A 56,965-nucleotide genomic window follows, 5' to 3' on the forward strand; every position below is an offset into this window, starting at 1 on the left:
GGCCGACCCGATGCTGGACCTGCGGCTGTTCCGGGTGCGGGCGTTCAGCGCGGCGGTGAGCATCATGCTGGTCGGCGCGCTCACCATGGGCGGCGTCTTCCTGCTGGTCAGCCAGTACCTGCAGATGGTCGCCGGGCTGACCGCGGTGGAAGCCGGGCTCTGGCTGGTGCCGCAGGCCGGTGCGGTGGTGATCGGGTCGCTGATCGCGCCGCGGCTGGCGCGGCGGTTCCGGCCGGAGTTCGTGCTCGGCTTCGGGATGCTGGTCGCGGCAGGCGGGATCATGCTGTTCACCCAGGCCTCCGGAGCCGGCGGGGTCGCGTTCGTGGTGGCGGGCATGTCGATCGCGAGTTTCGGGATGGGACCGCAGGGCGTGCTGTGCACCGAAATGGTGGTCAGCTCGGTGCCACCGCAGAAGGCCGGCGCCGCTTCGGCGATGTCGGAGACCAGCGCCGAATTCGGCATCGCCATGGGCATCGCGGTGTTCGGCAGCGTCGGCACGGCCGTCTACCGAGACCAGGTCGCCGTCCCCGCACAGGTGCCCGCCGACGCCGCCGCACTGGCGACCGACAGCATGGCCGGCGCCCTGCAAGCGGCAGGCACGCTCCCCGACTCCCTGGCCGACGATGTGCTCACGACCGCACGGGAAGCCTTCACCTCCGGCCTGCACACCGTCGCCGCCACCGGTGCCGCGATCGTCGTGGTGTTCGCCGTGGTAGGCATGATCGCGCTACGCAAGACCCACACAGCGCCCACCGCCGATCCCGTACCCACCTTGGAGAACCGCTGAGCGTCTGACACCAAGGCCCCCGGCTACCCGGTGGGGCCGTCGTCGGACCATTTGTAGGCCGGTGGCCGGTAGGTCTGGAAACGGGCCAGCAGGCGCTCCAGGTCGTCCTCGACCAGCAGCATGTCCCGGTAGGGCGGCTTGAGGAAGCCTTCCTCCACCATGTGGTCGACCATCTTGAGCAGGTGCGCAAAGTAGCCGTCGACATCCAGCAGACCGACCGGCTTGGTGTGCAGACCCAACTGCGCCCACGTCCAGACCTCGAACAGCTCCTCCAACGTGCCCGCACCACCGGGCAACGTGACAAAAGCGTCGGACAACTCGGCCATCAACGCCTTGCGCTCATGCATCGTCTCCACGACGTGCAGCCGGGTCAGCCCCTGATGCGCAACCTCCCACTCGACCAGGCTGCGCGGGATCACCCCGACCACCGAACCACCCGCCGACAACACCGCATCGGCCAACGCCCCCATCGTGCCGACCCGCCCACCCCCGTAGACGACCTCCACACCGCGCTCGGCCAACATGCGCCCCACCTGGCCGGCGACCTCCACATGACGGGCACGACCACTGGACGACCCGCAGAACACACACACCCTCATACGCACAGTAAAGAACCACCGACCCTCCAGGGCGATGGCTTTCACCCGATCCACGCTCAGCCCGAGATCAGTCCACATCAGACCGAGCGGTGTGCACCCACGACAAGCCACGGCCGGCGCGGTGACTGTCCGGGCACCGGCTGGGCTACCTGCCGGTGCTGCGCGGCGTCGTGCCCTCGGTGGACGTCAGCAGGCCTTGACGATGACCGAGTGGGCCTTGCCGCCGAGGTCGAGGATTCGCACGTTCCGGTTACCGGCGGGCACGCGGACCTGGTAGGTGCCGGGGTTGACCGGGTAGGGGAAGTAACTGCCCGCCGGGGCGGCCCCGGTGCCCGCGATCATCGCGCCGTCGGTGCGGTGGATCGTGGTGGCGACCGCCTTGCCGCAGTTGTTGTAGATGATGATCTTGCCCTTGGTCGCGGCGGTGGCGGAACCTGCGCCGAGGACCGTGATGAGCAGACCTGCGGTGGCCAGACCGGTGAGAACGCGCCGGGCGGTCGTCATAGTGCTCCTCCGGGTGTTGTGGGGATCGGCCGCAAGATATCCACAGGCGCGTCCGCGCACTGTCGGTCGAACGACCGACACCGCCGAGAGTCGATCGGAAGATGTGGGTCTCGCCCGGTCCACCAAGTGTCCTGCCTCCGGCACCGGTACCGCCACCACGAGACTCTTACCTCCGGGTCTGCCTGCTGCCGTCCGGGGCTGACGACGGGCCACCTTGCGGAAGGTGGCCACATTGCGAGGTGTATCCGCACTATTTCGGTGTGTGAGTGCGCCGTTGGCCCGATCGTAGGCCCACCGGATAATCCGGGTGGCGACACGGGGAGGGCACATTGGGGGTAGCAGCGGTGGCCGGCATGCCGTCGGCGGGTGGTTGATGCGCTCCGAGGAAACCCGCGACGCGCCTCCGGGTCAGCGGCCGGGCGCGGACGGCGGTCGGCGGTCGGACGGGGCCGGCGTGGTCAACCAGGAGGCGACCGCCACCGGCGGGGCCCACGTCACCCAGGTCGGCCGTGACCAGCACGTCCACTACACCAACGGCGTCCGGGTGCGGCACCGCACCACGTCCGGGCAGGTCGTGCACGAGTGCCCCTACCCGGGATTGGCCGCGTTCGGGCCCGAGCAGGCCGAGTGGTTCTTCGGCCGGGACGGGCTGGTCGCCGAGCTGACCACGCGCCTGGACCGGCGGCTGTCCGAGGGCGGGGTGCAGGTCGTGGTCGCGCCCTCCGGCGCCGGGAAGTCGTCGCTGCTGCGCGCCGGCCTGGTGCCGGCGCTCGACCAGGGCAGGGTTCCGGGCTCCGCCGGGTGGCCGAAGGTCGTGTTCACCCCCACCGCCGAGCCGGTGGCGCGACTCGCCGCCGCCGTGGCGACGCTGACCGGCGTCGAGGGCGTCGATCCGGCGGACTGCGTGACGACCCTGCGCCGGCACGCCGACACCCCGGTCGTGCTCGTGGTGGACCAGTTCGAGGAGCTGTTCACCTTGTGCGCCGACGACCGCGAGCGGCAGGTGTTCCTCGACCGGCTCGTCGAGATCGCCCGTCGGGAGCCGGGCGGCAAGCCGGTCGGACTGGTCGTCGTGGGCGTGCGCGCCGACTTCTACGCCTCCTGCGCCGACCACCCCGGGCTGCGGGCCGCGTTGCAGGACGCGCAGCTCGTGGTCGGTCCGATGACAGAGGAGGAACTGCGCGAGGCCATCCTCCACCCCGCCGACGCGGTCGGGCTCGACGTCGAACCGGGGCTGGTCGAACTGCTGCTGCGCGACCTCGGGGTCACCACCGGGCACCGCGAGGAGGACGGGACGAGCTACGACGCGGGCCGGCTGCCGCTGCTGGCCCATGCGCTGCGGATCAGTTGGCAGCAGCGCGGCGGCTCGACGCTCACCGTGCAGGGCTACCGGGACACCGGCGGCATCCGCAACGCCATCGCCACCACCGCCGAGCAGGTCTACGCCCGCCTGGACGAGGCCGGCCAACGGACCGCCCGGTCCCTGTTCCTGCGCCTGGTCAAGATCGGCGACGGCACCGAGGACACCCGCAGGCGCGTCCCGGACACCGAGCTGGTCGACCAGGACCCCGCGGCGACGGCGGCGGTCATCGACGCGTTCACCAGCGCACGGCTGCTCACCCGACGCCAGGACGAGGTCGAGATCACCCACGAGACCCTGCTCCGCTGCTGGCCCCGGCTGAGGGACTGGATGACCACCGACCGCGTCGGCCGACTGGTCCACCAGAGCCTCGAAGAAGCGGCGACGGCCTGGCACCGCGCCGACCGCGACCCGTCGCTGCTGTACTCGGGCAGCCGGCTCGACACCGCCCAGACCTGGGTCGACAGCGCGCCTTCCGGTGAACTGAGCCCGCTCGCCGACGTGTTCCTGGCCGCCTGCACGCACGCGCGACGCCGGTCCGCCCGCGTCCGCGCCGCGGTGGCCGCCGGGCTCGTCGCCGCCGTCGTGATCGCCTCCACCGCGGCGGTCATGTTCGCCGGGCAGCAGCGCGAAGCCGAGCAGCAGCGCGACCTGGCCGTCTACAACCGGGTCGTCACCGAAGCCGAGCAGCAGCGCACCGTCGACGTGTCGCTGTCGGCGCAACTCGACCTGGTCGCGCACCGCCGCCGCCCCGGCGCGGAGACCGCCGCGCGGATGGTCGGCGCCGCGAACCGCCCGCTGTCCACCCCTCTGACCGGCCACGACGGCCGGGTCATCGCCGTCGCGTTCAGCCCCGACGGGCGGACCCTGGTCACCGGCGGCATGGACGAGCCCGCGCCCATCCGGGTGTGGGACGTCTCCGACCCCACCCGGCCGGTGCAGGTCGGGGAGTCCGGTGGCGACGCAGGCACAGTCCACGCGCTCGCGTTGAGCCCCGACGGGCGGACCGTGGCCACCGGCGGGCTCCTGGGCGCGGTGAACCTGTGGACGATCGCCGACCCCACCCGCCCAGAACTGCTGCGCGGGCTCGTGGCCGACGACGACTCCTCGGGCCAGCTAGGCAAGATCGGCGTGCTCGCCTTCAGCCCCGACGGCCGCTTCCTGGCCGCCGCCGCGGCCGGCATGGAGGACACCGCGCAGGTGTGGAACGTCGCCGACCCCGCCCTGACCGGCTCGCCCAGCGCGCCGTTCGGCCACCGGGGCAGCGGCACGGTCGAGGCGGTGGCGTGGAGCCCCGACGGGCGCACCCTGGCCATCGGCAGCCAGGACGCCGCAGCCGTGCTGTGGGACGTGACCGACTACGCCAAGCCGACCCTGTCGAGCCGGAAGCTGACGGGGCACGGCGGACCGGTCGACGCGGTCGCGTTCAGCCCGGACGGCCGCACCCTCGCCACCGGCAGCCAGGACTCCACCATCCGGCTGTGGGACGTGACCGACCCCGCCCGCGTCACGACGGTCGGCGCGACCCCGCGCAGCCACCTCAGTGCCGTGGCCAGTGCCATCGCGACGGTGGCGTTCAGCCCCGACGGGCGGACGGTGGCCGGCGGCAGCGGTGACACCGTCCACCTGTGGAACGTCGCGGACCGGTCCCGCCCGGAGGCGCTCGGCGAACCGCTGCGGGGGCACTCCGGGGTCGTCAGTGCGGTGGCGTTCAGCCCGGACGGGCGCACGCTGGCCTCGGGTGGCGGCGACCGGACCGCCCGGCTGTGGAATCTCCCGGGTTCGGTGCTCACCGGATCGTCGGCCACGACCCACTCGGTGGCGTTCAGCCCGGACCGCCGCACCCTGGCCACCGCCACCGCCGAACCCGCCGTGCGGTTGTGGGACGTCGCCGACCCCGATCGCGCCAAGGCACTGGGCGGGCCGCTGACCGGCGCCGCGGAAGGGTTCCTCGCGGTGGCCTTCAGCCCCGACGGGCGGACGCTCGCCGCCGGCGGCGACTCCGCCGTCCACCTGTGGAACGTCGCCGACCCGGCGCGGCCGACGCCCTTGGCCGACCCGCTGACCGGCCACACCGGACCCGTCAACGCGGTGGCGTTCAGCCCGGACGGGCGCACCCTGGCCAGCGCGAGCAGCGACCAGACGATCCGGCTGTGGGACCTCGCCGACCCCGCCCGGCCCGCCCCGCTCGCATACCCGCTGGCCACGCGCAGCACCCGGCTCGACGACAACGGCCGCAGCGAGGGCATGTTCTCGCTCGCGTTCAGCCCGGACGGCCGCACGCTCGCGACCGGCAGCAGCGACCAGACGACCCGGCTGTGGAACGTCACGGAGCGGACGCGGCCCATCCTGCTGGGCACACCGCTGACCGGCCACACCGACACGGTCCTGTCGGTGGCGTTCAGCCCGGACAGCCGCACCCTGGCCACCGGCAGCGCGGACGCCACCGTCCGCCTCTGGAACACCACCGACCCGGCCCGGCCCACGTCGGTGGGGTCACCGCTGACCGACCTCACCCAAGAGGTCTTCGCGGTCGCGTTCAGCCCGGACGGCCGCACCCTGGCCGCCGGCGGCGCCGACGCCACCATCCGCCTGTGGGACACCACCGACCCCACTCGACCCACCTCGCCGGGGCCACCGCTGACCGGTCACACCGACACCATCGCCACGCTCGCGTTCAGCCCGGACGGGCGCGTGCTCGCGACCGGCAGCGCGGACCTGTCGGTGCGGCTGACCGACCTGGACGTCGACCGGAACAGCGCCCGGATCTGCGCTTTCGCCCACGGCACCCTCACCGCCGAGCGGTGGGGCCGCCACGTCGGCGCCGACGTGCCCCACGAACCGCCCTGCACCTGACCGCTGCCCGAGGAGTCGTCATGACAACGCCGCTCAGTTCCACCCCGCGCACGCTCGGGCGCTACCGGGTGCTCGGGGAGCGGGGCCGGGTGCTGGTCGCTCGCGGACCGGACGGGGACCTGGTCGCGCTGCACCTCGCCGCGGAGGCCGACGACGAGTTCCGCCGCGTGGCCGACGCCGCGCGTGCGGTGTCCGGGGCCCACACCGCCGCCGTGGTCGACGCGGACGCGGACGCGCCGGTCCCGTGGCTGGCTTCGGTGTACGTGGCGGGCCCGTCGCTGGAAGAGGTCGGTCCGCTGCCGGAGGAGTCCTTCCGACGCCTCGCGCACGAGGTCGCCGCCGGGTTGGCCGAGGTGCACGAAGCCGGTCTGCCGCACGGGAACCTCACCGCGGCGAACGTGTTGCTCACCGAGGACGGCGTCAAGGTCGTCGGCTTCGGCTTCGCGGACCCCGGGCTCACCGCGGCCGACGACGTCCGCGCGCTCGGCTCCGTGCTCGCTGCCGCCCGCGAGGGCACCGCGTTGCCACCGATCGTCGAACGATGCCTGGCCGAGGACCCCGCCGCACGGCCCACTCCGGCGCAGGTCGCCGCCGAGTTCGCCGACCAGGCCACCGTCGCCTGGCCGGAGGAGGCCCGGGAGCTGATCGACCGACGCCGAGCCGACGCGGACCGACTGCGCCGGCCGGCGCCGAAGGCCAAGCGCGGCAAGCACCTCCTCCTCACCGGCGCGCTGGTCGGCGTCCTCGCGCTGGTCGCCGGGCTGCTCTGGGCGCGGCAACCCGCAGCGGACGCCCCGGCCCGGGAAGGCCGTCCCGCGACACCGACCCAGGTGGCCGAGCTGTCCGGCACCACCGCCGACGCGGTTGGGGTGTCGTTCAGCCCCGACGGCCGGACCCTGGCCGTGGCGAGCAAGGACGGCGCGGTGCGGCTGTGGGACACCACCACCTACCAGCAGGTCGGTGAGCCGATCACCGGGCTCGACGCGAACCTGGTGGTCCCGGTGGCGTTCAGCCCGGACGGGCGCACGCTCGTCACCGGCGGCATGGTGCCGAGGCTGTGGGACGTCGCCACCCGCCAGTTGTTGGGCGTCCTGCAGACGCTGAACCCGTTGGCGGTCGACCCCGCGATGGTGCTGGCGTTCAGCCCGGACGGGCGCCTGCTGGTCACAGCCGGACTGGGCAACACCCAGCTTTGGGACGCGAACACCCACCAACCGGTCGGCCCCACGCTGGTCCGCATGATGCTGGGCGCGGCCTTCAGCCCGGACAGCCGCACCCTCGCGGTAGGCGGCCACGACGGCGGTTTCCTCTACGACGTGGCCGACTTCCGGGAGGTCGGCCGGTTCGCCCGGGGTGAGTGGCTGTTCGGCATGGCGTTCAGCCCGGACGGCAAGACCCTGGCCGCCGCGGGCGGACTCGAATCCGGCAACGGCGTGCGGCTGTGGAACACGGCGGACTTGCAGCAGATCGGACAGCCCCTGGGCGAGGGGGTGTCCGGCGTGGCCTTCAGCCCCGACGGCCGCACGCTTGCCACGATCGGCGGCAACGCGGGGAACACGGGGAGCAACGAATCCGTGCAACTGTGGGACGTGGCGAGCCGACGGCAGGTCGGCGACACACTGGGCGACGGCATCCTGGCCGTGGCGTACCGCCCGGACGGCACCCAACTGGCCGCCACCAGCGGCGGCCCGTCAACCCGTTTGTGGAGCTTGCCGTCCGGCCGCTGAACCGGCGGCGCCCGGACGGCGATGTCCCGCCCGGCCTGGAACATCCGCGCCACACCCGAGGCTGGGCCCCGAATTCGGCACACCATCAACCCCGGAACCACGCCGCCCGCTATGCCAAGCCTGTGTCGCAGTATGCACGTGCGGACCGCGGGATCCGATCCCACCCGCGCCCCATTCAGCGGCGCGCCGTCGGGTCCGGTCAGGCCGGATGGTTACCCGCCACCGGGTCGAACCCGCGAACCTGCCCCCACGTCGCCCGCGTGATCCCCGACGCGGTGACGAGCACGACGACCAGGACCAGCGCGCCGACGTCGGTGACCAGCGACGGCAGCACCCCGGCGACACCGAACCGCTCCCAGGCCGCGGTGAACACCTCCGGCGGCACCAGCAGCACCCCGGCCGCCTGGGTGGCGTTGACCACCAGCACCATCCAGAACAGCCACCGGCTCGGCCGGCGGCGCAGCGCGAGCACGCCCAGCGCGTTGCCCACCAGGTACAGGCACCCGACCACGCGGAACCCGGCCAAGAACCCCGGCGCCTGCCCGGGATCGGCCCCGGCCAGGACCATCATCCGCGTCAGCGTCTGCTCGTCCACGACGACGAACGCGTGCACCGCCGTCCCGACCGCGAAAACCACCGACGCCCACCCGGTCAGGACGAGCAGCGGCGTGGTCCATCGGCCCGGGCGCACCGCGGTCCGGTCACGTGACGACATCAGTCCTCCCCTATCCGACACAGCCCGATCATCGGCCGCAGGGAACCGGCGGGGATCCGGGAATGACCCCGGGATCGAGCCCGACGCTCCGGGGTGGGGGCGTCGGGGTACCGAGGACCGTCGGTCCGGGACCGAGGGCCGCCATCGCGCCGAGACCCGCCGCGCCGGCGATGTGCCACGCCCCGACCAGCGGCGCGATCGTGATCAACGTGACCGCACCTAATCCATTCGGGTTGTCTGGAACAGCCCGACCCGGTTGCTGCGTATGCTGGTCCCAGACGTGGAGGGGAGTACTTCCCCGCGGCGATGCCGTCAAACACGGTGCGCAAGCGCACCCGGTGTCGCCGGTCGGGCCCGTAGGGGCTCGGCGAAGGAGACCTCCGGTTGCAGTTCAGCCTGCCTGAATGCAGCCGGAGGGCCCTCTTGCTCCATTCGAGGTTCATCCGGCTCAGGAACTGACCGGAGGACCCCGTGCACAACGCGCTCGACCTCGCCGACAAGATCGCGAGCGTCCTCACCGCGGTTCTCGCAGTGCCCGCCGCGATCGTCACGTTCACCCGACGACGTCGGCGCGGCCTGCCTCCGCCCAAGCCGGAAGAGCCGACGGACGACAACGCCCCGAAGCCGGCCGAATAGCCGCGTCGATCACTCCCGGATCCTCATCCGCGATCGGGCCGGCCGGTTCACCACCTCGTTCGACGCGGTCCTCGCCGACGCCGACATCCAGGTCGCCAAGATCCCGCCGCGCTCCTGGTGCCGAAGTTGCTTCCACACCGGGAAGTCACGCCCGTGACGGGTGGGGCGGGCGGTCCCGCAGTGGTCGGTTGAGTCCTCAATGGACTGTGTCGATCACAGGACTTGGTGGCACTCAGCCCTGTGTCACAATAAGGACATCCACCATCGCAGCTTCCGGGGGAAGCATGAGAGCCGGTCGACGTGGAACGAGGACGCGAGCCCGCGCCGTCGAGTGCGCGTTACCCGCAACCTACGGCACCGCGCGATGACCGCTCCCGTACGAAGCCGGATCGCGCAGGCCCTCAAATGGGTGGCTGTGGCGGTGATAGCCGTCGAGGTGTTGCTGGTCGCGACCGGGGCGCTCGACCTCGGCCAGGCGGTGGTGATCGCGGTCGGGCTGGAAGTGCTCTGCGGTGTGCTGGCGATCGGCCTCGCCGTCACCGCGCGGCTGTACTACCGGCGGTTGCGCCGGGCCGGCACGGGGCGGTGGGACGCGTTCCTCCAAGCGGCGGGGACCGTGCTCCCCCGGCCCGTGGTCACGTTGCTGCGCCATGAACTCGGCGGGCTGATGTCGATCGTCCTGCTGGTGCGCGGGCGGAAGGACGTGCAGGCGGAGGCCACCGTGATCCGCTGCGGTTCCGCTCAGAAGACTTTCCTCATCGTGATGATGGTCCTGGGCCCGTTGGAGATCTTCCTGGTCGACCTGATCGTCCCGTGGACGTGGCTGCGCATCCTGCTGCTCGTTCTCGGCGTCTACAGCGTGATCTGGCTGTTCGGGTTCTACGCGGGTCTGCACACGCGGCCCCACTACGTCGGCGACGACCTGGTGCTGCGGGTGGGTCACCTGGCGGCGATCTCCGTCGACGTCGACTCGATCCGCGCCGTGCGCCGCGAAACGCACGACAAGTACAGCGGCACCAAGTACAAAGGGCTCGTCTCCGTCCAGGACGACTTCGTGGCGATGCAGGGGATGAGCGGCACCACCGTGACGGTGGTCCTGGAGCCCGGGACACCGGTCCGGATCCAAGGCCGGGGAACCGTGCACGCCGGCGAGGTCCGCTTCGACGCGGACGACCTCGCCGCCGCCGTCGAAACGATCAAAGAGCGGATCGGGTCGAGCGGCGACAGGAGCCGCGACGTCTGATCCGCCAACTGTCAGGAAAGCACGAACGCGACCGGCTCTGATTCATTCCCGTTGACCTACCCGACTCGCGGTGCTGTCTGACTCCTACGCGCGGGCAGGCGGCGGCCGACATCATCGACGGGCCACGACCAGAGGGGCACGGTGCGCGGCGGGGGTCGGGCTGTTCTCGTTCATGCCGAAGATGACCAACCCGGTTATGGCGCACGTCACATAGCTGCGGTGTCACAAAGGACTGGGTCGCTGACATCTCGTGTCGGACCGAGGACTTGAGCTCGGATCGGGGAAGGAAGCGGTTGATGACCATGACGGAGCAAGGAACGGTTTCGCTGGCCGGGAAGGTGGCGGTCGTGACCGGGGCGGGGTCCGGTATCGGCGCGGCGACCGCGGCGACGCTGGCGGCCCGGGGAGCGCGGGTGTGCTGCGCCGGACGTGACGTCGAGCGTGTTGAGCGGACGGCCGAGAAGATCGCGGCTGCCGGTGGCGAGGCGTTCGGGCTGCGGGTCGACGTGGCATCGCCGGAGGACAACGATGCGATGGTCCGCGAGACGGTTGCCCGTTACGGCGCCGTGCATATCGCACATCTCAACGCTGGAACGGGGCACTGGGCCGGTGTCCTGGACTACCCGTTGGAGGAGTGGGACCGCACGATGGCGGTGAACCTGCGCGGTGTACTGCTCGGTCTGCAGGCGGCGGGTCGGGCGATGCGCGACGTGCGTGGTGGGTCGGTTGTGGTCACCTCGTCCGCGGCCGGGCTCACCGGTGTTCGGATGTCATCGGCGTACTCGGCGTCGAAGCACGGTGTGATCGGTTTGGTCAAGTCGGCTGCCCTGGAGCTGGGGCCGGTCGGCATCCGGGTCAACGCCGTCTGCCCGGGATACATCGCCAGCAACGATCTCATGCGGAAGATGGGCGAGGAACTCGACGTCGACAGCCGATTTCCACTGCGCCGACCGGGGCGCAGCGAGGAGGTCGCCGACCTGGTCGCGTTCCTGGCCGGCGATAGCGCTTCGTTCATCACCGGCAGCGTGTTCACCATCGATGGCGGCTGGCTGGCCGGCGGCATCGACCTCCAGGATGATTCCGTGGATCAAACACCCGGAGACGACCGGGTTGCCGCCCTTGCCAACACGTACTCCCCGAACTCGTAGGAGCACGTGGGCAAACACGCGACGACAGATCGCCGGCTAACGGATCGAAGTCGGGTGGTCCACGCGCCATCACATTGCCGGAGTGTCCCGCCTCCAGTACGGGCCGATCCCCCTCGACATTGCGGGACCGGGGATCACGGACCGGTGCCACCCGTTTGACGCGCTCATATGCACACCATGAAGGAGAAAGCTCATGAACGTCGCCCTCTGGATCGTTGCCGGGGTGCTCGCAGCCCTCGCCTTGTTCGGCGGCGCCACCAAGGCGTTCATGCCCAAGGACAAGCTGGACGAACTGGGCAGAAAGTCCGGCGGGGGTTGGACCGAGCACGCCGGCGCCGGTTTCGTCAGGACCCTGGGAGCCCTTGAAATCCTGGCCGCGGCCGGCCTGATGCTGCCCGCTTTGCTCGACATCGCACCGGTGATGGTGCCGGTCACCGCCGTGTGCTGGATCCTGTTGATGATCGGCGCGATGATCACCCACGCCCGCTACGGCCAGTACAAATTCGTCGCGTTGAACTTCGTCTACCTCGCCGCAGCCGCCTTCGTGGCCTGGGGCCGCTTCGGCCCCGAGTCCTTCACCGGCTGATCCGGGCAAGCCGCCAGGTCGGCCGCCTCCTGAATTCGGTGTTTCGCGAGTCGTCCGCCAAGGCGACCGTTCTCGTTCGGCCGCTCGCCTCATCTTGACCGGTAGTCATGGGCGGTCCACGTCGGATCGACGACTGGCGCGCCCAGGGGTCACGACCGCGCTGTTGGACGGTCGGCGAGTTCGGCGTTATCGGCAGGTGGCACGTGCCCGATGACGCATGCCGCCGGCGGGTCGAGGTCGAGCAACTCGGTTCGGAGGCGCTCGAAGCCTGCCTCGGTAAGCTGGCCTGCCAACTCTTCGGCGGTCGCCGCCGAAGTGGCCGCGGTGGCACCGGGACAGCGGGGCTGGGACACCAGGGCGATGCGCCCGCCGGGCCGCAGCAGCCGGGCGAGTTCGCGTAGCCGGGCGGTCGGATCGGGCCACATGCCGACTGTGTTGACTGCCAGCGCGGCGTCGAATGGCCCGTCGCTGATCGACAAGCTCTCGACCGGCGTGTGCACCAGGCGTACTCGCCCGGCCCGTATGGCGGGCCTGTTGAGGCGGCGGGCCTGGCGGATCATGACCTGCGAGTGGTCGACGCCGACGACCAAGCCCCGGGACGCCCGGGTGGCGAGGGCGGCGATGGCCACGCCCGGACCGCAGCCGAGTTCGATGACGCGGTCGGTCGGCTGGACGTCGAGAAGCCGCGCCGCCCAACGGTTGCGGGCCACGTTCGACGAGCGCCGGCCCATGATCCAGCCGACGACGTGCCCGACGGCTCCGGTCGGCTGGTGGAACTGCGCCAGCCCGCCGCGAGGACCCCACCATTGCAGGATGCGGCCCAGTACCCTCTCCTTGATCTTCACGAGATGAGCCAAGCACTTCGAGTACGCTTGAAGTCAAATGTCTGCTACCGAGAGCAACCCGGCCCCGTCGAGCACGCCGGCGTCGTTGTCCATCGGCGAACTGTCCGAACGTACCGGCGTGCCGACGAGCGCGCTGCGTTACTACGACGAACTCGGCTTGGTGCGGCCGGCGGCGCGGGAGGCTGGACGACGGCGCTATGCCACGTCGGCGGTCAGGGACGTGAGCGTGATCCTCTTCTTCCGCGAGATCGGATTCTCACTGGCGGAGATCGGGCGCTTCCTCGGAGGCGAGCGGCAAGGCCGACGGGAGATGATCGATCACAAGTTGGTCGAGCTGGCCGAGCGACAGCACCGTATCGAGGTGGCCCGCGCCGCCCTCGACCATGGTCGGCAATGCCCGGCCAGTGATCCCCTGAAGTGCTCCCGTTTCTGGTTGATCATCGAAGGGCGACAGCGCGGCCTTCCACTGGAAGAAAGCCACGCGCGAGTGCACTGACCGAACCAACACCGCCTGCGCACCCGCCTCCGGAGGGCGGTGTCAACCGACCACACCAAACCACCCGTACGGGTGACCACGCGGCCCAGTCTCCAGGAAAGTTTCCGTACACGATCACACAAGGACGCCGGCAGGCATGGTCATGTGCCGGTGGCGGGGGTGCGTAGCCGGCGAGCAGGTCGGCGCGGGCGATGCTACCTCCGACTGCGCCGCGACGCGCTGACCGACTTGACCCCCACCGCCCGGCGCGCGACCGAGCGGGTGGTGTTCGTCTGCGCCAGGAACTCCGCGCGGTCTCCCCTCGCCGTAACCCTGTGGAGCAGCCGAAGCCACGTGTCCGCGGCCTCCGTCGGCACCCGCCCGGCCGAGCGGGTGCACCCGCGGACCCTGGACGCGGCACGTCGACACGGGATGACACTGCACACCCCGGCCACCCGACACGTGGACGAGACCTGCGCTGGTGGCTGACGGTCAGGCCCGGTTCGTGGTGGCCAGGCTGTGCTCGAAGCGCGCTGCCCTGACGGCGTCGGATCAGGCCTGGCCGTCGAGCAGTTCGGCGAGCAGTGCCCGCACGCGGCGGTCGATGTCGTCGCGGATCGGCCGGACCGCGTCGACGCCCTGTCCGGCGGGGTCTTCGAGCTGCCAGTCGAGGTAGCGCTTGCCGGGGAACACCGGGCACGTGTCGCCGCAGCCCATGGTGATCACCACGTCGGACGCCTCGACGTCCTCGGTGGTGAGCTTGGACGGGACTTCCGCGGTGATGTCCAGGCCGAGTTCGGCCAACGCCTCGGCGGCGGCCGGGTTGACCTGGTCGGCGGGCGCCGAGCCGGCGGAACGGACGGTGATCCGGCCCAGCGCGTAGTGCTGGAGCAGCGCGGCGGCCAGTTGGGACCGGCCGGCGTTGTGGACGCAGACGAACAGCACTTCGGGCTTGGTGCTCAACGAGACGTTCCTTCGGAGTCGAGGACGACGGCCGGGCTGCCGGCCGGTTCCGGGTAGAGCAGGCGCAGCAGTGGGATGGCGACCGCCAGGCCGACGAGCTGCGCGAGCACGTAGGCCGGGACCGAGGTCGGGGCGATGCCGGCGAAGGTGTCGCTGAACATCCGGCCCGCCGAGATCGCCGGGTTGGCGAAGCTGGTGGAGCTGGTGAAGAAGTAGGCCGCGCCGATGTACGCGCCCACCGCGGCCGGTGCGCGGTCGGCGCGTCCGGACCGGACGAGGGAGAAGATCACCAGCAGCAGGCCGGCCGTGGCGACGACCTCGGACAGGCCGTGCGCGAGGGTCGCCCGGTCGGTGGTGCTGATGCTCACCGGGGCGAGGTCGAACATGGCGTTGGCCAGCACCGCGCCGGTGGCGCAGCCGAGGACCTGCACCGCAGCGTAGCCGGGCACGTCCCGCCAGGCCAGTCCGCCGAACACGGCGTCCGCGAGGGACACGACCGGGTTGAAGTGGCCGCCGCTGACGGGGCCGAAGACCAGGATGATCGCGTAGAGGCCGACCGCCGTGGCGGCGGCGTTCTCCAGGAGCTGCAACCCGACGTCGTTCGGGGACAGCCGTTGCGCGGCGATGCCGGAGCCGATGACGAGCGCGGCGAGCAGCAGGCTGCCGAGGAATTCGGCGACCAGCCGGTGCGACAGCGGGCGCATCACGCCTCACCAGGTAGGCGGGTCGCGGGCACGAGGCGTTCGATGCGGTCGGCGAGGTCGCGGAAGGCCCGGTCGAAGGCGTCCGGGGTGCCCACGGCGGCCGGGTCGGGCACCGACCAGTGCAGCCGGTCGGCGCGCTCGTCGCCCAGGTCCTCGTGGGCGTTGTCGCACACCGCCACGACCAGGTCGTCCGGCTGGAGCACGTCATCGAGGTGGTGGGTGCGTGCTCGGGCCAGCGACAGACCGTGGACGCGTGCGGTCTGCACGGCCAGCGGGTGCACCCGCTGCGCGGGCTCGGTGCCCGCACTCGCGACCGGAACCCGGCTGCGGCGCTTCCACAACGCCGCGGCGAGCTGCGAGCGCGCCGAGTTGTGGCTGCACACGAACACCACCCGCGGTGCCTGCCGCAGACCGTGAAACCCGAGGTCGGCCAGCACATTGGTGCGCAGCCGCAGGTAGGTGCGGCGGTGGTCGCCCTCCGACCGGGACCGTTCCACGACACCAACCTGTTCCAACAGCTTCAGGTGGTGCGCCAGCAGGTTGCTGGGCAATCCCAGCGCCCGGCCGAGTTCGCTGGGCGAGACGTCGCCCAACAGCAGCAGCTCCACCACGGCCAGCCGGGCGGGCTCGCCCAGCGCCGCGTGCACCCGTGCACGGGCGACCAGGTCCGAAGGCCAATCAGTACTCATTGAGTCAATGATGCTTGAGCGGAACCTCCCTCGTCAACCGGTCGCGCCGGGAGCCGCCCGCTTGCCGCTGCCCCGAGTCGGCCGACGCGCTGGACCTGCCGACGACAGCCACGGCCGGACACCTGGACGCGCTGATCGCCACCGGTCTCGTCGACCACGACCACGCACTCGCCGCCGAACCGCTGGCCATGGGCGATCTGCCCACTCCGGGACGTCTTGTCCTCATGGTCCTTGAGCGCTGAGCCGTCGTCCTAGCCGGCCGCCCGACTGTTCGCCTCGGCGTCACTCCGAAGGCCGGGAATCGACCAGAGTGCCACCACCGCCGCGCCGGCCCCTGCTGCGGTGAGCAGGACCAACACCGCCGGGTACCCGCCGAGCCCGCCGACGACCGCAGTGGCCACCCACGGCGCGACGGCGGCGGTCACGGTCAGCGGGGCTTGGGTGAGCGCGGCGACACGGCGTTCGCCGTGCCAGCGGGTCAGCGCGGCGAACGCGGGCTGGTACAGCGTTGCGGCCATCGACGCGCCGATTACCACCCACGCCGCCAGAAACCACGGCGACGACCCGGCGACGGCCCCGCCCGCCAACGCGATCACCGCCAGCACGGAACCACACGTCATCACGGGACGCGGTCCGAACCGGTCCAAGACACGTCACACGGGCACACCGACCACGGCGCTGACCAACTGGGCGACGGAGAACGCGGCGATCACGGCGGTGGGCGACCACCCGGTGCCCGCCCCGATGGCCGGGGCGAGCACGGGGAAGGCGTAGAACAGGATGCCCCAACTGGTGATCTGGGTCAGGCACAGCACCACCAGGACCCGACGCGGCCCGGCGCGCCCCTCGATCGCGCCGGGCCGCTCGACCTCAGGAGCGCACACCCGGCGTCAGCAGCGTCAATTCCGTGACGGCCGGCGCACAGCACCCACCGCCGGCCGGTTCGGCGTCGAACACGCCGGACCCGCCGCACACACCGGTTTCCGGCAGGGTCAGCTCGACCCGGCTCGCGGCCTCGTGGTCACCGGCGATCTCCGCGGCCACGCTGCGGACCTGCTCGTAGCCGGTCATCGCCAGGAACGTCGGCGCGCGGCCGTAACTCTTCATCCCCACCAGGAAGACGCCGGGCTCGGGGTGGCGCAGCTCGTTCGCGCCGTGCGGGTAGACCGAGCCGCAGGAGTGGACGTTCGGGTCGATCAACGGCGCGAGCGCGGTCGGAGCCTGCAACACCGGGTCCAGGTCCAAGCGGACCTCGGACAGCCACGACAGGTCCGGCCGGAACCCGGTCAGCACGACGACCTCGTCCACCGGGTCAAGGCGGTGACCGTCCTGGGACTCCAGCACCACCCGGTCTCCGTCACGCTCGACCAGCGCGGTGCGGAACCCGGTCACCACCGAGACGTGCCCGGCCTTGGCCGCAGCCTGCGCCTTCAGTCCCAGCGCACCACGCGCCGGAAGCTGGTCGGCGTCGCCGCCGCCGAAGACGTTGCCCACGGCCCCGCGCCGCAGCAGCCACACGATGTGCGTCCCGGGATGCCGTTCCGCCAAGTCGGCCAGCGCCACCAGCGCGGTCAGCGCCGAGTGCCCGCTGCCCGCCACGGCGATCCGCTTGCCCGCGTACCGGTCTTCGTCCGCAGCCAGGTTCGGCACGCGGTAGGAGATTCGATCGGACGCCGCCCGCTCACCGATCGCCGGCAGCCCGTCGCCACCGAGCGGGTTGGGCACGGCCCACGTCCCGGACGCGTCGACCACCGCGCGGGCCGTGATCCGCTCCTCGCCGTCGGCGGTCTCCACGTGCACGGTCAGCGGCTCGCTGTCCCGCCCGGCGTCCACCACCCGATCCCGCCCGCGCCGCGCCACCCCGACCACCCGAGCCCCGAACCGCACCCGGTCGCCGAGCGCCTCCGCCAGCGGGACCAGGTACTCGGCCGCCCACTCCGCCCCGGTCGGGTAGCCGTCGCCGCCAGGGGCTACCCAACCGGTGGGCTCCAGCAGGCGCCGAGCGGCCGGGGCCACGAGTTCGGACCACTGGGAGAACAGCCGCACGTGGTGCCACTGGGCCACCGCCGCGCCCGCCTGCCCGCCGGCCTCCAGCACCACCGGCTCCAGCCCACGCTCGACCAGCTCGGCCGCCGCCGCCAACCCGCTCGGCCCCGCACCCACCACGACCACCGGATGCCCGCTCACAGCCACCCCTTTCATCGGCAAGCCTCGATCAAGTCCGTTCGCACTCTATAGATAGTCATCTATGAGCGCAACCATTGACGGAGGTCTATAGAGTGAGGGTATGACGACGACGCTGCCCACGGTCGGCCTGCCGATCCAGGACGCCACCACTTACGCCCAGTGGTTCGCCTGCCTCGCCGACCCCACGCGGGTCCGGCTGCTGCACGTCGTCGCGACCCATCCCGGTGAGATCACCGTCGGCGCGCTGTCCGAGGCGATCGGCGTCACCCAGCCGACCTGCTCCCACCACCTGCGCAAACTCGCCGACACCGGCTTCGTCCGGCTCCGCAAGGAGGGCACCGCCACCCTCGTGTCGGTCAACCCCGCCTGCTGCACCGGCCTGCCGCACGCCGCAGACGCCGTCATGGGCACCATCGTGACCCGCCCGTGCTGCCCGACCGACCTGCCCGCGGACGTCACCGTCCGCGCCCTGACCGACCACGACTGGCCCGACGTCCGCCGCATCTACGCGGAGGGCATCGCGACCGGCAACGCCACCTTCGAGACCGAGACCCCCAGCCGTCGCACACTGGACACCAAGTGGCTGCCCGACCACCGCTGGGTCGCCGAACTCGACGGCCACGTCGTCGGCTGGACCGCCGCCACGCCCGCCTCCGCCCGCGACTGCTACTCCGGCGTCGCCGAGACCTCCGTCTACGTCGCCGCCGACGCACGCGGCCGGGGCGTCGGCAAAGCGTTGCTGCACAAGCAGGTCACCGCCGCCGACGCCGCCGGCCTGTGGACCCTCCAGACCGCGATCTTCCCCGAGAACCGCGCGAGCATCGCCCTGCACCACTCCGCCGGCTACCGCACCATCGGCGTCCGCGAACGCATCGCCCAACACCACGGCGTCTGGCGCAACACCGTCCTGCTCGAACGCCGCACCGAGCCCTCGGCTGCGAATCTGTGCGCCGAACAGTGCTGACGGCCGAGCCGGCTGAGTCGCCCATGAAGGCGACCCGACCCGCGCCGTCTACGACGTGCCGCTCCCCGCCGACGCGGAGTAGAAGTCCCGCAGGCGGACATCACGAGTTGAGGCCGAGGACCCGTTGCGCGCGGCCCTGGCTGCGCACAACGGGTCTCTCTCCTCGGGCGAACACCTCTGCGCCGTCAGGCTTTGCCTGCCCGGATCCGCATGGCCTGCAGGTTGGCCAGCTCGTGCACGCCCCACCTGCCGAGCTCGCGACCGTAGCCGCTGGCCTTGACCCCGCCGGTCGGGAGGCGGGGATCGGTCGCGGACAGCATGTTCACGAACACGGCGCCTGTCTCCAGCCGCCGGGCGACCGCGGTGGCACGCTCGCCGTCCGCGCTCCAGACGCTGCTGCTCAACCCGAAACGGGACGAGTTGGCGACCGCGATCAGTTCCTCTTCCCCGGCGCACACCGTCAGTGCGCCGAGCGGGCCGAAGGTCTCGTCGGAGAGGATGGTCGAGTCCTCGCTGTCGACCTCGACGATGGACGGCGCGAACCACACGCCGCGGTCGGTGTCGGGCGCCGGGGCTTCAGCCAGAATTCGGCCGCCGGCCGCCAATGCCCGGTCGCGCTGTTCGCGCAACGTATCCCTCAAATCCGCCCTGGCGATCGGCCCGATGGAGAACCGCTCATCGGTCGGGTCTCCGACGTCCAGCGCGGCGACGTGCGGGATCAGCGCGTCGACGAACTCGTCGCGCACCGCGCGGTGGACCAGGATCCGCTTGGCGGCGACACAACTCTGGCCGTTGTTGAGAAACCGCGACCGAACCGCGGCAACGGCGGCATCGGCGATGTTCGCGTCCTGGAGCACGATGAACGGATCGGACCCGCCCAGTTCGAGCACGCACTTCTTCAACGCGGCGCCGGCACGAGCAGCGACGAGAGCGCCTACCCGGTCGCTGCCGGTGAAGGTCACGGCGGCCACGCGCGGGTCCGCGATGACGTTCGACGCGGTCGCGCCGTCGAGGACAAGCGTCTGCAGGACACCCGCACCGAAAGCCTGCCGGAAGACCTCCTCGATCGCCACCGCGTTGCCTGTGACCGAGTCCGCGTGTTTCACCACGACGGTGTTGCCCGCGACGATGGCCGGCAGCATCGCTCGGATCACCTGCCACCACGGGTAGTTCCACGGGAGAATCCCGAACACCACCCCCAACGGCAACACCCGCACCATCGCGGTGTCGCCGTCGAGGGCGAAGGTCTCGGCCTCAAGGATGCCCGGCAGCTCCGCGGCGTAGTAGCGGCACGTCGTGACGCACTTGTCGATCTCCGCTCGCGCCTGCAGGATCGGCTTGCCCATCTCCTGGGTGATCAGCCCCGCGAACTCCTCCCGCCGCTGGGTCAGGACGATGCCGAGCCGTTCGACGGCGGCGACCCGGTCCTCGACCTCGGAGGAGCTCCACCGTGAGGCCGCCGCGGTGGCGAGGACGAGATCGATGCGGTCCGGTGACGCGTACGGGTGGAAGGCGAGCCGGTCGCCGGTCGCCGGGTTCACCGTGGTGACGCCGGCTGTGGTGATCACGCGTTCACCTCCGCGACCAGGTGCTCTTCCCTGAGCCACCGCGCGAAGCGGTCGCGGAGGGAGACGGGATCGACCAGGAGCTTCGCCGTGTCAGGCGCGTTGCCCGGCTCGGTCCGCACGTGGAGGAAGGCAGGCTCTTCGACGTCGAGCAGCTCAGTGAACGTCGCCCGCAGACCGTCGGCGGTGTCCGTCGAGCGCGTCGTCCAGCCCGATGCCGCCGCGAGGGCTCCGAGGTCGATGCGCGACGAGTAGGTGGGCAGCTCTCCGGTCGAGCCGTAGACCCCGTTGTCGAGCAGCACGAGAAGCAGGTTGGCGGGAGCGAGGTAGCCACCGGTCGGCAGGACGTTGGGGTTCATCAGCAGCGAGCCGTCGCCCTCGATGCCGATGACCTTCGGCCGGTCCGGGGCCAGGCCGAGGGCGAGGCCCGTCGCGACGGAGCCGACCAGCCCCATCGCGTCGAGCAGGTAGAAGTGGTTGTCGCTGTCCCGCACGGCCGCCAGTTCCCGGCTCGTGGCCGCGCACGTGACGACCACCGGGTGGCGGGAGGAGAGCTCCGCGAGCACGGCGAGTGCCTCGATGCGCTTCATCACGCCACCATCCCGTCGGTGTTCCAGAAGGAGCCGAGGACCACCACTGGCCGGTAGGTCATGACCGCGTGCACGCCGGCCTCGCGCACCGTGTCACGCCAGTCGTCGGTGCTGTTGCGGCGGTCCAGCTCGAACACGGGCATGCCGACCGCCCGCAGCACGGCGGGAACGGGCTGGCTGATCGAGTGGATCATGGAGTTGTACTCCCCCAGTCCCCCGCGCGTGTTGGCGAAGATCAACAGGGGCAGGTGGTAGGACATCGGGAACGTCGCCAGAGCGGTCAGCGCGTTGCCGAAACCGTTGTCCTGCATGACGATGGCGCCCAGTGCGCCGGTGAGCGCGAAGGCGCCCATGACGCCGACGGCTTCCTCTTCTCGCGACAGCGGGGTCACTCGGGGCGAGATCCCGTCTCCTCCGCCGTCGCTGGCGACCAGAGCCTTGATGACGGGTGCCACGGTGACCGACGGGATGTACCCGACCTTCACCGCGTTCGCCGCCCAGATGCCGTCGGCGACGGCTTTCGCGTAGGTCATTTGCAGGTCCTTCACGTGCCGTCCCGGACGCCGATGGCGTCGATTTCGATGCGGGCGCCGTAGGGAAGCTCGGTGACCGCGATGCAGGTGCGCGCGGGCAACGGGTGCGGGAGCGCGGTCTCGTAGATGGCGTCCATCTCGTTACGGTCCGCCATCGACGTGAGGTAGACGGTGATCTTCACAAGACTCCGCAGGTCGAGACCGACGGCGCCGAGCCTGGCGCGCAGGTTGGCGAAAGCCTGCCTGGTCTCTTCGGCGATGCCTCCTTCGACGATCCGGCCGTCGGCGATTCCGAGCTGTCCCGCGACGAAGACGAGACCGGTCTCGGTTTCACGCACCGGGCTGTAGGGGTGTCTGGCCTGTCCGGGATGTGCCGGCGCTACCTGACTCATGAGGGACTCCTGTCAGATGTGGCTGACGGGCGCGCTGACGGTGACATGACCGCGCATCCGCCGGACCAGGAAGAACGTGGGAATGATGGCCAGAGCGAAAACCACTCCTGCCACGGCGATGTAGCTGTGCACACCCAGCGAAGAGTTGACCGACTCGCCGTTGTGCGTGATCCGGGTGGCGCCGAGGACGGCCGATCCGATGAAGTTCATCGTCACGGATCCGACGGCGATCATGACCATCACGAGGCTGGAGACGGTGCCCTGGCGCTCCGGCGGTGCGAGCACGGACGCGAGGTTGAACCCGGACGTGACCATCGATCCGGCGGTCATGCTCAGCATGAACGACGACAGCACGGCCAGCGGCAGGCTCCCCGCGCCGGCCACGAGCATGATGGACGTCGCGAGCAGACCGAGCAGCACGCCGCCACCCAGACTCCAGACCGGTCCCACCCTGGCCGAGATCGTGCCGGCCGCCACGCCGCCGAGCATGATCCCGAGCGAGGGGACGCCGAACAGCAGCCCGAGGGCGGCGGGGGCGGCGATGCCGTACCCCAGGCCTTCGTCGGGAGAGACCTCGATGAGCATGCTGAAGAGCTGGAGCATGCTCTGGTAGGCACCGGTTCCCATGATGACGACCAGCAGCCCCAGTCCGAGGACAGCCGAGATCCCGCGGACGTCGACGATCGGCTGCGGCTTGAGGCTCAGCACGCGGTACCAGTAGGTCAGCGCGACGGCGCCCACCAGGAGCACGACGAGGGAGATCGGGCTGAGCCAGCCGAAGACCTGGCCGAGGCTGATGTAGACCAGGACACCGGCGAGACCGAGGCCCAGCACGAGGGCGCCCTTGACGTCGACCGTTCCCGGCGCGGTCTTGCGGCTCTCCGGGATGACCAACCGGACCAGAAGTGCCGCCAGGCAGGCGAAAACCGCCGAGATCACGAACACGATCCGCCAGCCGAACGCGTGGAGGGCGGGTTCGAGGATGAACGGGGTGATGATGCCGAAGACGGCCGAGCCGGAGGTCACGAACCCGGTGACCACCATGGCGAACTTCGGTGCGCAGATGTCGCGGATGAGCGCCACCGTGAGGAACAGCGCCGCGACGGCGGCACCCTGGAGGAGACGACCGAACACGAAGACCCCGATGTTCGGTGCGATCAGGCACACCAGGCCACCTGCGCCCGCGACGAGCAGCGTGATCACCAGGATCTTGCGCTTGCCGTTGATGTCGGCGCTCTTGCCGAGCAGGGGAGCCCACATCGCTCCCGCGAGCATCGCGCTGGAGCCGATCCAGGCGAACTGGTTGGTGTGGAAGGCTTCGCCTAGCTGCGGGAGGACGAAGGTCGGTGACGCGAGCACGCTGTCGACCATGACGTTGACCATCATCAGGATCGCGACGTAACCGATGACCCGGCGGGTCCACCCGTGGTGGAGGTACCCCTCGGCCTCCTCGGTCTCGACCTGCGCCGCGGAGTCGGTCTCGGAGTCCGCTGCCGGCGCGGGCCTGCGCCTGATGGTCTTCGAGAGGGTGTTCTTCTTGTCACGGAGCGCACGCAGTAGTGACATCAGCAAGTCCCAGGGTCGGCGGGCACGATGTTCTTGCGGATCACGCCCTGCTGCGCGACCAGGAGGATGTTCTCCGGCTTCGTGAGGCAGGTGATGTCCTGCAACGGGTCTTGAGCGCTCAGCACGAGATCCGCCTGGTAGCCGGGCCGCAGGGAGCCGAGCGTGTCGCCGACGCCGAGCAGCCGCGCGCTGGTCGACGTGGCCGCCTTGATCGCGTCCATCGGTGACATCCCGAGCTCGACGAGGCACCAGAGCTCGAAGGCGTTCCGCGCGTGCGGGGTGATCCCGGCGTCCGTTCCCGCCGCGATGACCACCTTCCGGCTGATCGCCTCGGCGATGTTCTCCTTGGCCCGTTCGTTCCAGCGCAGCTTCTTCTGGTACCGCCACGGGGCGGTTTTCGCCGGGTCGAGCGGCTGGAACACCGCCGACAACGTCGGCACCAGGAAGGCACCTCGCTCGCCGAGCAGGTCGCACCCTTCGTCGTCGATGCCGAAGCCGTGCTCGACCGACCTCACGCCACCGCGGATCGCGGCCAGGACACCGGCGCGTCCCTGAGCGTGCGCGGCCACCGGCCGTCCACCCCGGCGCCTGCCCTCGTCGACGACCGCCGCGATCTCGACGTCGAGCAGGTCCTCGTCGTCGGGGTCGTCGTGAGCGCTGCTGATGCCGCCGCTGGTGCAGATCTTGATGACGTCCGCGCCCGAGCGCATCATCCGCCTCGCGGCCGTCCGCACGGCGGTGACGTCGTCGGCCAGCACGCAGTAGTCGAAGCCCAGGTCCTTGCCGCTGGGCATGGTCGCGTCGGCGTGACCACCGGTGTGGCTGATGATGCCCACCGAGGTCTGCAGCCGCGGACCGGGCAGGAGCCCCGCGCCCACCGCGTCGCGGTAGCCCGCGGGGAGTCCGCCGAGGTCCCGCGCGGACGTGATGCCGGCCTCCAGGGTCAGCCGCAGTCGTTCCGCCGTCTGCACCATGCCGATCACGGGGTCGAGGAGGAACGCGGTCTCCACGAGCGACCTGGTCGACGCGAACCCGATGTGCGTGTGGCAGTCGAAGAGGCCGGGCAGCAACGTCCCGCCCCTGCCGTCGACGGTCCGGACGTCTCTGCCCGGCGCCGGTGCCCCGGCGGCCGGTCCGGCGTAGACGATCCTTCCATCGGCGCCCGCGTCCAGCACGGCGTCATCCACGACTTCCGCGCCGATCCCGTCGATCAGCCGGACGTCGTGCACGCGAAGAGCCGCCTTCTCGCTGAGCTCCACTCCATCCCACCTTGCCCTCTCATGCTTCCTCGTCTTGGCCGAGACCGTAAGACGACCTCACAGGATCACCACGGAGATGCATGAATTAAGCGATACAGAGGGTCTGCGCGCATGGAATCCACACTACCAACTTCTCAGTTGAAAACCACACCGAGTCGTGTAGTTTGGTGGTCTCACCCGAGATCACACTGGAGGCACGACCATGACGTTCAATCCGGCCGATCACTGGAACGGCTACCTGCCACCCCGCGGCCTTGAGGAGTACTCGACCACCTATGCGGATTTCTTCCAGTTGAAGCGCGAGGACGGCATCCTCGAAATCCGGCTGCACACCGACGGCGGCCCGTACGTCCACACGCACGCCGCCCACAACGCGTGGCCGCGTTTCTGGCAGGAGGTCGGCAACGACCCCGAGAACCAGGTGCTGATCATCACCGGCACCGGCGACAGGTGGATGACCGGAGATCCCCGCGGCATGAACCCCAAGCCGGCCTCCGACCTGGAACCCGATCACATCCAGCAGCGGATGTACGACGGTTGGAAGCTGATCGAGAGTTTCGTCAACAGCATCGACGTCCCCACGATCGCCGCCGTGAACGGGCCCGGTGTGCACACGGAGTTCGCGACGATGAGCGACGTCACGTTCGCCACGCCGGACGCCGACTTCATGGACCCCCACTTCTGGCTGGGATCGCCTCCCGGAGACGGCCAGGCGATGGCGCTGCAGTCGCTGATGGGCCCCAAGCGCGCCGCGTACTACATCTACGCGGCGAAGTCGATTCCGGCCGACAAGGCGCTCGAGTGGGGCATCATCAACGATATCCTGCCGCGGGAGGACCTGCTCGGTCGTGCCTGGGACCTGGCGCGGTTCATCATGAAGCGACCGCGGTACACCAGGTGGGCCACCCACAACATCCTGTCGCGGCACTGGAAGAAGACGGTCGCCGAGGACTTCGGCTTCCACATGGCGCACCAGATGCTCGCCAACGTGGCCAGCAAGTCCGTCGTGCCGAATCCCGAGCTGGTCGCCGATTCCGAGGCCAGGAAGATGTTCTGACCCGTTTCAGCCGTAGGCCCGCAGGAAGGCGTCCACTCCGTCGGAAACGACCTGCTGGGGCTCCGGCGAGCCGTCCGTTCTTCCTCGAACCAGGTCCTCCAGGACCAGACCGATCGTCAAAGCCGTGAAGTGGCGAGCGGCAACCACCGGATCAGCAGCGTGAATCCGCCCTGTTCCGACGAAATCGGCGAAGCGTGCCGAGAGCATCCGTTCGGCGAGATCGCGCTTGGCCTCCGGTAACCCGGGGCGCGACCCACGACGGGAAGCCAGGATCCTGAACCTCGCGTACCGGGAGGACTGCAGGGTCTGACCGGCGATGCGGCTGCCGAAATTGACGAGTTCGTCGCGCAGACCGGACTTCCCGGTCAGCTCTTCGTCGATGGCCGCACGCACGGCATCGGTCAACGCGTCACTCACGCGCTCCAGCACCCTGGAGAAGATTTCTTCTTTGTCCTCGAAGTGGTCGTACACAGTTCGCTTGGACACCCGGGCATGGGCCGCGACCTCCTCCACGCTGACGGCGTCGTAGCCCTCTTCGACGAACAAGATCTCCGCCGCGTCGAGGATCGCGGCCCTCTTGCCCTCGGACCGCCGCCTGCGCCCCGGCGTCTGCGTACTGACGTTGACTCTCGACACGAGTTCACTATAACGGCGCGGCCTGCCACAAGGAGTTCTTCGAACCATGACCACCGACCAGACCTGGATCACGGTCAAGGCAACGCCATCGGCACCGATGACCGACTCGCACCGGCTGTCCGGTGAAGCACTTGCAGCATGGGTGCGAAATCATGTCTCGACCTGGCCCGCGCCCATTCCGATCGGCGCGGAGGAGCCTCGGACCGCGCCTGGGCTGTTCGTTTTCTCCTCGGACGGACCCGATATCCGGTACGCGCTGGAGGCGCACACGGACGGCTCGTCCGTTCTTCGACTACCGGTGGGTGGATTGCGGCGAAATCCGGCGGACGGCGAAACCGTCCGGGCGATCGGCGAGGGCGCGATCGCCTGGATCTCGATCGCCGCGGTGCGGTTGGCATCCGCGTATGCCGAACACCTGGGTTGCCGTGGAGAACTGTCGATCGAGGTGAGCCTTGGGGAAAGCACCGCGAGGAGCAGCGTTCCGCACGAGATCTGGAACCGCGGGCACGACGGATTTCACCCGGTGGGCACCCGCGTTCACTCCGTGCGCCCCTGCGGAGCGAAGTTCTCCCTCGCCGAGAGCGGTTCGGCGAACTTGCCGTCGCTCGTCCGGCCGCTCCTGATCGAACTGCTCGGCCAGTTCGGCCTCACCGGCTCCCGGCACATCGACGTCGACGGCGTCGTCCGGCGCGGCAACTTCACCGGCCACGACGACCGGGTCCTGGCGTGGGTCACGGCGATCGGCGCGGCTTCACGGCCCTGATCCCGGATTCGCCGGTGCAGGGCCCAGACCTCACGAGGGAACATCCGCGTCTTCGTGGAGCAGCGGAACCGACCGCACCGAGCGGCCCTCGGCGTCGAGGATCCGGCCGAGCAGCTTGACCAGCCGCAGGACGACCGACCGGTCCCTGATCCGCAGGGCCGGCAACGCGTGGCTCATAGCGCTTTCCAGCTCGTGCACTTCCGCCGTGGAGTGGAGCCACGCGTCGATGACGACGTTGTGCGGCCCGGCGACGATGCTGCACGCCCGCACACCGGGAAGCCCACGAAGCCGCCCTTCCGCAACGTCCAGTTCGTGCGCGTCAATGGAGCCGTAGTAGGTCACGGCGACCGCTCGACCGGATAGATGCTGCGAGGTGTCGCACCGGAAGATGACCAGTCCGGCGCTTTCCAGCCTCGCCAGGCGGCGCCGGACGGTCACGGCGCCAAGGCCCACGTGCTCGCTCAGCCGCTCTAGTGACATCCGGCCGTCGAGGGTCAATGCGCGCAACAACCGGTGATCGGCCGGTTCCAGCACGCCGTCGTGCTCGCCGCGGGCCGTGCCGTACGTGCGGAGTTGGCGCTGCTGTTCGGGATCGAGCGCACCTTCACGCCACTTGCTCGCTTCGAAGGCCGACCGGGTTGCGATGTAACCGCGCACGCTCTCGACCCCCGGTGTGCGGCCGATGCGGTCGGACAGGTAGCCGGACAGCGCGGCGAGGTCCGGCACCTGCACCATCACCAGCAGGTCGCGGGCGCCGGAGGTCAGTTTCACGGTGGCCGCCTCCACGTCGTCGGCGAGTGCTTCGGCGACGGCAGCCGCCTCGCCGGGAGCGCAGTTGATCTCCACCAGGGCACAGGTCGGAGTCGCGTTGCCCGCGGGATGAGCGGTCACCCAGACGACGCCCGCCGCCTGCATGCGCGACCAGCGCCTGCTGATCGTCGCCGCGTTGACCCCCATGACGGGCGCCAGGTCACGCCAGCTCACGCGCGGCGCCGACCTCACCGCGTCCACGATCGCGATGTCGAGTTCGTCGAACTCTGCGTCTTTCACGGACCGAAGCATCCTTTCGTGCGGCCAGGACGTGCTTCCGGATGAATTCGTGCACGGTATCGCGTCCGGAGTGCCACTGCCGCCGCCCGGCCCGTCCGCAGGCGACGCCTCCGCTCACCCGCAGAGTTCGCCGAACCGGCTCACGTCGACGTTCCCGCCCGAGATGACGAGCCCGATGCGGGCGGGCAACGGGTGGACAGCGGACGAGATGAGCGCCGCCAGCGCACTCGCCCCGCTGGGCTCGAGGACGAGCTTGAGGCCTTCGAACGCGAATCGCATGGCTTCGCGGATCTGGTCGTCCGTAACCACGACCACGCCGTCGACGAGACGCCGGTTGATGGAGAAGGTCAGCTCACCAGGCGTCGCCGCGGCTTGCCCATCCGCGATCGTCCGCGGCACCTCGATGGCGACGCGGTGTCCCGCTTCGAGAGACCGCTTCGTGTCGTCGCCAGCCGCCGGCTCGACACCCACGATGCGCGTGCCGGCCCGGCGATCCGCGGCAGCGAGCGAGCAACCCGCTATCAGGCCTCCTCCCCCGACAGGCACGACCAGGAGGTCGAGCTCGCCGACCTCCTCGAAGAGTTCGAGGGCGGTGGTGCCCTGTCCCGCAATCACGTCCGGGTGGTCGTAGGGCGGGATGAGGGCCATGTCCCGGTCTGCGGCCACCGTCGCGGCCAGCAGCTCGCGGTCATCGCGGTAGCGGTCGAATCCGATCACCTCGGCCCCGTAGCCGACCGTCGCAGCCACCTTGGAACGGGGTGCGTCGTGCGGCATGAGCACGACGGCGGGCACACCCAGCTCACGGGCCGCCAGGGCGACGGCCTGGCCGTGGTTGCCCGAGGAGTGGGTCAGCAGGCCCCTTTTCACGCTCTCGGGCGGCAACCGCGACGCCGCGTTGAAAGCACCCCGGAACTTGAACGCCCCACCACGCTGGAAGTTCTCGCACTTGAGGAACACCTCCGCGCCGACCAGATCGTCCAAGGTGCTCGATCGGAGCACCGGAGTGCGGTACACGACGCCGGCGAGCCGGGCGGCGGCCGATCGCACGTCGATGTCGACATTCATGCCCAGACCCTAGAAGGCAGTGCAGCACCAACCCGCGCACTGCACCAATCCGTCATCGAAGCACCATATCCGTGCACGAAAAGTGGGGTTGCCCCGTTTTGACGGACAAGGTCGATGAGGTGTGATCACGCTACCTGATCGACTGCTTGGTGTCGGGTGGCCTCGTAGGCGGTGGGGCTGAGGTAGCCGAGGCTGGAATGCCTGCGGCGCGTCCCAGGCGTTGATGTAGGCGATGTCCCCGCACCAGCGAGTGTTGATTTCTCTCGCACTGCAAGTGAAATCGCGATTGATCAGGTCGGCGGGCATGGCCGCGGCCGGGCCCGGGATCGTGGTAGCGCGGCCCTGTTCGAAGCCCTCCGCCTGGAGATCTACTACAACCGTGACACCAACACCGCCACCTGCCGCACCGCCCACGACGCCGCCGTCATCTCGCTCGACCAAGCCCGGCAACGACGCGAACAGCGGAAACAAACAAAAGGACCAGAAGCCACCCCCAACGGGTGACCACCCTGGTCCCATCCCTCCAGTGCCCCCGGCAGGGCTACACGCAGACGGTCCAGGGCCGACCAGCGGTTTTCCAGCGGAGCCCGACTGGTGACGTGACCCGTCTCTCGGTCGCTTTCCTCGCTGCTGGTGTTCTCGTGGATGGGCATGACTTTGGCGGGGCCTGGGTGCTCGATGGTAGCGACCGTGGGGTTTCGGTAGTGAAAGTTGATTTGCGCGTACTGGCCGCGGTAGGTGGCACGGAGTTCGCGGCGAGCTTGTACTCCGCGGTGAACGCCCGCCGAGACGGCCTCGGAGCAGGGTCGGCGGGCTCACCGCCCGAAGCGCTCCGCGACTGCTTGTCAGATGGTGTGGACACGTGCACAAGAATCTCCGATCCCGCCCTCGGCCAGGAACCCCACTCACACAGGGTGTCTCACAGCAGTCTGACCAAGAGGGCTTGGCAGCGCGGCACGAACGAGAACACCAACAAGCTGCTGCGTCAGTACCTGCCCAAGGGTACGAACCTGGCTACATTCAGTCAGGAGGAACTGGACGCCATCGCGGCGAAACTCAACAATCGACCTCGCAAGTGCCTCGGCTTCCGCACACCGGCAGAGAGTGTTGCCTTGACCGGTTGAATAAGACGTAAGGCGTGGACCTGCAAGTTACACGCGTGTCCCTTCCGCTTTGAAGTGACCACTTCGGTGGCATTGCCCTGCGGGTTCCGTGATAGTTGACCACAGTCAGAGCGTGTCTTTCCGCAATAGTTGATCACTGACCTGTGGTGCCTCGCTTGGTGAGCCGCCCCGCGAAGGAGGATCAGCGGATAGAGTGGGAGGGTGAGGTTCACGCTGCGGTTGCTGATCGCGTTCTGCGCGGCGCCGCTGGTGGCCGCGGCGTTCGTCGGCGTCGCCTACTTGGCGCTACGTGTCCACCCGCTGTACCTCTTGCTCGTCCCGGTCTGCGTGGCGCTGGCCTTCGTGGTGGGCTTCCACATCCACCTCCACGTCGAGGACGAGCCCGAAGGATCTTGGGTGTTCGCCAGTGGCGTTGTCCTGGTCGCAACAGCCCTCGCCGCCTATGTAATCGCGTTCAACTTCGTTGCCTCACGCCACATGTGCACCGTGGTCGAGGCACACGTCTGGCACCAACTCAATCCCGGCGGTGAGCACACCCACACCTATCGTCGACTGGCCTGCGACGACGGGCGCACCGACGAGGTGGGGAACCCGGTGGCGGCTCAGAGGGGAGACGACGCCACCGACCAATATCGTGGCACCCGGTTGCTGGTGGCTTACGACCCGGACGGGCGACTGGGCTCCCATGTTGTCGATGACGAACTCGGGTGGCAGGTCGTAGCTGGCATCGGCATGGTTCTGGTGATAGCGATACACACGGGGGTCGTGATCGGCGATCAGCGCCGACGGCGATCCGAGCGGTTCATTGCGCGCCAAGAATAGTCCCGTGTGGGTGCCGCATTGTCGACCCCGAGCGGCCCGCCCTGATGGCCTCGGCTGCCAACGCGGACCCCTCCACTGACTCTCGGGCGCTGCGCCGCGCCTGCTTCTTGCGCGGAAACTACAGCCGCAATCTGCCGGAAGTTGTCGCAAACCTTTCGGCGTGACGGTACTGACACGCATCATTTATTCGCCGATGGCATCAAGGCTCGTCGATGGCGCCGATTACTGTGTAGCGCTCAGGGCCAAGTTCAACTCGCAAGCACGGTTATCCCGACAAAGATGCGGCGGAAGGCGTCGCCGAGCGCGGTGATCCGTCGAGCCTCGGGTTCGTGGGCCAGGCACAGGGCCGCGAGCCGGATCGCGGCGACCTTGTCGGCTGTGAGCGGTTCCTGCCGGGTGAATATCGGTACGGCTGGTCGCGGAACGGCGCGAGCGGTCACGCACCACTACCAAGAGCCGGAACCCACAGGCGAAGCGGATCTACAAACTCCGCAGCTACCTCTTCTGCGTGCTCTGCAAAGATCGTCGCGCTCCGCCGCTCCATCACGGAGACCGAGACCAAGAGCAAGCGCCTCGTGCGCACCCTCGAAGTCACCGACGACGTCGACCAAGCCTTCATCCGCGACATCAACGAGCGGCGAGCCGACCTCCGGTCCCAACGGGACGAACTGGCGCGTCAACTCGCCGAAGCCGAGAACAAGGTCCAGCGAGCACCCAACCCGACCCTGCTCGACTACCTCCCGATCACCCCGGTCGACCTGGTCGAACTCCCGGACGAACTTTCACGCCGGCTGTTCGAAGCCCTCCGCCTGGAGATCCACTACGACCACGGCAACCGCACCGCCACGTGCCGCGTGACGCTGCTGGGCGACACCATCAACGCCGTCTCCGGCACGACGCAGGAGGCGGTGGTCATTCCCTTCCCGAAACAGAAAGGCCCCGCCATGGAGATGCAAGATCTCCCCAACGGGACCGTCTGTGTAGTGCCCCCGGCAGGAGACGGCTCTGCACCAATGGAACCCCTGGCGCGTGCTCTGAGCTGTGGGGGACTGTTTCAAGATCGGTGTGTCCGGCCCGACACGCCGGGCCTGGGGTCCGGCGGGATGGGCACTGTGAGTGATGACATCTGAGCTTGTGGGCGCACGGAAGAGCGAGACCGGAACCGGGCGGCAGCTGTCGCCGGAGCAGGCCGCCGCGGCGGCGATGGTGGCCGAGGCCAAAGCACAAGGGCTGGCGTTGACCGGTCCGGACGGCCTGCTCAAGCTGTTCACCAAGAACGTGCTGGAGACCGCCCTGGCCGAGGAGATGACCGAGCATCTCGGCCACGAGAAGAACCGGGCGGAACCCGGGCGCGAGTCGACCAACGTGCGCAACGGTACGCGGTCGAAGACTGTGATCTCGGACGCGGCCGGCGAGGTGGGGATCGAGGTGCCTCGGGACCGGGAGGGCACCTTCGAACCGCAGATCGTCAAGAAGCGGCAACGTCGCCTCACCGATGTCGACGAGATCGTGTTGTCGTTGTACGCCAAGGGATTGACCACCGGTGAGATCTCGGCGCACTTCGCCGAGATCTACGGCGCCTCGGTGTCGAGGGAGACGGTCTCTCGCATCACGGACAAGGTCGTCGCGGAGATGAACGACTGGGTGGGCCGCCCGCTCGACGCGGTGTACGCGGCGGTGTTCCTCGACGCCATCGTGGTCAAGGTCCGTGACGGCCAGGTCGCCAACCGGCCGGTCTACGCCGCGATCGGCGTCACGGTGGACGGGCGCAAGGACGTGCTCGGGCTGTGGATGGGCACCGGCGGCGAGGGCGCCAAATTCTGGATGAGCGTGCTGGTCGACCTGAAGAACCGCGGCGTGCACGATGTGTTCTTCCTGGTCTGCGACGGGCTCAAGGGCCTGCCCGACGCGGTGGCGAACGTGTGGCCGCGGACCGTCGTGCAGACCTGCGTCGTGCATTTGATCCGCAACACCTTCCGGCTGGTGGCCCGCCAGGACTGGGACGCGGTGAAACGGGGCATCACCCCGATCTACACCGCCCCGACCCCCGACGCCGCGGCCGCCGCGCTGGAGGACCTGGCGGAGCAGTGGGGCCGTAAGTACGGGGCGATGATCCGGTTGTGGCGCAACGCCTGGGACGAGTTCGTGCCCTTCCTCGACTACGACGTCGAGATCCGGCGGATGATCTGCTCCACCAACGCGATCGAGTCGCTCAACGCCCGCTACCGCCGGGCGATCCGCGCCCGCGGGCATTTCCCGACCGAACAGGCCGCGATGAAGTGCCTGTACCTTGTCACCCGCAGCCTCGACCCCACCGGAACGGGCCGCGCCAGGTGGACGATGCGCTGGAAGCCCGTGCTCAACGCCTTCGCCGTCACGTTTGGTGACCGCTGGCCGAACGCCGAAACCTACTGATTAACAACGCCGGACACACCGATCACGAGATAGACCCAGCTGTGTTTCGGTGTGTCGTTGGGGGTTCATCTGAAGCTTCATGTGGGCAGGCACCGGGCTCGAACCTGCGCGCTTGCGCAGCGGCGAACCAACGTCCGCTCATGCCGACGAGCGGGCGTATCGGTGCGGGCGACCTCGGTGGATGTAGTTGGTGCTGCATATGAGGTTTGATCACGCGATCGGTTTCCGGGTGGCCTCATCGGCGGTGAGCCGGATCAGTCGTTGTCGTTCTCGGTGATCTCTTCCACCACGATTTCGATGATGGAGTCCCGTTGTTGCGGGTTGGGATTGTCGGCGGGGAGTTCGAGGCGGATGCGGCGGGCGATGGTGTCCGCTTCGAGTTTCGGGTTCGTGGTCCGGAGGTCTTGGTAGATGGTCCAGGCCAGGGTGGCGGCGCTGACGATGAGGGATGCCAGGGCTATGGGGTCGAGGTACTGCCCGGGGGAGTGGTCGGGGGCGTGTAGGGCGGCGAGGACGTCGGTGCGCAGTCGCGGGCCGTGCTCGGAGGCCAGGCGGTCGGCGGTGGCGAGTGCCGCTTTCTCGATCGCGGGGTGTGGTGTGGTGTTCTCGGTCATCGATTGTCGCCGCCGTTCTCAGGGGGGTGGTTGTGAACGTAGGTGCGGATGTGTTCGGGGAGAGCATGGCCGGTCAGCTGAGTCCAGAGATGCTCCAGCACGGACTCGCCGAGTTTGTGGGTCAGTCGTGCTAGCTGGCTGGGCGCGCTTCCGGCGTAGGGATGAGGAAAGTCGGGGAACAGAACGATGCAGCGCAATGCCCAGGTGATCGCCTGGCGCTCGTTGCCCCGTTGTTCGGCGAGCAGGCCAAACTGGGCGTAGCTGCCGGCCATACCTGGCCGGTCGCCGAGCCCCTCCAAGATGGTGAGGGATTGCTGGTACCAGCGTTCGGCGTCCTCCAACCGCCCACGAAGCTCGGCGACCATGCCGAGCTGGTGGTAGCTGCCGGCCATACCTGGCCGGTCGCCGAGCCCCTCCAAGATGGTGAGGGATTGCTGGTACCAGCGTTCGGCGTCCTCCAACCGCCCACGAAGCTCGGCGACCATGCCGAGCTGGTGGTAGCCGCGGGCCATACCTGGCCGGTTGCCGAGCTGTTCCTCGATTTCGAGGGATTGCTGGTACCAGCGTTCGGCGTCCTCCAACCGCCCACGAAGCTCGGCGACCATGCCGAACTGGTGGTAGCTGCCGGCCATACCTGGCCGGTCGCCGAGCCCCTCCAAGATGGTGAGGGATTGCTGGTACCAGCGTTCGGCGTCCTCCAACCGCCCACGAAGCTCGGCGACCATGCCGAGCTGGTGGTAGCCGCGGGCCATACCTGGCCGGTTGCCGAGCTGTTCCTCGATTTCGAGGGATTGCTGGTACCAGCGTTCGGCGTCCTCCAACCGCCCACGAAGCTCGGCGACCATGCCGAGCTGGTGGTAGCCGCGGGCCATACCTGGCCGGTTGCCGAGCTGTTCCTCGATTTCGAGGGATTGCTGGTACCAGCGTTCGGCGTCCTCCAACCGCCCACGAAGCTGGGCGACCATGCCCAGTTGGTGATAGGTGACAGCGGTAGTGCGGTGTTTCCATTCGGTCTCGGCGTGTGTGTTCAGTACGTCGACGATGCTGGTGTAGGTGGTGTGTGCGGCGTCGAGGTCGCCGGCTCGTAGTTGTCGGTTGGCCTGGGTGCCGACGAGGAACAGCCAGAGGTTTCCCGCGCTCGTGGAGAGCGTAGGCGCGGTTCCGACCGGGTCCTCCAGGACGTCGCGGGCCCTGTCGACCCATGCGCGGGCTTCCTCGGCCAAGCCTGCGACATCCAGATAGTCATCCAGGGGCTGGGCGATGTCTTGGGCTTCCTCCCACAAGCCGAGGTCGAGTGCGTGGCCGAGGCAGTGACCCAGGGTTCGTCGTTGCAGGCCGAGCACGGTCAGCGCCATCCCGGCATCGCCCGCCCGGATCTGGTCCAGCAGCCATCAGGCGAAGGTGGCGTGTGCGCGCAGCAGCGCGAGTTCCGCGGCGGCGCGGTGGTCGGCGTAGTGGTCGGGGTCCGAGGTTTGCCAGTGTGTGGCAAGGTGGGAGGGCAGCGCGGGATGGATCGCCCACATTCCCCCGCCCAGGGCGGTGAGCAGTCCGACATCGGCTGCCCGGTCGAGCACCGCCGCCCATCCTCGGTTGTCGCGACCCGGCAGCGCGGTGGGGCTGTCGACCGCAGCGGACATGAGGCCGAGGACATCGGCATCGACCACGCCGTGGAACAGCGACACCACGTGTAGGGCCTGGCGGGTGTCGGGATCGAGGTGGGCCAGGGAGTAGTCGATGCTCTCGGTCAGCGATCCCGTGCGCCCGGTGCCGTGACCACGGGGCAACGCGCCCGTTCCCCGCAGCCCGTCGAGGATGTCCACGGCGTCGTGGTCGGCGAGGTGGGGAAGGATCACGCGCATGCTCAGCGGGTGACCGTCCAACCAGTGCAGCAGCTCGGCGAACGCCCGGTGGGCGCGGCGCGGTGCGGCGGCCGGGTACGGGGCCAGCAGCTGGTTGGCGTACTGCACGGCCTCCTCGTGGTTGAGGCCGCCGACCTCGACCCGGCGCACCTCGCCCAGCCAGTCCTCCGGGGTGCGGCTGGTCACCAGGACCACGCTCGATCCGCCGGCGTCGACCCGGCGCAGGAAGTCCCGCAGCTCCTCCCGCGCCGCCGCATCCAGAGCCGGCGTCGCCGCGGTGGGATCGGGCATCGTGGCCACCGACTCGAAGTTGTCCCACACCACCAAGATCCGGTGCTCTCCCATCGCGGTGAGCACTGCATCAAGGCGCTGCGGCCGTTCCAGGCGGGCGAACTCCGTGCCGAACAACGCCAGACCGATGGTCGCGAGCACGCCGTCCAGACCGAAGGACGCCACGCCGGGCTCGAACGAGTGCCAAATCACCCACTCCGGGCGCTGCACCGCCCTGGTGTCACGCCACCAGCGCCCGAACGCCTTGGCCAGCTCCGTCTTGCCCGTGCCCCCGGTGCCCTGCAGCACGATCACCCGACCGGTCCGGGCGGCGACCTCCAAGGTGTGGAACAGCCCGTCCCGGCCGACGAACTCGCCCGTGGCCGCCCAAGGGTCCCGCGCGTCGAGCCCGGTCTCGCCCTCGCGGACGCGGTCCAACGCCTCGCCCAACGCCAGCGCGCCCCGCGCGCCGGGGACGCGGCGCAGCTCCGGGAACCGCACATCACGACGCAGGTAGTGCACCGGGACCGCCCAGTCCTCCAACGGCAGCCACCCCTTCGGGCTGGGCCGCTCGGGGCGCTGCGCCATCCTCGCCCGCCCCTCCCGCACCGCCCGTGCGACCGAGTCCCCCGCGAACAGCCGCTCGTAGAACGCGGTCATGAACTCCGCCGCCGCCACCGCGTAGACGCTGTAGGCCATCGCCACCACCGCCGACGCGCCCCCTGCCAGCAACCGCGTCGCGACCGCAGCCTCCAACTGCCGGCCCACCGCCCCGGACTGACAGGCGTTGAGCACGACCACCGGCACCCGAGCCCGCGCCAGCACCCCGCCGACCCGCTCGGCCGGCACGTGGTCCGCACCACCGCCGTCGGCCTTCTCGAACGCCAGCACACCCTCGCCCGCGCCGCCGGCGAACGTCCACGGCGCACCCGAACCTGCCGCACGGGCCCCGGTCAACACGCCGTGCCCGTCGAAGTGCACCACCTGGAACGGCTCACCGGCATCGGCGGCTCCCGCCAGCACCCGCTCCAGCGCCTCCAGCGTCGGAGGCCGCAGCACCACCAACTCCACCCGACCCCGCACCATCTCCAAGGTGCGCACCAACGGCCGCGCGATCATCTGGTACCCCACGTCCGCCGCGCCCGCCGGACGTGAGATGACCATCAACACCCGCAACCGCTCACCAGCCACGTCGAACGTCGTCCCCGGCGCCGCCGACGGCACACTGCGACTCAACCCGAACCCGTCCAACACCAACGGCGACCCCACCGCCGGGTCCCGCATCAACTCCCACGGCAACCCCAACACGCCCGGCACCGCCGAGCGCACCACCACCTCCGACGACCTCCGCGACCGCGACCGCACCGCCACATACGCGTCCCGCGCCGCACCAGCCCCGAACACCGCCGCGAACATCGCCTCACCCCACCGCGGCAGACAACCCGCGACCTCCGACCCCCGCGACTCGTACACCCCGAACGGCGCCCGCAGGTAGTCCTCCAGATACCACCGGAGGTCCTCCAACTCCTCGACGCTCAACGGCCAACCCAACTCCACCGCAGCCCCGACCGGAGTCGGCAACTCACCCTCGAGCCACGCGGAAACCGACACCCGCCCGTCAGTCCCCACATCGATCAGCAGCCTGTCCACCACGACACCAGAGCCCCTCTCACGCCCCTATTCGAAGCCCACTCCCACACCGTTACACCAACAGCACCCAATCCCCCCAACCTCCGATCCGCAGAAATGCGGACAAGCAACGCGACCTAATCCCGATCGGCCCACCGGTAGACGATGCCCGATCGACAAGTGGGACGACCACGCCCTACCGGTCCACCCGCCGGCCTTCAGGACACCCTTTGCCGCCACCGACAATGCGACAACGGCCCGTCGGGCAACGGCCCACCGACCGGAACCCGCAGTGGCCGCCCGGTCATCGACACCGGCGGCAGAACCGGACCTCGCCACCACCTCCGCCCAGGCGAACCGCTCCAACCCGACTTGCCTGCCACAGAACCCGATGCGCTCCGCTCCACCGGCCGCCGCGCCTGAGGTTCCCCCGACCGTCCCCGGCGAAGCCCCGAATAGCCCGATCGAGGAGGTAGAAACACCAAAGGACAACGACAAGGCCGACCAGCGGATACGAAACGGCGACTCGGCAGTGAAAGCACGATTCACGGGTGTGACGCGCGCGCGGACCCAGAATGTGGTTGCGCAGCGGTAGCCGGTTTCACAAGCCGCCGAGCCGGACCAGCCGATACTCCTGGCCTAGTCCGCCCTTCCATGAACCTCCGCTCGCGCCGCGATGCGGGTGCGCCCAACGGTGACCCGTCGATGTCGAACTGCCGACTGCCGTGGGCACCTGGACAGCCGCGAGCCTGGCCGCGACGTGGTCGACGAACCGGGAGGCAGAGCACATGTGGCCGGCGGCTGGCGATCACGAAGCAGCGTCGTCCACAGACCGCCCCGTCGGTGTGGCACCGGGCTGGGCGGGGCCAAGCCGCCATCAACAAACGGCTGGTACTCACACCTGGTAGGTGTCTTCGAGTACCAGCCGTCCGCCTGCTGATGTTGCCCATGTTTTCGGTGCCCCCGGAGGGACACCAATCTGCGCGCTCAGTGATCATGCCTGTGAGCTGGGCGTTTAGTGGTGCTGGTTCGTGGCGACGGGTTCGGACCTGTGCGGCGCTACCAACGCGCTCTCGTCTGTCTGTGCCGCGATGCGGGTGCTGTCGAGCCTGTTCCGGTACCGGGGCTCGCGTCGTGGCCGCCGCTACGGTTAGGCATGGCGGCGTTACCGGGCACATCGGTCCTTGTTCGCACGTGGTTCGGCGACGACGCCGCATGGGAGTGCCTGGTCCGGCTGGTGCGGACTCCCAGCGATGACGGGTTCCTGGCGAACGTGACGCCCGTGGACGACCTGGCGTTCGCGGGCCTGGGCGCCGAAGCGCTCAAGGCGGAGCAGAGGCCCGGCCCGCTGGTGTCCTTTCTCGCGGACCGGAGGACCCTCGTCCACGCCGAGTTCCCCGTGCTCGCCGTCTGGGTCCTCCCGCGCGGACCCGGCGACCGGCGTGACGACAGGCCGTTCCGGGTGCTGCCCTCCGAGCTGTGGAGTGTGGAGAACAACATCAACCTGGCGAACATGGACTGGGCGGACTTCGCAGGATCGGTGGACACAGGCGGCGTCTTCCGGGGGTTCTGACACCGCGAACGCCCGGGACGGGTGCCGGTGGACACACTCGTATGCCGATGTGTGCGTGTTGGTGTTGTGGAACGTGGTGGGTTGTCAGGACGATCTGTGGGTAGTGGGTGTTTCCCGGGGTTCGGGGGTTGTGGTGGGTGGTCCGGTTCGGCGGGTGTTCCTCAGTCACACGTCCGAGCTGGGGAAGTACCCGGTGTCCGGCTCGTTCGTGGCTGCGGTGGAGAAGGCCGTGCTGCGGGTGCGGGACGTGCCGGTGGACATGGAGCACTTCACCGCGGGTGACCTGCCTCCGGCTGAGCTGTGTCGTGCGCGGGTGGCCGAGTGCGACGTGTTCGTGCTGGTGGCGGGGTTCCGGTACGGGTCGCCGGTGCCGGATCGGCCGGAGGTGTCGTACACGGAGTTGGAGTTCGAGGCGGCGACGGATGCGGGCCTGTCCCGGTTGGTGTTCCTGGTGGGCGAGGACGCCGAGGGGCCGTTGGCGTTGTTCCGGGATGAGGAGTTCGGGGCGCGGCAGGAGGCGTTCCGGCGGCGGCTGCCGGAGTGCGGGCTGACGGTGCGGTCGGTGTCGTCCCCGGCGGAGTTGGAGTCGGCGGTGGTGCAGGCGTTGACCGAGTTGCCGCGTTCCGTCCCTGCTCCGGTGCCGGGCTCGGTCGGGGTTGCGGGCGGGGCCGCTGGTGGGGTGTGGAACGTGCCGGCGCGGTTGGTCGGGTTCACCGGTCGGGAGGACCTGCTGGGCGGGTTGGAGCGGGCGTTGGACGGGGACGGGCCGGTGGTGGTGCTGGCGATCGCGGGGATGGGCGGGGTCGGCAAGACCTCGACGGCGATCGAGTACGCCCACCGACACGCCGCCGACTACGACGTGGTGTGGTGGGTGCCGGCGGAACGTGTGGACCTGGTGCCGCAGCGGCTGGCCGACCTGGCACGGTCGCTGGGGCTGGCGCAGGGCACGGACGCGGTGGACGTGGCGGTCGCGCGGGCGCTGGGCCATCTGCGGGTGCGCCCCCGGTCGCTGCTGGTGTTCGACAACGCCGAACACCCCGATGCGCTGCGCCCCTACCTACCCGGCGGGGCGGTGCGGGTCATCGTCACCTCCCGCAATCCGCACTGGGCCGGGATCGCCACCCCTGTGCCGGTGGACGCGTTCACCCCCGCCGAGTCGCTGGCGCTGCTCGCGGACCGGGCGCCGGGCCTGGACCCCGGCCAGGCGGGGGAGGTGGCGGAGGCGTTGGGCCATCTGCCCTCCGCACTGGACCAGGCCGCCGCGCTGCTCGCCGGGGGTTCCCTGACCGCCCGGACCTATCTGCGGCTGCTGCGTGAGCGGGCCGACGAGCTGCTCCGCCACAGACACGGCCACCCCGATCCCGCCGCCGGCCCGTCCGGGCCGTCCGGGCCGTCCGGGATGTCGGTCGCGGCGTCCTGGTCGCTGGCCTTCGACGCCCTCGCCGACCTCGACCCCGCCGGACTGCAACTGCTGACCCTGCTGGCCTGGCTGGCCCCCGAACCCTTCCCCCACACCCTGCTGCCCGACCACACAACCTGCCTGCCCGACCCGCTGGCCACCACCACCGCCGACCCGCTGGCCCTGGCGGCCACCCTGGACCGACTCCATAGCCGTGCCCTGGCCCGCGTCATCGGCGACACCATCCACCTGCACCGCGTCCCCGCCGCCCTGCTCCGCACCACCACAGCGCACGACACCCGGGCCCTCGTGCCCGAACCCGGCCAGGGATGGGCCGCCACCGCGCTGCACCTGCTCCACCAGGCCACCCCCGACGACCCGTGGTACGACCCGACCTCCTGGCCTGTCTGGCGGCGACTCCTGCCCCACGTCCTCACCGCCACCGCGACCGACCGGCCCACCCCCCACACCGACCAACTCGCAGAACTGCTCCGCCGCACCTCCGCCTTCCTGACCACCCTCGGCCAACCCGCCCAGGCCCTGCCCCACTCCCGCCGCGCCCACACCCTCGCCCACGACCACCACGGCGCCGACCACCCCGACACACTCCACTGCGCCCACCGCCTCGCCATCGACCTGGCAGAGTCGGGCGAGCATCAGGCGGCGCGCGGGTTGGACGAGGACACGCTGGCCCGACGCCGCCGCGTCCTGGGCCACGAACACCCCGACACGCTCCGCTCCGCCCAACGCCTCGCTGTCGACCTGGCAGAGTCGGGTCAGCATCAGACGGCGCGCGGGTTGGACGAGGACACGTTGGCCCGTCGCCGCCGCGTCCTGGGCGACGAGCACCCCGACACCCTGTGGTCCGCCCACAACCTCGCCGCCAACCTGTCGGGGTTGGGTAAGTATCAGGCGGCGCGCGGGTTGGACGAGGACACGCTGGCCCGACGCCGCCGCGTCCTGGGCGACGAACACCCCGACACCCTGTGTTCCGCCCACAACCTCGCCATCAACCTGTCGGGGTTGGGTGAGCATCAGGCGGCGCGCGAGTTGGACGAGGACACGCTGGCCCGACGCCGCCGCGTCCTGGGCCACGAACACCCCGACACGCTCCGCTCCGCCCATCGCCTCGCCATCGACCTGGCAGAGTCGGGTATGTATCAGGCGGCGCGCGGGTTGGACGAGGACACGCTGGCCCGACGCCGCCGCGTCCTGGGCGACGAACACCCCGACACCCTGTGGTCCGCCCACAACCTCGCCGCCAACCTGTCGGGGTTGGGTAAGTATCAGGCGGCGCGCGAGTTGGACGAGGACACGCTGGCCCGACGCCGCCGCGTCCTGGGCGACGAGCACCCCGACACCCTGTCGACCGCCCACAACCTCGCCGTCGACCTGTGGTGGTTGGGTGAGTATCAGGCGGCGCGCGGGTTGAACGAGGACACGTTGGCCCGACGCCGCCGCGTCCTGGGCGACGAACACCCCGACACCCTGTCGACCGCCCACAACCTCGCCGTCGACCTGTCGGGGTTGGGTGAGCATCAGACGGCACGCGGGTTGAACGAGGACACGCTGGCCCGACGCCACCGCGTCCTGGGCGACGAGCACCCCGACACCCTCCGCTCCGCCCACAGTCTCGCCGCCGACCTGTCGGGGTTGGGTGAGCATCAGACGGCACGCGAATTGGACGAGGACACGCTGGCCCGACGCCGCCGCGTCCTGGGCGACGAACACCCCGACACCCTCCGCTCCGCCCACAACCTCGCCGCCGACCTGTCGGGGTTGGGTGAGCATCAGACGGCACGCGAATTGGACGAGGACACGCTGGCCCGACGCCGCCGCGTCCTGGGCGACGAACACCCCGACACCCTGTCGACCGCCCACACCCTCGTCCACACCCTCCGCGCCATAGGCCAACACAGCCGAGCAGACGCCCTCCAGACCTGGATCAACAACACCACCAAGCCCTGACCACCTCAGCCCACCCAACACTCGGTCGTCCAAGCCACAACGACCATCCACTTCCGGCACCCCCTTCAGGTCAAGAAGGAGCGGGTACTGATCGCGGAGCCTCACGTTGTCACCGGTCGGCGGCCATGCCGGCGTAGACGACGTCGGACAGGCGGCACTTGAGCGCGCGCATCGCCCTATCAACGCCTTCCCACCCGCTTCGCCGACAGGCCGACGTCCGAACGAGCCAGCGGGACACCCTTGGGCCAATGGCGGTTGGACGGGCTCGGGCGAATCAGCCTCGTCGGGTCGACGCGACAGGCAACTCCGCAACAAAGCCCCTGCCCGCCCTAGGGCATGCCGCGTGACCGGTACTCGACCACGCCACACGACAGACGGCGGTAAGCGCAAGTCAAGGGCCCGCCATCGAGAATCGGCCGGTGACACTCACACCTGATAGGTGTCTTCGAGTGTCAACCGGCCGACTGTCGATGTTGCCCATGTTCTGGGTGCCCCCGGCAGGGCTACACGCAGACGGTCCCAGCTCCGACCAGCGGTTTTCCGCCGGCATGTTGGTGATCGAGGGCTGTTTCGAGGTTGACCACCCTGGCGGAGGCGACTGATGGCCCTCGATCGTCGTGGCCGTACCTCACGAACGAGTGCCGGCCCAGTTCCAGTCGTGAGGGCAGTGACAGTGATCATGGGCGCGGTTGTAGGCCTGACGTTCTTGTTCGGCTTCGGGAACGTGCTCAACCTCGCCATCCGGCTAGGAGTGCCGGTGTGGGTGGCACCGCTGGTGGCACCTGCTGTCGATCTGACGGTTCTCGGGCTCATGCTCGGTATTCGGCACTTGGCGTTCTCTGGTGCGACGGTGGCTCAGTTGCGGCCGGCTCGTCGGCTGCTGATGTTCGCCAGTCTGGTCACCATGGCCTTGAACGTTGCCGAGCCTGTAGCCGCCGGTCAGTACGGCAAGGCTGCGTTCGACGCGGTCGGTCCGTTGCTCTTGATCGGATGGGCTGAGGTTGGACCCGGACTCCTGCAGGCGATGGCCGAGTCTTGCGGCAAATCGACTGGTCTCCCTGTCGATCGCGTTGTCCACATGGGAATCGACGGCCGCGCGGATACTGTGGGCTCTTGCACCGAGCGACCAGCTTCATCGGGACAGGGCAAGCCTATCGACGACGACCTGCTGGAGCGAGCACGGCAGGAAGACGCTCGTCACTGGAAGCAACACAGGCGCCCGATCTCCGCCGAGAAGCTGCGAAAGCGCCTCGGTGTCGGTGCGCGACGCTCACGCATACTCGTCTCCATCATCCGAACGGGTCGGGATGGAACCAGCAGGCTGCACGCCGTTCCGGCGGGTTGACCGCTGGACTCGGGTAACAGTCGATGCATGAACCTCGTGTCGAACGTGACCCTCGGTGGTCCGACTCTCACGCCGCTGACGAACCCCGTGAACGGACCCGTGATGACTTGCACATGACTTCGAACAAGTGTTCGATGCCAGTGACCTGGTGCGGTCTCGAAGGTAGTCGCTGGGGCGTGACACCCAGGGTGGGCAAGCCTCGGAGTGCTAGGGAAGGATCATGCCGTGCAGACCGTCCCCCGCGTCGCCTCGACCCTCCTGAGGAGTGGCGAATGATGACCTACTCAGCTCACACGGCGGGAGCGACGTCAGGCACCGCGTTCACCCTGCCCGACAGAAGTACGAGCTCGACGAGAGTGCGGATCTTCGGTACCTCGGCGACGATCGTCCATCGCACCGATGACGCCGAATATGGTCGTCGACGCGGTCACGGTCTTGGTCATCTTGATTCGATGGAGTTGCTCGACGTCCTCATGGGGTTGCCTCCCGGGGAGGCGGTGCCCCTTTCCGCGGTCGGTCCGTCGAACCTTCGTGTGCTCGGGCGGGCGCCTAGCGGGGTAGTGGGCTTCACGCGCGGCTCGGTGACCCGGCTTGTCGTTCCCGCGGTGATCCCTCTGCTCGCCGTCGTGTATTGCTCACACTGGCGTGCCGGCTTGGTGCGCGCCTCCGAGTTCGCGGCCTACTGCCCGCGGATGTTCGTCGCCCGAGAGCTTCCGGAGAATGCTGATGAGGTTCTCGCCGAGGCATCGTGGTACGGCGTCGGCGTCGCGGTAGGTCCCCGGTCCGCGCCGGCGGTGGTGTTGGAGCCGGAGCCTCTGTCGGAGTGGCGGCCGACCGTCGCGTGGTGGCGCTTCTGTGAGCGCGTCTATAGCCACACGCTCGACCGCTGACACTCACGGTTGGTCGGTCGGCCAGAGTGGCAGCTCGGCCCAGACCTCCAAGGGCTTCTGCGGCTTGAGCGGCTTCGCCAGCTTGAGCTGGGCGGGGATGAGTTTGTGGTTGTCGATCGCGTTGCGGCAGATGTTCTGCCAGTACTGGGCGCGCTGACGCAGCGTCGGCGCGTCCAGCATGTCCGCTGCGTAGGCGGACCAGACGGCCACTGCGTGCGCCATGGCCTTGTTCTTGTCCGTCCGCTGGAGGAACCTGGTCAGACGCTGTCCCGCGCAGACTTCGCAAGGGCAGCGCGGGGCCAGGTGCTCCTTGGCGCCGAACAGTTCAGCGAGCTTGTTGCCCTTCCACCAGCACATGAGTTCGGGGATCAGGACGCTCGGTGAGGGGTCCTGTTTGCGGGCCATGGGTTTCTGTGGCGGCTCGACGGTGTGCCGGACGGATCCGCCGGTGCCGATCGCGCCGGCGAAGGCACCGTGGGCGACGAGGTCGAACGCGTTGAAGTCCGTTCGCATCGGCATGAGTTCGATCGCCGCCGCGAGCATCCTGAGGTTCGGGATGATGCGTGCCGCGGCCTGCGCGAGCGGGTCGAACTGCTTGCCGAGCACGAGCGCGACCGGGCAGCCGACATCGGCCAGGATCGCCGTCGTCTGGCGGATGAATTTTCGGTCGAGGAAGGAGATGTCCAGTGGTGCCACGAAGATCACGTCGTTGCGCCGCAGGAGTTTGACCTGCCGTGCTGCTGCCTTGAGTGAGTCGGTGTCGCCTGCGGTGATGAACTTGGTGGGAGTGAGCGCCGCGGGTGCGCCGGCCATCAACTGTTGGTTGATCATGTCCTCGAGGCTCGTCGGAAGCAGTTGGTCCTCAGGGGACCAGAAGGGCGCATCGACGGTCGCGACATGCTTCTCGTACGCGGCGGGATCGATCAGGACAAGGCCTGCAAATCCTTCTTCGGCGAGCAACTTGATGCGGCTGTTCGCCTTGGCGCCGGCAATGATGAACCCGCTGCGCTCCAGGTTGACGTGCGGCCGCAGCGCGGGCACCTGATCCGGACGCGCGTAGATCAGCATGCGATTGAGCAGTACCCCGACGCTGCCCGTCGGGCGCTTCGGCGAGGGGAGGTCGGCGAGCTGCGCGAGCGGGCTCGCCGGGCGGTCGTTCGGCAGGGAGGTGCCCCCGTCGTGGAGATCAGTCATCATCTGCCCCCAACGCATCGTCGCCGAGCATTGCTCGGAGGTTCTCGGCGGTCGTTCCCGCCTTCGCGGCCGCGGCGTCAACGCCGCCGGTTGAACGGACTGCGGCGACCACGAGGGCGGGCACCACCGTCGGCGCCTCGTCCGGCAGCGGCTCGGGTTCTCCGGTCTTCCAGCCGAGCGCGGACATCTGGGTGTTGAGCGTGCGGTACCGCGAGTCCGTGATCACAGCCAGGTCGACCGCGCGGCGCAGCAGTGCGGCCGCGGACATGCGCCACTGCGCCTTCAGCTGCAACAACCGGGCCGGGGTGATGGGCATGGCGCGGAGATCGCCTCGCACCTGGGATGCCGGTGCGAGCAGCTCGCTGGCGAACGCCTGAGCCATCTCCTCAACGTCCACGTCCGGCGCGGGAGCACACGCGATGTGGCCTAGCTCGTGAGCCAGGGTGAACCGCTGACGCTCGGCCGGCGCGTCGGTGTTCACCACGAACACTGGCGCCTCACCTGGAGGGTGCAGGCTGGTCGCGTCCACCTCGCGTCCACCTAGCGACATCGGCACCACCAGCGCGCCCACCTGCTCGGCGACCGCGGTCACGGACTGGATCGGCCCTTCCGCGAGGTTGAGCGTCCGCCTCAGCGCGCGTGCCGCGTCTTCCGGCCCGTCGATGCCGCCGACGCGCATCGGAACGAGCGTGAACTCCCGCAAGGGCACGGCGGAGTCGACCGCGAGTCTCCGAAGGTGGAGGCGCAGGAGGTTGATCCGGGCGTGCAGTCGCCGCAGGGTCGACGCCTTCGTCGACGCGCGGTTGCGGTGGTAGAGACACCCTTCGCCCAGCGACCACAGCTTCGCGTCGCTGACAAGGAAGTCCGGGGTCACACCCAGGGCGCTCGCGAACAACTCGAGCCGCTCGCCGGCGACCGTCAGTGACCCCTTTTCCGCGCGGGAGACGTAGCCCTGGCTGATCTCCGGCTCGGCCTTTGCCAGCCGGGTCAGCTGCTCGGCCAGCCGCTTCTGCGTCCACCCGTGCGCCTCACGTGCGGCAACCAGAAGGTCCGGGTTGGCATCTCCGGCCACGAAGCCGTTCATGCAAGCAAAGATACGTGAGAATATTCCGGCTGTCCACAGGTTGCTCGTAGCGGGCTCGCGATGAGCCGTGGTTTCTCCGACTGCGAAGTGCATCGATGTCGAGTGGCGTACGTCACTGGCCAGTGCACTACTTTTAGTAGTCAACGACGTACTCAACGTATCGCCTCAGTCTGGTCCCGTGGAGAAGCAATGGCTGTGCTGGGCTTCCCGCCCACTACGGCCGCCTGGGGCCGCCTTGTTTTGTCGGACCCTCGGCGTAGCGTGCAGGGTCATCGCGAAGGGAGTCGCGCCGATGATCGGTCACGCTGCCGCACGAGTGCATCCGCCGTGTCGGCATGGGTGGCTATACCCCTGGGGGTGGTTCACCGTCTTCGACGGTGTTCTCATGGATCCGCGAAACTCGTTCCGCTCTTTCCGTCGCTGAGAAAGGGAGTTCAGTAGTTGGGAGTTCACCGTCGCCGCAGGAAGACGGAATCGTCTGAGCAGGAAGTTCGGGGCGGCTTCCTCCCGGGCAGCGTCGAGGTGGTCTCCAACTCCGCGCACAACGTCATGGGCAATGTCCTCCAGGCCAGGGACGTCACCGTTCAGGGCGACCTGATCATGTCCGGGGCGCCAGCGGGTAAGCGGCGTTCATCCCAGGGCGAGAAGGAAGCCCTCGGAAGGACCGTCGAGCGGCATCGTCGTCGCAATAGGGCAACCCGACCGCGGTTCATGGTCATGCACGCCGCAGTGCAAACCCTCGTGGGATGGCTGGCCACGGACTCGCGCCAGGTGCTTGTCGTCCACGGACGGGCAGGTTCGGGCAAGAGCAGTGTCGTAGCCGATGCCGTGACGGAACTGATCGAAGCTGGGTGGACGGCCGCAGTGGTCCGCATGGACGCGATCAAGCAGGTCTGCTCCTCCGCAGAGGAACTGGGCAGTTCCTGTGGCCTGCCGGAATCTCCCGTCGTGGTGGTCGACGAGACCGCCGGTGATTCACCGCGCGTGGTCGTGGTCGACCAGTTGGACGCGGTCAGCACCTACAGCGGTCGGATGCCGGACAGCTACGACGCAGTAGCCGAGATGCTGGACGAGGCGGAGCGTCATCCGCGAATGAAGATCGTGCTCGTGGTCAGAACGGTCGACCTCGAAGCCGATCCGCGCATGCGGTCGCTGCTGTCCGACGAGTCGCGGGTCGGCAGCATGGAGATCACCGGCCTTGAAGCGACTGCCGTGAAGGACGCCCTCCACGCCGGCGGTGTCGATGTCGTGTCGATCCAACCCTCTACCTTGGAACTGTTGCGCCTGCCGCTGCACCTCGCCGTGTTCAGCAGGCTGTCATCCGAGTCCCAGCGTTTGACGTACCGGACGCTGCCCGACCTGTACGAGCAGTTCACCACCCAGACCCGGCAAGCGGTCGAGGCAGAGCTGGGCAACTTGGAGTGGGCCACAATCACCAGCACCCTCGTGTCCTACATGAGCGATAACGAGGTGCTTCAAGTCCCTACAGCGGTACTCGACGAGGTGCCTCGCCGGCAGGTGTCGGCGCTGGCGTCCGCAGGCGTTCTTCTGGACGACACGGTCACCATCAGCTTCTGTCACGAGACCTACTTCGACTTCGTGTTCGCCAGGGCCTTCGTCGCTCGAGGAGAGAATCTGCACCGGTTCCTGGTGCGGTCCGGCCAGCACCTGTTTCGGCGAGCGCAGACCCGTCAGGTACTGGAACACCTTGCGGGCACCGACCGGCGGGCGTTTCGCGCGACCGTCGGCGAGCTGCTGACCAGTACCACCGTCCGGTCCCACCTCTTGGACGTGGTTGTCGGCGTGCTGGGACAGCTTGACGCCGATGGCGACGATTGGTCGGCACTCGAACCGCTGGCATTCGGTGATTCCCGGCGGAGCGGGAAGCTGACCGCGCTGTTGTCCTCGGCGCGGTGGTTCGACGCGGCAGACCAGGCAGCCCGCTGGGAGGTGATGCTCCGCGACCCCGACAGAGGTGGTGCAGCCAACCAGTTGGTCATCGCGGCCAGGGAACGGCCGGAGCGCGTCGCCGAACTCGTCCGTCCTTACATCGGTACCTCGCAGGAGTGGAACAACCGGCTGAGGTCGATGGTCGAATGGTCCCTCACCCCTGGGCTGGTGGACTTCACAGTGGAACTGGTCGAGCAGGGCCTGCTCGACCACGCCCGTGGTCCCATCGCGATCAACAGCGACTTCTGGAGCATCCTCTACGGCCTCAAGGACGACGAGCCGCGTGGAGCCGCACGCATCATCGGCGCCCACCTGCGCCGCGCACAGGTGCGCGCTCAGGAGGACGGCAGTCACGACCCGTTCGCCTCGGGACATCTCAGAAGCGGCTCCAGCGGCGGCGGCGCATCCACCATAATCGACATCGCCGAGGCCGCACCGGAGCAGTTCCTCGTCGAAGTCCTCCCGTTTCTCGTAGACGTCATCAAGGCCACCGGCTTCCACGACCATCCAGAAGGCCTGCTCGCCAGCCCGCGATGGAGCTATCGCGTCATCGACGTCAACCCGCAGATTGACAGCGCACTGTTCACCGGTGTCGAAAAAGCGTTGTGCGCCAACGCCTTCCGGATAATGACCGCCGACGACAACGTCGTCAGGACCCTCGCCCGCAGTGATCTGGAGGCACTGCGCTTCCTGGCATGCCGGGCGTACACAGCCGGCGCGGAACAAGCCGCCGACGAGGCAGTCGAATGGCTGCTGTCCGATCCCCGCAACTTGTGCCTGGGCTGGAGCGACAGCCCTCGGTGGGCCAGCCGTCAGCTCGTCGAAGCCGCATCACGCCACTGCGACGACGACCATCTGGTAGCACTGTGCCGAATGCTGCTCCAGTACTACCCACAGTGGGAGATCTCGGTGCAGGGCCGCTCCGCACACGGCTACAGCCAATACCAGTTGCTCACCGCCATCGCCGGAGAGCGACTCCTCCCGGACTGCGCACGCCGCATCACGGAACTCGAACGCCGCTTCCCCCACGACCGGCCTGCGGCGCCCAGGCCGCTGATGGCGCACTTCGTCGGGCCGCCCGTACCGGAGAAGGCATCCGGGTTCATGACCGACCAGGACTGGCTGCGGGCCATCGAGAAGTACCGCGACAACACCAGGAACTACTCCACGACTGCGGCGGTCGGAGGAGTTCTGGAGCTGGCGCGGATGCTCGGTCGCACAGCTCAAGCCGAGCCGGAGCGCTTCGCTCGCCTCGCCCTGACCTTCGACGCCGACATCCCCGCCCACCACATCGTCCACGTCGTCGAAGCGGTCGCCGGCAAGATCCCGACCCCGCTGCTGTCCGAACTCTGCGCCCACGCCTATCTCGTTGCGGGCCCGGCGACAGGCCGTGCCGTATGCCGCGCGGTCCAATCAAATCCGGGCACCATCGACGACGTTCTGCTGGGCCTTCTGGAGCACTATTCCCAGGACAGCGACCCCGAGCGTGAGACAGCACGTACCACGTCGCAATCCGGCCAGTGGTACTTCAACGGCGACCTTCACACCGCGGGCATGAACTGCACGAGAGGTGCAGTCGCCGAAGCGATCGGCCAGGTGCTCTTCGCCCGCCCCGAGCTCGGCGACCGCCTGCTGCCCACGGTGGCCCGGTTGGCCAACGACCCGATCATGGCCGTCCGCACACAGACCACCGAAGCCGTCCTCGCCCTGTTCAACACCCACATCGAGGAAGCGCTGAACCTCGCAGACCAACTGCTCAGCGAACCGAAGATCGACATATTCGACTCCCACCCGGCCACCAGGCTGCTGACCTACGCGACACTTCGCGCCCCACAGCGGTTCGCCCGACACCTCGCGCGCGCACTCGCAGGACCGGACCCGATCGCCGAACGCGCAGGGCACGTCTGGGCCAACGCCCTCGGTAGAGACCGCCTCGACTCCTCCATGCCCACCGATCCGGACATGCTCGCCGTCGCCGCCCGACGAGGTGCTGCGACCACCATGGCCAGCGCTCCCGAGATCAGACCCGATCTCGTGACACGCTTCTTCAACGACAGCGACCCAACCGTCCGCGAGGCCGCAGCTGCTGCCGTCACCTCACTCGACCAAACCGACGCAACCACCACGCAGGCCCTCGTCTCGGCATTCACCACAAGCACGGCATTCACCGACCACTTCGCCCACCTGTTCCGCGCCTTGGACGACAGCCTGGCACTACTGCCGGAAGTGATCGTCGACGCCTGCGAACGAGCGATCGACATCGCCGGTGGAGAGCTGGGCGACATCAGGACCGCAACCGCCGCAGTCAGCCACGACATGGTCGCCATCGTGCTCAGGCTCTACCGCCAGAGCCATGACGATGTCCGCGGCCGATGCCTGGACGTCATCGACCGCATGTCCGACCTCAACGCCTCCGGGCTGTCTGGCGACTTCACATGGGAGCGCTAGTATCCGCGAACTTGCCCGGATGCCCCTTGGTGATCGAGTCTATCCCGTGATCTTGGGACAGTCCCACCGGCTCCGCCCGGGAAGCGGGCAGCGTTCCACTCGCTCGCACCGCGCCCAGCCACTGAGGGCGTCCGTCATCCATCAGGTGAATGGCGAGGAAGCCGACGCCGCCCTCCTGATCGTCCCCGACGACCGCCGCGCCGACGACCTTGTCAACGCTTGGACCTCTGGTGAACACAACGACGAGGTAGCCGAGAGCCTCCGTGTCCTCCACTTGCACCCCGACGCTGGGGCCCGCCTCGAGGTGCATGAACATGCCGGGTCCTCTCCGGCGCCGCCTTGAAGGCGACAACGACGTACTCGCCGCTCGAGGTGCCGTAGATCAGGCAGGTGCGGCGTTCGCACACCTTGGACCCACTACCCAGCCAAGGCTGCGTGACAAGCCACTGGGCGGACGTGTGTGAGACATTCAGCGCCTGACACGGTTCCACCAGGTCCACACGCGGCGTGGCCAGAACGCGCGAAGTGGGCGTTTCGGGATCGCGCTGTCACAGCACCAGAGGTTTTCGGCGCGGTACACACCGAGCGTGAGGACGGTCAGAAGGCCGTTGAGGAAGTCCTCCGCCTCCTTCCTGGCGAGCAACCGCTGCTCATGCCACCAGTACGCCCGCCAGTCGCGTTCGTCCCACATGACCTGTTTACTGCCGAACCGCTGACTGGCGTGCCTTGAACCGGCCAGTCGGCGCTTGCGGCGGTAGACGTTCCCGCCGAGCAGACCCAGCACAGCTCCGACCAGCAGCACGTGCGCCGTCCGCAATATCTGCCGTTGCATTCCGTCCCTCGTCTCGACCGGGCCAGCGGCCTCCGCCACGGATGGTGGGGCGAGGGCCGTGTCGCCGGTACCGTCGCTCTCCCGCGCTCACTCGGACCGGCCTGGTTCCTCAGGCGCTTTGGCGTCGGTGTCCGATACTTCTGTCCGCCTGCGCGCTTCCGCCTGTACGGCGACGTCGTCGCACGCCGTCCATCGGTTCCAGTCCGGGCGCTCCGGTGGGCCGGGGATCGTCATCACGGTTGTCCACGTCATGCGGCCGTCCTGCGTCTGGTCGAAGTATGTGTCTTCGGTCGTTTCTGGAACGGGTGGTCGTGGCCACGCCACGGGTGGTTCCTGGTGGGCCCTGGTGGGCGTATTTCCGCGCCCGCTTCGACCAGTACAGAGCGGATGGTGAGCGCGGACAGACGATGCTTGATCCCGAGTGACCGCAGGCTGACCATCGTCCCGTCGTCGTGTCCGTGTTCGTACACCGTGCGCAGTTCTTTGCCCGCCTCGAGGCGAGCGGGACAGCCTGCTCGGTGTCTGCGTATCGCGTCGCGGATCGTCTCGTCAGGAGTGGCGGCGCAGACAGATTCGCACGGCCCGGCCGTCGCCGTCACCGGTGTGCCGAATCGCCTGAAGACCTTTCGCACGGTCGGTGCGGTCGTTCCATGCATTCTGGCGAACCGTCGGAGCGGCGTACCGAACTGGCGTTCCTGTGCCCACTGGCAACAGAGTTGCCGTTCGATCTCGACACGGAGCGGATGGTCTTCGGGAAGTCGAAGCACATCCGTGTACTGAAAGATCCTCACTCGCACACGCGGAACGAACCGCACCGGTTCCCGCGTGGACATGGCCCGAGTCACCAGGTTGAGGTCGAGTCGGATCACCCGTTCCCCATCGGGACGTTTCTGTTTAGCCAATTTCTGTCTCCGACGAGTGGCACCTCAGTGAGTACGGGGGCCGGTTCGTGATTGGTCGAGCGGTCATGTACTGGGAGCGATCACCACAACGAAGGGCGAACTCATGGCCGGAAAGGCTGCCCGGCGCACATCCCGACGGTGGTGATTCGGAGCACATCAAAGTCCACCACGTCCGCCCGGTGCCGACGTGGTGGACTCCACGGTGCTTCGCGCGATGACGCGGGCCGCTCGGTGCCGAGTGCATCGCGGGGTAGACCTTCGGCGTGCCGTCGAACGGCAGACACTCCTGTTTGCCGACTTCCAACGCAGGAAGTTGTTCGGTCGGCGAGCGCGCGATCGTTGCCTGTGCACGTCGCTCACGTTCCCTAATCAGCAGGACGTGATTCCAGTCATCCCGCTCCCATCGAAGCCGGTGCCTGCGGTACAGCACCACGAAAGCCGCACCGATGAACACCAGCACGAGAACGAAACCGCCACCCACCCACAGAACTGTCCGGGAATAAATGACGTGGTTCATGGCTTATCGGGATCCGGCGTGCCAGCGAACACCGACCGCAGAAACTTCTCGAAAGTATCGTAATCGATGACTTTGCCCTTGACCTCGCTCGGGTTCACCCACCACAGCGCGGTCGCCTGACCGGGAAGCCTCGCTGGAGGCACAAGAACCAGCGACCGGGGCTTCAGAAGCTTGACTCCACCGGCTTCGTCGCCGAATCCGTCACTCGGCTGTTCCCATCCGGTGGTGGTGAAGAAATAGGCACGGTCGGTGTCACGACGGAACACGACAGGGGTGCGGTTCCTGCGGAACCCGGTGGACCTCCGCACCTTCACCGCGACGGCACCACGCATCTCGATCACGTCGAATCGGCCACCCGTCACGACCAGGATCGTGGGCATGACCACCTGGCGTGGCTGCCACCATCGCGTGATCTGGTTCAGCTCCGTCGTGGCGAAATCACGAGGGATGATCGGGGCCAGCTCGGCGGTCGGCTTGCGGGTGGTGCCGTTGTGCCACTCCCAGTTCCGGCCGTTCCACGTCGAACCGCCGACCACCGGCCACCCCAGAGCCGCATACGACAACGCAGCATCGAGGGGTGCTCGCTCCGCTCGCTCGGCCGGCGTTAGTACCCGTTTTCCCTGGCCTACCATGTTGGGCCTCGCGCTTCCGTCTCTCACCGGTAGGGCGAGCCGGTGACCAACTCCCACGAGGAAGTGACGCACCCAGGTTTTCCATTGGCGCGGACTCTGAGTCCGTCAAGGGGCTGGCCACCGGCTACCCCTGGGTCCGTTCCTTGTCGGGGAGGGATCGGCCCATGGGGCCCTGGCCTGCAAACTTGCGGGCCAGGCGATCACCACGGAACCCCGTGGGACCGATGTGGAAAAGGGTGTGGGACGTGCTCCCACGCCTGGCCGTGTCACCCGTTCGTGCAGGTGGCTACGCTGGACGGTGGCGCGGGCATACTGTCGGACCGAGCGGGGTGCTCATGGCACGTCAGCCGAGCGAGATCATGGAAGTCCACCGCCGAGTCGGAGCAGCCTTGGCGGAATATCTCAACGAATCGCCGCTTACACAAGGCGATTTGGCCCGCGAGACCAGTTACCACCGTACATCTATTGCCCACATCATTGCTGGCCGCCAGTTCCCGGATCGCAACTTCTGGGAAAAGGCAGACCGCACCCTGGACGCTGGAGGTGATTTGGTCGCAAAGTACGACATGGCACGCAATCACGAGGATGAACTGAAACAGAAGGAACTTGACCGTCAGCGTGCGGTACGTCTGACACGAACCAAGGGACTGGCTCTACCGAAACTTGAGATAGATGCCTCCGATCCGCAGGCGACTTCGTTTTACGCCACGGCTGAACCGATCGGAGAGGAATACATTGAGTACCTACGCGATGAGATACGGACTTTCGTCCGCCTAGATCAGCAGTACGGCGGAGATGCTGCATCACCGGTGATCCTGCAAGCCTATAAACAGATGCGCCATCGAGTCAGCACGAGTGAGATACGCGACAACCTGCGGCGAGATGTGTATTCTGCCTTGTCAGAAGTGGCAGAGGTCGCAGGCTGGAGCCTGTACGACTCAAAGCAAATGGACACACTGACCGGCCGCATCAACCACGAATCACTCAGTTTCGCCCGACTTGCCGGCGACAGGAACATGGAACTATTTGTTCTACAAAATATGGCGATGCATGCCGAAACGTTGAGGCGGCCGCAAGAGTCAATCAATATTGCCCACGCGGTCATCGAAGGCAATCGCTTGTCGCCGCGCCTTGAAGTGTTGTTCCGACTACGCCTGGCATACTCATATGGACTGCTAAGGGCCGAGAGCAGGTCGACCGATGAGTTGAAGCGCGCCGCAGTTCTATTCGAGGACGGCGTACGTGACGACGATCCACACTGGGCGTGGTGGATCAATAGTGGTCAATTTTCATGGTTCGAGGGGGCCGTTCGCCTCAAGCTTGGCAAGACCACCGAGTCCGTGGACTACTTCGAGTCTTCGGCAAACGAATCTCCTGAACCTCGCATGAGCTTCATTTACAAGCTGTGGGCCATATACGGCTATGCAGTCAACGGTTCATGGGCTAGCGCCGAACAGGCCCTCCAAAGCCTGATCGGCGATGTCGGGGTTTTCCATTCACGTATGGCGACGACCCGGTTGGCCGCAGCCCTTGATCTAATCAGCAAAGGGAACGCACCGAGCTCGCTCAAGGATCTTGCCCTATCAGTCCGGTCGAACTTGGCTGCAAGTACCTGATGTGAACCGGATCAGGCCACCGCGCCAGCAATCCGGGCGATATGGGTTGACCGAACACGGCAGCATCCACCTACGATTCGGACACCTTGCGACGCCCACGTTCGAGCATAACCGGGCGAGTACGCAAACGATCCTACCCACGATCGGTGCATAGGATCCCAGCCTTCGCCGCTATTCGGATACGCGACGATCGGCTTTCTGCTGACCTCTTTGGCGATGGTGACTGCACCGGCCACATCGGCTGGTGCGCAGCAATTCACCCCGACTGCTACGACTTCGTCCACACCGGCCGCCACGGCAAACGCTTCGGTCAATGGTTGTCCGGCGCGTGTGGTGGTTCCAATGGTGTTATAGGTAAGCCACGCCCGGACACCGGTTCCGGAAATGAGTGATAGCAGCGCTTCAGCTTCATCCATAT

General features: G+C 68.6%; 51 protein-coding genes and 1 pseudogene (2 of these 52 only partly in view). 23 read left to right on the forward strand and 29 right to left on the reverse strand.

The window, feature by feature from the left end:
* Positions 1–787 carry the 3' portion of an MFS transporter gene (locus tag ACQPZF_RS35570; protein ID WP_433264616.1) on the forward strand. 743 nt of this gene lie to the left of the window's left edge, so only the last 787 of its 1,530 coding nucleotides appear in the window; its start codon lies beyond the left edge, outside the window; its stop codon occupies positions 785–787.
* A 23-nt stretch (positions 788–810) separates the two neighbouring features.
* Here ACQPZF_RS35570 and ACQPZF_RS35575 read toward each other — a convergent pair whose 3' ends face one another.
* Positions 811–1,386 carry a TIGR00730 family Rossman fold protein gene (locus ACQPZF_RS35575; protein WP_433264617.1) on the reverse strand — a complete coding sequence of 192 codons (576 nt, stop codon included), beginning with the start codon at positions 1,384–1,386 and terminating at the stop codon, positions 811–813.
* A gap of 186 nt (positions 1,387–1,572) precedes the next feature.
* On the reverse strand, positions 1,573–1,890 hold the full coding sequence (locus ACQPZF_RS35580; RefSeq protein ID WP_433264619.1) for a hypothetical protein: 318 nt from the start codon (positions 1,888–1,890) through the stop codon (positions 1,573–1,575).
* 373 nt (positions 1,891–2,263) lie between these two features.
* On the opposite strand from ACQPZF_RS35580, the gene ACQPZF_RS35585 reads away from it, so the two are divergent.
* Together ACQPZF_RS35585 and ACQPZF_RS35590 are read left to right on the forward strand one after the other, a co-directional pair.
* Positions 2,264–6,106 carry a hypothetical protein gene (locus tag ACQPZF_RS35585; protein WP_433264620.1) on the forward strand — a complete coding sequence of 1,281 codons (3,843 nt, stop codon included), beginning with the start codon at positions 2,264–2,266 and terminating at the stop codon, positions 6,104–6,106.
* A 20-nt stretch (positions 6,107–6,126) separates the two neighbouring features.
* The gene (locus ACQPZF_RS35590) at positions 6,127–7,833 is read left to right on the forward strand and encodes a protein kinase family protein (protein WP_433264622.1); all 1,707 of its coding nucleotides are present in this window, start codon (positions 6,127–6,129) and stop codon (positions 7,831–7,833) included.
* A 199-nt stretch (positions 7,834–8,032) separates the two neighbouring features.
* Here the strand turns inward: ACQPZF_RS35590 and ACQPZF_RS35595 are convergent, their stop codons facing one another.
* Positions 8,033–8,548, reverse strand: a complete 516-nt coding sequence (locus tag ACQPZF_RS35595; protein ID WP_433264624.1) for a hypothetical protein — start codon at positions 8,546–8,548, stop codon at positions 8,033–8,035.
* A 471-nt stretch (positions 8,549–9,019) separates the two neighbouring features.
* On the opposite strand from ACQPZF_RS35595, the gene ACQPZF_RS35600 reads away from it, so the two are divergent.
* The 4 genes from ACQPZF_RS35600 (at position 9,020) to ACQPZF_RS35615 (ending at position 12,161) form a co-directional block, all read left to right on the forward strand.
* Positions 9,020–9,184, forward strand: coding sequence for a hypothetical protein (locus ACQPZF_RS35600; protein ID WP_433264625.1), 165 nt, complete (start codon positions 9,020–9,022; stop codon positions 9,182–9,184).
* Positions 9,185–9,548: 364 nt separating this feature from the next.
* Positions 9,549–10,427: a hypothetical protein gene (locus ACQPZF_RS35605; protein WP_433264627.1), complete on the forward strand. Its 879-nt coding sequence runs from the start codon at positions 9,549–9,551 to the stop codon at positions 10,425–10,427.
* 338 nt (positions 10,428–10,765) lie between these two features.
* Positions 10,766–11,575 (forward strand): SDR family NAD(P)-dependent oxidoreductase, encoded by an 810-nt coding sequence (locus ACQPZF_RS35610; RefSeq protein ID WP_433264629.1) that lies wholly within the window; start codon positions 10,766–10,768, stop codon positions 11,573–11,575.
* Between the two features lie 193 nt (positions 11,576–11,768).
* Positions 11,769–12,161, forward strand: coding sequence for a DoxX family protein (locus ACQPZF_RS35615; RefSeq protein ID WP_433264631.1), 393 nt, complete (start codon positions 11,769–11,771; stop codon positions 12,159–12,161).
* Positions 12,162–12,310: 149 nt separating this feature from the next.
* On the opposite strand, the gene ACQPZF_RS35620 is transcribed toward ACQPZF_RS35615, so the two are convergent.
* A complete protein-coding gene (locus ACQPZF_RS35620) occupies positions 12,311–13,006 on the reverse strand; it encodes a class I SAM-dependent methyltransferase (RefSeq protein ID WP_433264633.1) in 696 nt (231 codons plus the stop codon).
* 37 nt (positions 13,007–13,043) lie between these two features.
* Between ACQPZF_RS35620 and ACQPZF_RS35625 the strand changes: the two genes are divergently transcribed.
* Both ACQPZF_RS35625 and ACQPZF_RS35630 read left to right on the forward strand, forming a co-directional pair.
* Positions 13,044–13,502: a MerR family transcriptional regulator gene (locus ACQPZF_RS35625; RefSeq protein WP_433264635.1), complete on the forward strand. Its 459-nt coding sequence runs from the start codon at positions 13,044–13,046 to the stop codon at positions 13,500–13,502.
* Between the two features lie 228 nt (positions 13,503–13,730).
* Positions 13,731–13,970 carry a low molecular weight phosphatase family protein gene (locus ACQPZF_RS35630; protein ID WP_433264637.1) on the forward strand — a complete coding sequence of 80 codons (240 nt, stop codon included), beginning with the start codon at positions 13,731–13,733 and terminating at the stop codon, positions 13,968–13,970.
* Positions 13,971–14,033: 63 nt separating this feature from the next.
* Here the strand turns inward: ACQPZF_RS35630 and ACQPZF_RS35635 are convergent, their stop codons facing one another.
* The 3 genes from ACQPZF_RS35635 to ACQPZF_RS35645 are packed head-to-tail and all read right to left on the reverse strand — an operon-like array spanning position 14,034 to position 15,837.
* The gene (locus ACQPZF_RS35635; protein WP_433264638.1) at positions 14,034–14,444 is read right to left on the reverse strand and encodes a low molecular weight phosphatase family protein; all 411 of its coding nucleotides are present in this window, start codon (positions 14,442–14,444) and stop codon (positions 14,034–14,036) included.
* Positions 14,441–15,148 carry an aquaporin gene (locus ACQPZF_RS35640; protein ID WP_433264640.1) on the reverse strand — a complete coding sequence of 236 codons (708 nt, stop codon included), beginning with the start codon at positions 15,146–15,148 and terminating at the stop codon, positions 14,441–14,443. The genes ACQPZF_RS35635 and ACQPZF_RS35640 overlap by 4 nt, the downstream gene beginning before the upstream one ends.
* A complete protein-coding gene (locus ACQPZF_RS35645; protein WP_433264642.1) occupies positions 15,148–15,837 on the reverse strand; it encodes a helix-turn-helix domain-containing protein in 690 nt (229 codons plus the stop codon). Before ACQPZF_RS35645 ends, ACQPZF_RS35640 begins: the two co-directional genes overlap by 1 nt.
* A 14-nt stretch (positions 15,838–15,851) precedes the next feature.
* On the opposite strand from ACQPZF_RS35645, the gene ACQPZF_RS35650 reads away from it, so the two are divergent.
* Positions 15,852–16,079, forward strand: coding sequence for a hypothetical protein (locus ACQPZF_RS35650; RefSeq protein ID WP_433264644.1), 228 nt, complete (start codon positions 15,852–15,854; stop codon positions 16,077–16,079).
* 9 nt (positions 16,080–16,088) lie between these two features.
* Here ACQPZF_RS35650 and ACQPZF_RS35655 read toward each other — a convergent pair whose 3' ends face one another.
* Genes ACQPZF_RS35655 through ACQPZF_RS35665 form a run of 3 tightly spaced genes read right to left on the reverse strand, consistent with a single transcriptional unit; the run spans position 16,089 to position 18,024 of the window.
* Positions 16,089–16,484, reverse strand: a complete 396-nt coding sequence (locus ACQPZF_RS35655) for an MFS transporter (RefSeq protein WP_433264647.1) — start codon at positions 16,482–16,484, stop codon at positions 16,089–16,091.
* A 6-nt stretch (positions 16,485–16,490) separates the two neighbouring features.
* Positions 16,491–16,721 (reverse strand): hypothetical protein, encoded by a 231-nt coding sequence (locus tag ACQPZF_RS35660; RefSeq protein WP_433264649.1) that lies wholly within the window; start codon positions 16,719–16,721, stop codon positions 16,491–16,493.
* Complete coding sequence (locus ACQPZF_RS35665; RefSeq protein ID WP_433264651.1) at positions 16,708–18,024, reverse strand: NAD(P)-binding domain-containing protein; 1,317 nt, start codon at positions 18,022–18,024, stop codon at positions 16,708–16,710. The genes ACQPZF_RS35660 and ACQPZF_RS35665 overlap by 14 nt, the downstream gene beginning before the upstream one ends.
* Before the next feature lie 100 nt (positions 18,025–18,124).
* Here ACQPZF_RS35665 and ACQPZF_RS35670 point away from each other — a divergent pair, with 100 nt between their 5' ends.
* Positions 18,125–18,988 (forward strand): helix-turn-helix domain-containing GNAT family N-acetyltransferase, encoded by an 864-nt coding sequence (locus tag ACQPZF_RS35670; protein ID WP_433264653.1) that lies wholly within the window; start codon positions 18,125–18,127, stop codon positions 18,986–18,988.
* Positions 18,989–19,173: 185 nt separating this feature from the next.
* On the opposite strand, the gene ACQPZF_RS35675 is transcribed toward ACQPZF_RS35670, so the two are convergent.
* The 6 genes from ACQPZF_RS35675 to ACQPZF_RS35700 are packed head-to-tail and all read right to left on the reverse strand — an operon-like array spanning position 19,174 to position 24,893.
* On the reverse strand, positions 19,174–20,556 hold the full coding sequence (locus tag ACQPZF_RS35675; protein ID WP_433264655.1) for an aldehyde dehydrogenase family protein: 1,383 nt from the start codon (positions 20,554–20,556) through the stop codon (positions 19,174–19,176).
* Entirely contained in the window at positions 20,553–21,143 is a 591-nt protein-coding gene (locus ACQPZF_RS35680; protein ID WP_433264657.1) for a thiamine pyrophosphate-dependent enzyme, read from the reverse strand. The genes ACQPZF_RS35675 and ACQPZF_RS35680 overlap by 4 nt, the downstream gene beginning before the upstream one ends.
* Positions 21,143–21,676, reverse strand: a complete 534-nt coding sequence (locus tag ACQPZF_RS35685) for a thiamine pyrophosphate-binding protein (RefSeq protein WP_433264659.1) — start codon at positions 21,674–21,676, stop codon at positions 21,143–21,145. The genes ACQPZF_RS35680 and ACQPZF_RS35685 overlap by 1 nt, the downstream gene beginning before the upstream one ends.
* A gap of 11 nt (positions 21,677–21,687) precedes the next feature.
* The gene (locus tag ACQPZF_RS35690; RefSeq protein ID WP_433264660.1) at positions 21,688–22,068 is read right to left on the reverse strand and encodes a RidA family protein; all 381 of its coding nucleotides are present in this window, start codon (positions 22,066–22,068) and stop codon (positions 21,688–21,690) included.
* Positions 22,069–22,080: 12 nt separating this feature from the next.
* Positions 22,081–23,634: an MFS transporter gene (locus ACQPZF_RS35695; RefSeq protein ID WP_433264662.1), complete on the reverse strand. Its 1,554-nt coding sequence runs from the start codon at positions 23,632–23,634 to the stop codon at positions 22,081–22,083.
* On the reverse strand, positions 23,634–24,893 hold the full coding sequence (locus ACQPZF_RS35700) for an amidohydrolase family protein (protein ID WP_433264664.1): 1,260 nt from the start codon (positions 24,891–24,893) through the stop codon (positions 23,634–23,636). The genes ACQPZF_RS35695 and ACQPZF_RS35700 overlap by 1 nt, the downstream gene beginning before the upstream one ends.
* A 202-nt stretch (positions 24,894–25,095) precedes the next feature.
* Between ACQPZF_RS35700 and ACQPZF_RS35705 the strand changes: the two genes are divergently transcribed.
* A complete protein-coding gene (locus tag ACQPZF_RS35705; RefSeq protein WP_433264666.1) occupies positions 25,096–25,950 on the forward strand; it encodes an enoyl-CoA hydratase/isomerase family protein in 855 nt (284 codons plus the stop codon).
* A gap of 6 nt (positions 25,951–25,956) precedes the next feature.
* Here the strand turns inward: ACQPZF_RS35705 and ACQPZF_RS35710 are convergent, their stop codons facing one another.
* Entirely contained in the window at positions 25,957–26,586 is a 630-nt protein-coding gene (locus ACQPZF_RS35710; RefSeq protein WP_433264667.1) for a TetR/AcrR family transcriptional regulator, read from the reverse strand.
* Positions 26,587–26,632: 46 nt separating this feature from the next.
* Here ACQPZF_RS35710 and ACQPZF_RS35715 point away from each other — a divergent pair, with 46 nt between their 5' ends.
* Entirely contained in the window at positions 26,633–27,349 is a 717-nt protein-coding gene (locus ACQPZF_RS35715) for a hypothetical protein (protein WP_433264669.1), read from the forward strand.
* Positions 27,350–27,379: 30 nt separating this feature from the next.
* Here ACQPZF_RS35715 and ACQPZF_RS35720 read toward each other — a convergent pair whose 3' ends face one another.
* Both ACQPZF_RS35720 and ACQPZF_RS35725 read right to left on the reverse strand, forming a co-directional pair.
* Positions 27,380–28,399 carry an Lrp/AsnC family transcriptional regulator gene (locus ACQPZF_RS35720; RefSeq protein ID WP_433264670.1) on the reverse strand — a complete coding sequence of 340 codons (1,020 nt, stop codon included), beginning with the start codon at positions 28,397–28,399 and terminating at the stop codon, positions 27,380–27,382.
* Between the two features lie 114 nt (positions 28,400–28,513).
* The gene (locus ACQPZF_RS35725; RefSeq protein WP_433264672.1) at positions 28,514–29,464 is read right to left on the reverse strand and encodes a pyridoxal-phosphate dependent enzyme; all 951 of its coding nucleotides are present in this window, start codon (positions 29,462–29,464) and stop codon (positions 28,514–28,516) included.
* 944 nt (positions 29,465–30,408) lie between these two features.
* On the opposite strand from ACQPZF_RS35725, the pseudogene ACQPZF_RS35730 reads away from it, so the two are divergent.
* Both ACQPZF_RS35730 and ACQPZF_RS35735 read left to right on the forward strand, forming a co-directional pair.
* Positions 30,409–30,588: pseudogene (locus ACQPZF_RS35730) on the forward strand (transposase); the annotation flags it as partial.
* Between the two features lie 201 nt (positions 30,589–30,789).
* On the forward strand, positions 30,790–31,410 hold the full coding sequence (locus ACQPZF_RS35735) for a hypothetical protein (RefSeq protein WP_433264674.1): 621 nt from the start codon (positions 30,790–30,792) through the stop codon (positions 31,408–31,410).
* Between the two features lie 248 nt (positions 31,411–31,658).
* Here ACQPZF_RS35735 and ACQPZF_RS35740 read toward each other — a convergent pair whose 3' ends face one another.
* A complete protein-coding gene (locus ACQPZF_RS35740; RefSeq protein WP_433264675.1) occupies positions 31,659–31,850 on the reverse strand; it encodes a hypothetical protein in 192 nt (63 codons plus the stop codon).
* A gap of 135 nt (positions 31,851–31,985) precedes the next feature.
* Between ACQPZF_RS35740 and ACQPZF_RS35745 the strand changes: the two genes are divergently transcribed.
* Both ACQPZF_RS35745 and ACQPZF_RS35750 read left to right on the forward strand, forming a co-directional pair.
* Positions 31,986–32,540 (forward strand): hypothetical protein, encoded by a 555-nt coding sequence (locus ACQPZF_RS35745; RefSeq protein ID WP_433264677.1) that lies wholly within the window; start codon positions 31,986–31,988, stop codon positions 32,538–32,540.
* A 73-nt stretch (positions 32,541–32,613) separates the two neighbouring features.
* Entirely contained in the window at positions 32,614–33,825 is a 1,212-nt protein-coding gene (locus tag ACQPZF_RS35750) for an IS256 family transposase (RefSeq protein WP_433274859.1), read from the forward strand.
* A gap of 254 nt (positions 33,826–34,079) precedes the next feature.
* Here ACQPZF_RS35750 and ACQPZF_RS35755 read toward each other — a convergent pair whose 3' ends face one another.
* From ACQPZF_RS35755 to ACQPZF_RS35765, 3 genes are read right to left on the reverse strand one after another with little or no spacing between them, the layout of a single operon-like run.
* Positions 34,080–34,439, reverse strand: a complete 360-nt coding sequence (locus ACQPZF_RS35755) for a hypothetical protein (protein WP_433264679.1) — start codon at positions 34,437–34,439, stop codon at positions 34,080–34,082.
* Complete coding sequence (locus ACQPZF_RS35760; protein ID WP_433264681.1) at positions 34,436–35,794, reverse strand: tetratricopeptide repeat protein; 1,359 nt, start codon at positions 35,792–35,794, stop codon at positions 34,436–34,438. Before ACQPZF_RS35760 ends, ACQPZF_RS35755 begins: the two co-directional genes overlap by 4 nt.
* 36 nt (positions 35,795–35,830) lie before the next feature.
* A complete protein-coding gene (locus tag ACQPZF_RS35765; RefSeq protein WP_433264683.1) occupies positions 35,831–38,149 on the reverse strand; it encodes a CHAT domain-containing protein in 2,319 nt (772 codons plus the stop codon).
* A gap of 1,204 nt (positions 38,150–39,353) precedes the next feature.
* Between ACQPZF_RS35765 and ACQPZF_RS35770 the strand changes: the two genes are divergently transcribed.
* The 4 genes from ACQPZF_RS35770 to ACQPZF_RS35785 all read left to right on the forward strand — a co-directional run bounded on the left by ACQPZF_RS35770 (position 39,354) and on the right by ACQPZF_RS35785 (position 45,372).
* Complete coding sequence (locus tag ACQPZF_RS35770) at positions 39,354–39,770, forward strand: DUF6924 domain-containing protein (RefSeq protein WP_433264685.1); 417 nt, start codon at positions 39,354–39,356, stop codon at positions 39,768–39,770.
* A 154-nt stretch (positions 39,771–39,924) separates the two neighbouring features.
* Positions 39,925–43,137 carry an FxSxx-COOH system tetratricopeptide repeat protein gene (gene fxsT, locus ACQPZF_RS35775; protein ID WP_433264687.1) on the forward strand — a complete coding sequence of 1,071 codons (3,213 nt, stop codon included), beginning with the start codon at positions 39,925–39,927 and terminating at the stop codon, positions 43,135–43,137.
* A gap of 673 nt (positions 43,138–43,810) precedes the next feature.
* The gene (locus tag ACQPZF_RS35780) at positions 43,811–44,482 is read left to right on the forward strand and encodes a hypothetical protein (protein ID WP_433274861.1); all 672 of its coding nucleotides are present in this window, start codon (positions 43,811–43,813) and stop codon (positions 44,480–44,482) included.
* A 452-nt stretch (positions 44,483–44,934) separates the two neighbouring features.
* The gene (locus ACQPZF_RS35785; protein ID WP_433264689.1) at positions 44,935–45,372 is read left to right on the forward strand and encodes a hypothetical protein; all 438 of its coding nucleotides are present in this window, start codon (positions 44,935–44,937) and stop codon (positions 45,370–45,372) included.
* A gap of 3 nt (positions 45,373–45,375) precedes the next feature.
* On the opposite strand, the gene ACQPZF_RS35790 is transcribed toward ACQPZF_RS35785, so the two are convergent.
* Together ACQPZF_RS35790 and ACQPZF_RS35795 are read right to left on the reverse strand one after the other, a co-directional pair.
* Positions 45,376–46,569, reverse strand: coding sequence for a hypothetical protein (locus ACQPZF_RS35790; protein ID WP_433264691.1), 1,194 nt, complete (start codon positions 46,567–46,569; stop codon positions 45,376–45,378).
* Positions 46,559–47,650, reverse strand: coding sequence for a helix-turn-helix domain-containing protein (locus tag ACQPZF_RS35795; protein ID WP_433264693.1), 1,092 nt, complete (start codon positions 47,648–47,650; stop codon positions 46,559–46,561). The genes ACQPZF_RS35790 and ACQPZF_RS35795 overlap by 11 nt, the downstream gene beginning before the upstream one ends.
* A 522-nt stretch (positions 47,651–48,172) precedes the next feature.
* Here ACQPZF_RS35795 and ACQPZF_RS35800 point away from each other — a divergent pair.
* Positions 48,173–52,048, forward strand: a complete 3,876-nt coding sequence (locus ACQPZF_RS35800) for a hypothetical protein (protein ID WP_433264695.1) — start codon at positions 48,173–48,175, stop codon at positions 52,046–52,048.
* Here the strand turns inward: ACQPZF_RS35800 and ACQPZF_RS35805 are convergent.
* From ACQPZF_RS35805 to ACQPZF_RS35815, 3 genes are all read right to left on the reverse strand, one after another.
* The gene (locus tag ACQPZF_RS35805) at positions 52,032–52,364 is read right to left on the reverse strand and encodes a hypothetical protein (RefSeq protein ID WP_433264697.1); all 333 of its coding nucleotides are present in this window, start codon (positions 52,362–52,364) and stop codon (positions 52,032–52,034) included. The two genes, ACQPZF_RS35800 and ACQPZF_RS35805, sit on opposite strands and share 17 nt — an antisense overlap.
* A 153-nt stretch (positions 52,365–52,517) precedes the next feature.
* Positions 52,518–52,880, reverse strand: coding sequence for a hypothetical protein (locus tag ACQPZF_RS35810; RefSeq protein WP_433264699.1), 363 nt, complete (start codon positions 52,878–52,880; stop codon positions 52,518–52,520).
* A gap of 1,415 nt (positions 52,881–54,295) precedes the next feature.
* Positions 54,296–54,931, reverse strand: a complete 636-nt coding sequence (locus ACQPZF_RS35815; RefSeq protein WP_433264701.1) for a bifunctional DNA primase/polymerase — start codon at positions 54,929–54,931, stop codon at positions 54,296–54,298.
* Between the two features lie 335 nt (positions 54,932–55,266).
* Between ACQPZF_RS35815 and ACQPZF_RS35820 the strand changes: the two genes are divergently transcribed.
* The gene (locus tag ACQPZF_RS35820) at positions 55,267–56,547 is read left to right on the forward strand and encodes a helix-turn-helix domain-containing protein (protein ID WP_433264703.1); all 1,281 of its coding nucleotides are present in this window, start codon (positions 55,267–55,269) and stop codon (positions 56,545–56,547) included.
* 11 nt (positions 56,548–56,558) lie between these two features.
* Here the strand turns inward: ACQPZF_RS35820 and mmuM are convergent, their stop codons facing one another.
* On the reverse strand, positions 56,559–56,965 hold the end of the coding sequence (gene mmuM, locus ACQPZF_RS35825; protein WP_433274863.1) for a homocysteine S-methyltransferase. 478 nt of this gene lie beyond the right edge of the window; 407 of the gene's 885 nt are visible here — the last part of the coding sequence; its start codon lies beyond the right edge, outside the window — the gene reads right to left on this strand; it ends in the stop codon at positions 56,559–56,561.

Origin of the sequence: Actinosynnema sp. CS-041913 (assembly GCF_050942485.1) — a bacterium.
GTDB lineage: Bacteria > Actinomycetota > Actinomycetes > Mycobacteriales > Pseudonocardiaceae > Actinosynnema.

Excerpts from the sequence above, each read along its gene's own strand:
- ACQPZF_RS35575 (WP_433264617.1), bottom strand. The coding sequence starts at position 1,386 with ATGAGGGTGTGTGTGTTCTGCGGGTCGTCCAGTGGTCGTGCCCGTCAT.
- ACQPZF_RS35580 (WP_433264619.1), bottom strand. The coding sequence starts at position 1,890 with ATGACGACCGCCCGGCGCGTTCTCACCGGTCTGGCCACCGCAGGTCTG.
- ACQPZF_RS35585 (WP_433264620.1), top strand. The coding sequence starts at position 2,264 with ATGCGCTCCGAGGAAACCCGCGACGCGCCTCCGGGTCAGCGGCCGGGC.
- ACQPZF_RS35590 (WP_433264622.1), top strand. The coding sequence starts at position 6,127 with ATGACAACGCCGCTCAGTTCCACCCCGCGCACGCTCGGGCGCTACCGG.
- ACQPZF_RS35595 (WP_433264624.1), bottom strand. The coding sequence starts at position 8,548 with ATGTCGTCACGTGACCGGACCGCGGTGCGCCCGGGCCGATGGACCACG.
- ACQPZF_RS35605 (WP_433264627.1), top strand. The coding sequence starts at position 9,549 with ATGACCGCTCCCGTACGAAGCCGGATCGCGCAGGCCCTCAAATGGGTG.
- ACQPZF_RS35615 (WP_433264631.1), top strand. The coding sequence starts at position 11,769 with ATGAACGTCGCCCTCTGGATCGTTGCCGGGGTGCTCGCAGCCCTCGCC.
- ACQPZF_RS35625 (WP_433264635.1), top strand. The coding sequence starts at position 13,044 with ATGTCTGCTACCGAGAGCAACCCGGCCCCGTCGAGCACGCCGGCGTCG.
- ACQPZF_RS35640 (WP_433264640.1), bottom strand. The coding sequence starts at position 15,148 with ATGCGCCCGCTGTCGCACCGGCTGGTCGCCGAATTCCTCGGCAGCCTG.
- ACQPZF_RS35645 (WP_433264642.1), bottom strand. The coding sequence starts at position 15,837 with ATGAGTACTGATTGGCCTTCGGACCTGGTCGCCCGTGCACGGGTGCAC.
- ACQPZF_RS35670 (WP_433264653.1), top strand. The coding sequence starts at position 18,125 with ATGACGACGACGCTGCCCACGGTCGGCCTGCCGATCCAGGACGCCACC.
- ACQPZF_RS35680 (WP_433264657.1), bottom strand. The coding sequence starts at position 21,143 with ATGAAGCGCATCGAGGCACTCGCCGTGCTCGCGGAGCTCTCCTCCCGC.
- ACQPZF_RS35685 (WP_433264659.1), bottom strand. The coding sequence starts at position 21,676 with ATGACCTACGCGAAAGCCGTCGCCGACGGCATCTGGGCGGCGAACGCG.
- ACQPZF_RS35690 (WP_433264660.1), bottom strand. The coding sequence starts at position 22,068 with ATGAGTCAGGTAGCGCCGGCACATCCCGGACAGGCCAGACACCCCTAC.
- ACQPZF_RS35695 (WP_433264662.1), bottom strand. The coding sequence starts at position 23,634 with ATGTCACTACTGCGTGCGCTCCGTGACAAGAAGAACACCCTCTCGAAG.
- ACQPZF_RS35705 (WP_433264666.1), top strand. The coding sequence starts at position 25,096 with ATGACGTTCAATCCGGCCGATCACTGGAACGGCTACCTGCCACCCCGC.
- ACQPZF_RS35715 (WP_433264669.1), top strand. The coding sequence starts at position 26,633 with ATGACCACCGACCAGACCTGGATCACGGTCAAGGCAACGCCATCGGCA.
- ACQPZF_RS35725 (WP_433264672.1), bottom strand. The coding sequence starts at position 29,464 with ATGAATGTCGACATCGACGTGCGATCGGCCGCCGCCCGGCTCGCCGGC.
- ACQPZF_RS35750 (WP_433274859.1), top strand. The coding sequence starts at position 32,614 with ATGGTGGCCGAGGCCAAAGCACAAGGGCTGGCGTTGACCGGTCCGGAC.
- ACQPZF_RS35755 (WP_433264679.1), bottom strand. The coding sequence starts at position 34,439 with ATGACCGAGAACACCACACCACACCCCGCGATCGAGAAAGCGGCACTC.
- ACQPZF_RS35760 (WP_433264681.1), bottom strand. The coding sequence starts at position 35,794 with ATGGCGCTGACCGTGCTCGGCCTGCAACGACGAACCCTGGGTCACTGC.
- ACQPZF_RS35770 (WP_433264685.1), top strand. The coding sequence starts at position 39,354 with ATGGCGGCGTTACCGGGCACATCGGTCCTTGTTCGCACGTGGTTCGGC.
- ACQPZF_RS35785 (WP_433264689.1), top strand. The coding sequence starts at position 44,935 with ATGGAGTTGCTCGACGTCCTCATGGGGTTGCCTCCCGGGGAGGCGGTG.
- ACQPZF_RS35790 (WP_433264691.1), bottom strand. The coding sequence starts at position 46,569 with ATGATGACTGATCTCCACGACGGGGGCACCTCCCTGCCGAACGACCGC.
- ACQPZF_RS35795 (WP_433264693.1), bottom strand. The coding sequence starts at position 47,650 with ATGAACGGCTTCGTGGCCGGAGATGCCAACCCGGACCTTCTGGTTGCC.
- ACQPZF_RS35805 (WP_433264697.1), bottom strand. The coding sequence starts at position 52,364 with ATGTTCATGCACCTCGAGGCGGGCCCCAGCGTCGGGGTGCAAGTGGAG.
- ACQPZF_RS35810 (WP_433264699.1), bottom strand. The coding sequence starts at position 52,880 with ATGCAACGGCAGATATTGCGGACGGCGCACGTGCTGCTGGTCGGAGCT.
- ACQPZF_RS35815 (WP_433264701.1), bottom strand. The coding sequence starts at position 54,931 with ATGGTAGGCCAGGGAAAACGGGTACTAACGCCGGCCGAGCGAGCGGAG.
- ACQPZF_RS35820 (WP_433264703.1), top strand. The coding sequence starts at position 55,267 with ATGGCACGTCAGCCGAGCGAGATCATGGAAGTCCACCGCCGAGTCGGA.